The sequence below is a fragment of the Pseudomonas sp. SA195 genome, assembly GCF_054131565.1.
Genome location: NZ_CP096392.1, coordinates 57,672 through 105,000, shown reverse-complemented (window position 1 = coordinate 105,000; position 47,329 = coordinate 57,672). Strand labels below are relative to the sequence as shown.

Annotated in this window: 40 protein-coding genes (2 of these 40 only partly in view); 32 read left to right on the top strand and 8 right to left on the bottom strand. The window is 60.5% G+C overall.

Annotated features, from left to right (window positions below):
• From tssA to M1D78_RS00350, 28 genes are all read left to right on the top strand, one after another.
• On the top strand, positions 1–741 hold the final stretch of the coding sequence (gene tssA / locus M1D78_RS00485) for a type VI secretion system protein TssA (protein WP_437421968.1). Its footprint begins 822 nt before the window's first position; 741 of the gene's 1,563 nt are visible here — the last part of the coding sequence; the start codon falls outside the window, past its left edge; it ends in the stop codon at positions 739–741.
• 32 nt (positions 742–773) lie between these two features.
• On the top strand, positions 774–1,280 hold the full coding sequence (gene tssB / locus M1D78_RS00480) for a type VI secretion system contractile sheath small subunit (RefSeq protein ID WP_437421967.1): 507 nt from the start codon (positions 774–776) through the stop codon (positions 1,278–1,280).
• 26 nt (positions 1,281–1,306) lie between these two features.
• Positions 1,307–2,785, top strand: coding sequence for a type VI secretion system contractile sheath large subunit (tssC, locus tag M1D78_RS00475; RefSeq protein ID WP_437421966.1), 1,479 nt, complete (start codon positions 1,307–1,309; stop codon positions 2,783–2,785).
• A gap of 6 nt (positions 2,786–2,791) precedes the next feature.
• Positions 2,792–3,196: a type VI secretion system baseplate subunit TssE gene (gene tssE / locus M1D78_RS00470; RefSeq protein ID WP_437421965.1), complete on the top strand. Its 405-nt coding sequence runs from the start codon at positions 2,792–2,794 to the stop codon at positions 3,194–3,196.
• A gap of 10 nt (positions 3,197–3,206) precedes the next feature.
• The gene (locus M1D78_RS00465; RefSeq protein WP_437421964.1) at positions 3,207–3,716 is read left to right on the top strand and encodes a PAAR domain-containing protein; all 510 of its coding nucleotides are present in this window, start codon (positions 3,207–3,209) and stop codon (positions 3,714–3,716) included.
• Positions 3,716–4,108, top strand: coding sequence for a hypothetical protein (locus M1D78_RS00460; RefSeq protein WP_437421963.1), 393 nt, complete (start codon positions 3,716–3,718; stop codon positions 4,106–4,108). Before M1D78_RS00465 ends, M1D78_RS00460 begins: the two co-directional genes overlap by 1 nt.
• Before the next feature lie 62 nt (positions 4,109–4,170).
• Positions 4,171–4,560: a hypothetical protein gene (locus M1D78_RS00455; RefSeq protein WP_437421962.1), complete on the top strand. Its 390-nt coding sequence runs from the start codon at positions 4,171–4,173 to the stop codon at positions 4,558–4,560.
• Between the two features lie 693 nt (positions 4,561–5,253).
• Complete coding sequence (gene tssF / locus M1D78_RS00450; protein ID WP_437421961.1) at positions 5,254–7,044, top strand: type VI secretion system baseplate subunit TssF; 1,791 nt, start codon at positions 5,254–5,256, stop codon at positions 7,042–7,044.
• Between the two features lie 76 nt (positions 7,045–7,120).
• Positions 7,121–8,158 carry a type VI secretion system baseplate subunit TssG gene (tssG, locus tag M1D78_RS00445; RefSeq protein ID WP_437421960.1) on the top strand — a complete coding sequence of 346 codons (1,038 nt, stop codon included), beginning with the start codon at positions 7,121–7,123 and terminating at the stop codon, positions 8,156–8,158.
• 10 nt (positions 8,159–8,168) lie between these two features.
• The gene (gene tssH, locus M1D78_RS00440) at positions 8,169–10,769 is read left to right on the top strand and encodes a type VI secretion system ATPase TssH (RefSeq protein WP_437421959.1); all 2,601 of its coding nucleotides are present in this window, start codon (positions 8,169–8,171) and stop codon (positions 10,767–10,769) included.
• Between the two features lie 10 nt (positions 10,770–10,779).
• Positions 10,780–12,282, top strand: a complete 1,503-nt coding sequence (locus M1D78_RS00435; RefSeq protein WP_437421958.1) for a sigma-54 interaction domain-containing protein — start codon at positions 10,780–10,782, stop codon at positions 12,280–12,282.
• 217 nt (positions 12,283–12,499) lie between these two features.
• Positions 12,500–14,575 (top strand): type VI secretion system Vgr family protein, encoded by a 2,076-nt coding sequence (locus tag M1D78_RS00430; RefSeq protein WP_437421957.1) that lies wholly within the window; start codon positions 12,500–12,502, stop codon positions 14,573–14,575.
• Positions 14,572–15,417, top strand: a complete 846-nt coding sequence (locus tag M1D78_RS00425) for a DUF4123 domain-containing protein (RefSeq protein WP_437421956.1) — start codon at positions 14,572–14,574, stop codon at positions 15,415–15,417. Before M1D78_RS00430 ends, M1D78_RS00425 begins: the two co-directional genes overlap by 4 nt.
• Before the next feature lie 4 nt (positions 15,418–15,421).
• A complete protein-coding gene (locus M1D78_RS00420) occupies positions 15,422–16,183 on the top strand; it encodes a hypothetical protein (RefSeq protein ID WP_437421955.1) in 762 nt (253 codons plus the stop codon).
• A gap of 402 nt (positions 16,184–16,585) precedes the next feature.
• Positions 16,586–18,337 (top strand): lipase family protein, encoded by a 1,752-nt coding sequence (locus M1D78_RS00415; RefSeq protein ID WP_437421954.1) that lies wholly within the window; start codon positions 16,586–16,588, stop codon positions 18,335–18,337.
• Between the two features lie 337 nt (positions 18,338–18,674).
• Positions 18,675–18,809 carry a type VI secretion protein gene (locus M1D78_RS00410; RefSeq protein ID WP_437421953.1) on the top strand — a complete coding sequence of 45 codons (135 nt, stop codon included), beginning with the start codon at positions 18,675–18,677 and terminating at the stop codon, positions 18,807–18,809.
• A gap of 20 nt (positions 18,810–18,829) precedes the next feature.
• Positions 18,830–20,023, top strand: a complete 1,194-nt coding sequence (tagH, locus tag M1D78_RS00405; RefSeq protein ID WP_437421952.1) for a type VI secretion system-associated FHA domain protein TagH — start codon at positions 18,830–18,832, stop codon at positions 20,021–20,023.
• Between the two features lie 5 nt (positions 20,024–20,028).
• Positions 20,029–20,508, top strand: a complete 480-nt coding sequence (tssJ, locus tag M1D78_RS00400) for a type VI secretion system lipoprotein TssJ (protein WP_437421951.1) — start codon at positions 20,029–20,031, stop codon at positions 20,506–20,508.
• Between the two features lie 3 nt (positions 20,509–20,511).
• Positions 20,512–21,843 (top strand): type VI secretion system baseplate subunit TssK, encoded by a 1,332-nt coding sequence (gene tssK, locus M1D78_RS00395; RefSeq protein WP_437421950.1) that lies wholly within the window; start codon positions 20,512–20,514, stop codon positions 21,841–21,843.
• 5 nt (positions 21,844–21,848) lie between these two features.
• Positions 21,849–22,721 carry a type IVB secretion system protein IcmH/DotU gene (gene icmH / locus M1D78_RS00390; protein WP_437421949.1) on the top strand — a complete coding sequence of 291 codons (873 nt, stop codon included), beginning with the start codon at positions 21,849–21,851 and terminating at the stop codon, positions 22,719–22,721.
• A gap of 15 nt (positions 22,722–22,736) precedes the next feature.
• Complete coding sequence (tssM, locus tag M1D78_RS00385; protein ID WP_437421948.1) at positions 22,737–26,276, top strand: type VI secretion system membrane subunit TssM; 3,540 nt, start codon at positions 22,737–22,739, stop codon at positions 26,274–26,276.
• Positions 26,276–27,013 carry a PP2C family protein-serine/threonine phosphatase gene (locus M1D78_RS00380; protein ID WP_437421947.1) on the top strand — a complete coding sequence of 246 codons (738 nt, stop codon included), beginning with the start codon at positions 26,276–26,278 and terminating at the stop codon, positions 27,011–27,013. Before tssM ends, M1D78_RS00380 begins: the two co-directional genes overlap by 1 nt.
• Complete coding sequence (locus M1D78_RS00375; protein WP_437421946.1) at positions 27,010–28,002, top strand: serine/threonine-protein kinase; 993 nt, start codon at positions 27,010–27,012, stop codon at positions 28,000–28,002. The genes M1D78_RS00380 and M1D78_RS00375 overlap by 4 nt, the downstream gene beginning before the upstream one ends.
• Before the next feature lie 20 nt (positions 28,003–28,022).
• The gene (tssI, locus tag M1D78_RS00370; protein ID WP_437421945.1) at positions 28,023–30,065 is read left to right on the top strand and encodes a type VI secretion system Vgr family protein; all 2,043 of its coding nucleotides are present in this window, start codon (positions 28,023–28,025) and stop codon (positions 30,063–30,065) included.
• Positions 30,066–30,100: 35 nt separating this feature from the next.
• A complete protein-coding gene (locus M1D78_RS00365) occupies positions 30,101–32,644 on the top strand; it encodes a glycoside hydrolase family 24 protein (protein WP_437421944.1) in 2,544 nt (847 codons plus the stop codon).
• On the top strand, positions 32,641–33,120 hold the full coding sequence (locus M1D78_RS00360; protein ID WP_437421943.1) for a hypothetical protein: 480 nt from the start codon (positions 32,641–32,643) through the stop codon (positions 33,118–33,120). Before M1D78_RS00365 ends, M1D78_RS00360 begins: the two co-directional genes overlap by 4 nt.
• 546 nt (positions 33,121–33,666) lie before the next feature.
• Complete coding sequence (locus M1D78_RS00355; protein ID WP_437421942.1) at positions 33,667–35,538, top strand: di-heme-cytochrome C peroxidase; 1,872 nt, start codon at positions 33,667–33,669, stop codon at positions 35,536–35,538.
• 20 nt (positions 35,539–35,558) lie between these two features.
• Positions 35,559–36,698, top strand: a complete 1,140-nt coding sequence (locus M1D78_RS00350) for a catalase family protein (protein ID WP_437421941.1) — start codon at positions 35,559–35,561, stop codon at positions 36,696–36,698.
• Between the two features lie 83 nt (positions 36,699–36,781).
• Here M1D78_RS00350 and M1D78_RS00345 read toward each other — a convergent pair whose 3' ends face one another.
• The 3 genes from M1D78_RS00345 to M1D78_RS00335 form a co-directional block, all read right to left on the bottom strand.
• Positions 36,782–37,504, bottom strand: a complete 723-nt coding sequence (locus tag M1D78_RS00345) for a ferritin-like domain-containing protein (protein WP_437421940.1) — start codon at positions 37,502–37,504, stop codon at positions 36,782–36,784.
• Between the two features lie 12 nt (positions 37,505–37,516).
• Positions 37,517–38,692, bottom strand: coding sequence for a hypothetical protein (locus M1D78_RS00340; protein ID WP_437421939.1), 1,176 nt, complete (start codon positions 38,690–38,692; stop codon positions 37,517–37,519).
• 265 nt (positions 38,693–38,957) lie between these two features.
• Positions 38,958–40,031 carry an aminopeptidase gene (locus M1D78_RS00335; protein ID WP_437421938.1) on the bottom strand — a complete coding sequence of 358 codons (1,074 nt, stop codon included), beginning with the start codon at positions 40,029–40,031 and terminating at the stop codon, positions 38,958–38,960.
• Positions 40,032–40,154: 123 nt separating this feature from the next.
• On the opposite strand from M1D78_RS00335, the gene M1D78_RS00330 reads away from it, so the two are divergent.
• The 3 genes from M1D78_RS00330 to M1D78_RS00320 all read left to right on the top strand — a co-directional run bounded on the left by M1D78_RS00330 (position 40,155) and on the right by M1D78_RS00320 (position 42,132).
• Positions 40,155–40,580 (top strand): PA0061/PA0062 family lipoprotein, encoded by a 426-nt coding sequence (locus M1D78_RS00330; RefSeq protein ID WP_437421937.1) that lies wholly within the window; start codon positions 40,155–40,157, stop codon positions 40,578–40,580.
• Between the two features lie 107 nt (positions 40,581–40,687).
• The gene (locus tag M1D78_RS00325) at positions 40,688–41,098 is read left to right on the top strand and encodes a PA0061/PA0062 family lipoprotein (RefSeq protein ID WP_437421936.1); all 411 of its coding nucleotides are present in this window, start codon (positions 40,688–40,690) and stop codon (positions 41,096–41,098) included.
• A gap of 38 nt (positions 41,099–41,136) precedes the next feature.
• A complete protein-coding gene (locus M1D78_RS00320) occupies positions 41,137–42,132 on the top strand; it encodes an LLM class flavin-dependent oxidoreductase (protein WP_437421935.1) in 996 nt (331 codons plus the stop codon).
• 5 nt (positions 42,133–42,137) lie between these two features.
• On the opposite strand, the gene M1D78_RS00315 is transcribed toward M1D78_RS00320, so the two are convergent.
• The gene (locus M1D78_RS00315; RefSeq protein WP_437421934.1) at positions 42,138–43,061 is read right to left on the bottom strand and encodes an NADP-dependent oxidoreductase; all 924 of its coding nucleotides are present in this window, start codon (positions 43,059–43,061) and stop codon (positions 42,138–42,140) included.
• A 212-nt stretch (positions 43,062–43,273) separates the two neighbouring features.
• Here M1D78_RS00315 and M1D78_RS00310 point away from each other — a divergent pair, with 212 nt between their 5' ends.
• The gene (locus M1D78_RS00310; protein WP_437421933.1) at positions 43,274–44,638 is read left to right on the top strand and encodes a cation:proton antiporter; all 1,365 of its coding nucleotides are present in this window, start codon (positions 43,274–43,276) and stop codon (positions 44,636–44,638) included.
• Positions 44,639–44,678: 40 nt separating this feature from the next.
• Here M1D78_RS00310 and M1D78_RS00305 read toward each other — a convergent pair whose 3' ends face one another.
• From M1D78_RS00305 to M1D78_RS00290, 4 genes are all read right to left on the bottom strand, one after another.
• On the bottom strand, positions 44,679–44,894 hold the full coding sequence (locus M1D78_RS00305) for a dodecin (RefSeq protein ID WP_011915136.1): 216 nt from the start codon (positions 44,892–44,894) through the stop codon (positions 44,679–44,681).
• A gap of 160 nt (positions 44,895–45,054) precedes the next feature.
• A complete protein-coding gene (locus M1D78_RS00300) occupies positions 45,055–45,270 on the bottom strand; it encodes a KTSC domain-containing protein (RefSeq protein WP_437421932.1) in 216 nt (71 codons plus the stop codon).
• A complete protein-coding gene (locus M1D78_RS00295; RefSeq protein ID WP_437421931.1) occupies positions 45,267–47,072 on the bottom strand; it encodes an ABC transporter ATP-binding protein in 1,806 nt (601 codons plus the stop codon). The genes M1D78_RS00300 and M1D78_RS00295 overlap by 4 nt, the downstream gene beginning before the upstream one ends.
• Positions 47,069–47,329: the end of a glycoside hydrolase family 1 protein gene (locus M1D78_RS00290; RefSeq protein WP_437421930.1), read on the bottom strand. Its footprint extends 894 nt past the window's final position; only the last 261 of its 1,155 coding nucleotides appear in the window; the start codon falls outside the window, past its right edge — the gene reads right to left on this strand; it ends in the stop codon at positions 47,069–47,071. Before M1D78_RS00290 ends, M1D78_RS00295 begins: the two co-directional genes overlap by 4 nt.

The window sequence follows — 47,329 nt, the reverse complement described above, 5'->3', positions numbered from 1 at the left end:
ACTGGCCTTCGCGGTGTCCCTGCAGACAAGCTAGCTAGCTACCGAGAGCGCTTTTCTCAAGGACTGTATGCCGATCTACTGGTGGACCTGGAAGCCAGCATAGCCCGGGCTCCGTTCTGGCTCGACGGCCAGCGCTTGGCCTGGGAATGCTTGAGTCAACTCGACGCTGAACAGGCGATGCGCGAGGTTGAAATCCAGCTCGCGCTATTTCTGCAACGCATGCCTGGCCTCGACGAACTGCGCTTCCATGATGGCGCCCCTTTCGCCGATGCCGAAACCCGCGCCTGGATCAGCGCCCGGGTGATGCCGCACGTACAGCCAGCACAGCCACCGATCGAAGCACTCAACAACCAGAGCGGTGCGACCCCCGCTTGGGACGAAGCGCTACAGGACGTGCTGCCACACCTGCGCAAGGACGGCCTCAAGAGCGCCGTGCAAAAACTCAAGCATGGACTTAACCAGGCACAAGGCGGGCGTGAGCGCTTCTTCTGGCAACTGACTCTGGCCCGCCTGTGCTTTCAGGCGAAGAAGTACGACCTGGCCAAGACCCAACTCGAATCCCTTGATCAGACGCTGCAGGCCACAGGCCTCAGCGACTGGGAACCCGATCTCGCCCTCGAGGTGCTGCGCCTGTTGCATAGCTGCTGTGAGCTGCTGCCGCAGAACCACGCCGTGCGTGAAAGCAAGGATGAGATTTACCGCAGGCTGTGCCACCTCGATCTCGAAGTGGTACTCGACTAGGCCCCCGGGCCGTAAACGCAAAGGAGAAACCCATGGCCAAAGAAGGCTCCGTAGCCCCAAAAGAACGCATCAACGTCACTTTCAAGCCCTCCACCGGCGGTGCCCAGGAAGAGCTGGAACTGCCACTGAAGCTGATGGTGCTCGGCGATTTCACCCAGCGCGCCGACGATCGCAAGATCGAAGATCGCAAGCCGATCGCCATCGACAAGAACAGCTTCGACGAAGTCCTGGCCAAGCAGGAGCTTAACCTCACCTTTTCGGTGCCGAACCGCCTGCAAGACGAGGCCACCGACGAAGAGCTCGCCGTGCAGCTGAACATCAACTCGATGAGGGACTTCAACCCGGCCAACCTGGTCGAGCAGGTTCCCGAACTGAAAAAGCTGATGGAACTGCGCGACGCCCTGGTTGCCCTGAAAGGCCCGCTGGGTAACGCCCCGGCCTTCCGCAAGGCGATCGAAAGCGTACTGGCCGATGACGTCTCGCGCGATCGCGTACTCGGTGAGCTGGGCCTCGCCGCGAAAGAACACCTGGACGCCTGAATCTCCCGACAAGGAAAGCCAACACCATGAGTACCAATGCAGCAGCCGTCGAAAGCGGCAAAAACCTCGCCGAGGTCGGCATCCTCGACCGCATCATCGCCGAAACCAAACTGACTCCCGATGACGAAGCTTATGACATCGCCAAGCGCGGTGTGTCGGCTTTCATCGAAGAACTGCTCAAGCCACAGAACGAGCACGAGCCCGTCAAAAAGGCCATGGTCGACCGCATGATCGCGGAAATCGACGCCAAGCTCAGCCGTCAAATGGACGAGATTCTCCACCACCAGCAATTCCAGGCGCTGGAATCCTCCTGGCGCGGCCTCAAGCTGCTGGTCGATCGCACCAACTTCCGAGAGAACATCAAGCTCGAGGTTCTCAACGCGTCCAAGCAGGACTTGCTCGACGACTTCGAGGACAGCCCGGAAGTGGTTCAGTCCGGTCTGTACAAGCACATCTACACCGCTGAATACGGCCAGTTCGGCGGCCAGCCGGTCGGCGCCCTGATCGCCAACTACTTCTTCGACCCGAGCGCACCGGACATCAAGACCATGCAGTACGTGGCCTCGGTCGCCAGTATGTCCCACGCCCCCTTCATCGCCGCGGCCGGCCCGAAATTCTTCGGTCTGGAAAGCTTCACCGGTCTGCCAGACCTGAAGGATCTGAAAGATCACTTCGAAGGCCCGCAGTTCGCCAAGTGGCAGAGCTTCCGCGAGCAGGAAGATGCCCGTTACGTCGGACTGACCGTCCCACGCTTCCTGCTGCGCAACCCCTACGACCCGGAAGACAACCCGGTCAAATCCTTCGTGTACAAGGAAAACGTCGCCAACAGCCACGAGCATTACCTCTGGGGCAACACCGCGTACACCTTCGCCAGCCGTCTGGCCGACAGCTTCGCCAAGTTCCGCTGGTGCCCGAACATCATCGGCCCGCAGAGCGGTGGCGCAGTCGAAGACCTGCCGCTGCATCACTTCGAGAGCATGGGCGAGATCGAAACCAAGATCCCGACCGAAGTTCTGGTCTCCGACCGTCGTGAATACGAGCTGGCCGAAGAAGGCTTCATCGCCCTGACCATGCGCAAGGGCAGCGACAACGCCGCCTTCTTCTCGGCCAACTCGGCGCAGAAGCCGAAGTTCTTCGGCAACAGCGAAGAAGGCAAGAACGCTGAGCTCAACTACAAACTCGGCACCCAGCTGCCTTATCTGTTCATCGTCAACCGCCTGGCGCACTACCTCAAAGTGCTGCAGCGCGAGCAGATCGGCGCCTGGAAAGAGCGCACCGACCTGGAGCTGGAACTGAACAAGTGGATTCGCCAGTACGTGGCCGACCAGGAGAACCCAAGCTCCGAAGTCCGTAGCCGTCGCCCGCTGCGCGCAGCGCAAGTGGTCGTCAGCGATGTCGACGGTGAGCCGGGCTGGTACCGCGTCAGCCTGAACGTGCGCCCGCACTTCAAGTACATGGGTGCCGATTTCACCCTGTCGCTGGTTGGCAAGCTGGACAAGGAATAAGCATCCATGGCCTACGGCAGCCTGTTCGAACGCCTCGGTGGTGACGCCGACAAGCGCGCCGGCTGGAGCCGCGAAGTCGCGGCAATGGCTTCGGTGGCTGCCCATCTGGCCAAAATGCTCAGCACCCGGGCGGGCAGCGTGCAAACGTTGCCCGACTACGGGTTGCCAGATTTGAACGATATGCGCCTGTCGCTGCACGACTCGCTGCAGCAGGCGCGTATCGCCATCGAACGCTTTATCGAGGCATACGAACCGCGTTTGAGCCAAGTCCGGGTGCTATCCCTACCCCGCGACCACGATCCACTGAGCTTGTCGTTCGCCATCGAAGGCCTGCTGGAAATCGACGGCTTCAAGCGCCACGTGAGTTTCTCCGCGAGCCTGGATGGCAGCGGACAAGTAAAAGTCCACTAAGGAGAGCCTGATGTCCGGTAAACCCGCAGCCCGCCTGGGCGACCCCACCGACTGCCCGAAAAAGGGTCACGGCACTAACCCGATCGCAGCCGGCTCTCCTGATGTGCTATTCGACGGCATGCCCGCCGCGCGCATGGGCGACGCCTCCGCCTGCGGCGGTGCGCTGTCGGGCAGCGTAATCCCTACCGTACTGATCAATGGCAAGCCGGCGGCGGTGGCGGGCTCGGTGGGTAGTCATGGCAATGTCGTGATGGGGGGTTCGGGGACGGTGTTGATTGGGACGAGTGTGGTGGTGGCTAAGTTTGTCGAGCCAAGCCCGGTCTCTTTGACGGCCGGCTTCGACCGCTTGTTCTCTCTTGAGACAGAGGACGGCCAGCCCCTGAAGAACCTTGCATATCGCATCGTCTCAGAAAGCGGCATCGTCAAGCAGGGCGCCACTTCGGGCAGCGGCATGACCGGCAATATTTCCACCGGAGGCCAACAAGAGGCCCTTACGCTGTACATCTCCGGAGAAGACTGATGGAAACCCTCATCACCATCGACGGAGCCTCCTATAGCTTCGAAACCAAAGACGGCAAGACCGAACTCAAGGTGCAGTCCGAAAGCACGCCGAGCGAGGACAAGAAGGCGCCGAAGATCAAAGTACCCAACGCCTGGCTGATTATCCGCAAGAACGGTTCCCCTTTGTTCGCCGTCCGGCCGAAGCAGGGCGAAAAGCCTTTCCGCATCATTACCGCGGACAAACTTTACTCGGAAAAGATCCAGTGGTTCGAACCTCTAGCTATAACTATAGGGAGCGAATCTGGCTTCATCCGGATTCGTCCAAGCCGGGCTCCGAAGCCTACTCCGCATATAAGCACTTCTCATGGAAGCAGATTATCGACTTCGCCATCGCGGATCGGTGGTCTCTAAGTTTCTACAGTGGACAACCAGGTGATTGGAAGCAATCGAAGGAAGGAGGAGACGGCTTCCTCATGGTTATGGTTGGTTCCGCTCCCTATTGGACTGACGGTATTGGTAAGATTCCATTTGCCGTAGATACATTCAAATTGCACTGCGGGGAACTTGGAGACGAGAACCAAGCCATCACGAGTACGATACAGACTGGCATGGACTGGGGAGACGGCACATTTTTAGGCGAAAAGGACAACAGCAATTCCTATGATAATTTCATGGTGCTTAGAGGTGCACTCTGGGCCGCAGACAACCATCAACCAACAAAAACAACCAAGACATTTTATCAGCGCGGAGGAGCGATCAAAAGAAACATCATAACCGTCCAATATGTCCCGGCCAGTACTGCCAGGCTTGAAAATTCCATAACTGCAGAATCACTCAGCAAGTATGGTATCTGGAAAAAATGATGAGCAAATACTTGAAAACCTGCGCAGCAAGCGGGCTTATTCACAGTTTAGGTTTCGTCACTTTGGTAGTACTCAACGACTTTACCCTTCGCATGTATTTGGCCTTGGGGGGTGAATTCGACTCCAGAGGGATTGCGCCAGGTGCCGTGATACGGCTAGTACTTCTTACATTTTCTATAGCCAATTTGGCGATAGCATTCATTCCCGCTAAAAGAATTAAATTTCTGATCTGCATCGCTTTCGTTTTGGTCACCGCTTGGTTTCTTCTGCCAAGCCATCCTCTTCGAGCAATGTTCTATTGCTCTTCAGGATGTGCAATAACTGTACTTTGCATTTATTGCTCATCATGGACAAATAAGAAGCTTTTAAAAACAACCAACCTACCCAGCTAAGGAAAACCAAACAACAGGAACAACCAAATGTCACACTCCAAGAGAATTTTACTGGTTAGCATTCGCCGCACTATTCGCCCTAGGTGCGGCAACCAACCTTTACTCGAACATTGTCATGCTAGCCATGGATTCGGTTAATTTCACGTTTTTATCTCGAATATTAATAATTGCAAGGAATTCGAGAAAAATTTCGCAACTTGGCGTGAGAGTTATAAAGGCTCGGTTCAATAATGCAGGGTTTCTCTTATGTAAGTGCTCCTCCGGACCACCACACCAGCGCCGACTGATCAGGGATAGATAGATGTCTTTCAACCACTACTACCAGAGCGAACTCACCGCCCTGCGCCAGCTTGGCAAACGCTTCTCTGAGCGCAGCCCGGCGCTGGCGCCGTTTCTGGGACAAGCGGGGCGCGACCCGGATGTCGAGCGGCTGCTAGAAGGCTTTGCCTTCCTCACCGGCCGGCTGCGGCAGAAGCTCGACGACGAGCTGCCGGAGCTGACCCACTCGCTGATGCACCTGCTCTGGCCAAACTACATGCGCCCGCTGCCGGCGTTCGGCATGTTGCAGTTCGACCCAGTCAAACGCCCAGGGCCGGCACTCATAGTGCCGCGCAATACGCCGGTCGAGTCCAAGCCGATCCAAGGCGTGACCTGCCGTTTTCGCACCGCCTACGCCACTGAAGTCTTGCCGCTAGCACTCGACGGGCTGGATTACTCAGTGAAGGGGGGTGGAGCGCTGCTCAGCTTGCGTCTGCAGATGACGGCGGACGGTCATCTCGGCGAGTTGAATCTCAAGCAGCTGCGCCTTCATCTTGCCGGCGAACGCTATATCAGCCAGATGCTTTACCTGAGCCTGCTACGCAACGTCGCCGGCGTGCAGCTGGTCGCGTTGGATGCTAACGGCAAACCTTTCACCGACGGGTTCGGCATGCCGCTGCCCGCCCTCAATATCGATCCGTCAAAGCTGCAACCGGTAGGCTTTGCTGAAGACCAGGCGTTGATTCCCTACCCACTCAATACCTTCCGCGGTTATCGCTACTTGCAGGAATATTTCGCCTTTCAGGAGAAATTCCTGTTCGTCGACCTGCAAGGTCTTGATGCAGTCAAGCGCCTGCCGCAAGAAGTGCTGGAGCAGGCTCGCGGCTTCGAATTGCGATTCGACATACACAAGGCCGGCGTGCAGCGCATCCGCCCGACCCTGGAAAACGTACGGCTGTATTGCACGCCGGTGGTCAATCTGTTCGAGCACGATGCGATCCCAATTCGCCTGGATGGCAAGCAGGATCAGTATTTGTTGATGCCGTCGGAGCTGGACAGCAATCAGTGCGGCGTCTTTTCGGTCGACCGCGTCACCGGCTGGAAGCCCGGCGGCATGGGCTATGAAGAGTACGTGCCCTTCGAATCGTTCGAGCATGATCCAAGCTTCGATGTACCCGTGGCGCGCCCGCATTACAGCGTGCGCCAGCAGCCTTCGATGCTTGGCGATGGGCTCGAGACATACCTGAGCTTTGGCCTGCGTAACCTCGATCAGCACGAGACGCTGTCCATCGAGCTGACGTGCACCAACCAGAACCTGCCGCGCCAGCTTCGTCTGGGCGACATCTGCCTGCCCAGCGAAGACACGCCGGAGTTTTTGACCTTTCGCAACATCAGCGCGGTGACACCGAGCTACGCGCCACCGTTGCACCGCGACTTCCTCTGGAAGTTGATCAGCAACATGTCGTTGAACTACCTGTCGCTGGCCAACGTCGAGGCGCTCAAGGTCATCCTCGAAACCTATGACCTACCGCGCTACTACGACCAGCACGCTGAAAAGGTCAGCAAACGCCTGCTCGGTGGGCTCAGGCAGATCGGGCACCAGCATGTCGATCGGCTGCACCGCGGCCTGCCGGTGCGCGGTGTGCGTACCGAGCTGGTGATCGACCCCGAGGGTTATCTGGGCGAAGGAGACCTGTTCCTCTTCGCCTCGATACTCAATGAATTCTTTGCGCTGTACGCCAGCCTCAACTCGTACCACGAGCTGCGCGTCAGAAGCACACAGGGAGAGGTGTACCAATGGACGCCGCGCATGGGGCAGCAGCCCCTGCTCTGAGACCGGGTGCAAAGGCATGCGAGCTAGAGCCAGGCAAGGCGAAGACGAGCGAAGAAGCGCAGTTTACGAGGTGTAAATGAGCATTCTGAGTTCGACTTCAACGCCGCCTGGCCGACGCGCAGCTGGCTTTGAGCCTGGTCTTAACCGGATCAGCCAGGGCATTCGTGAATACAGCCTGTTCCAGGGTGTGCTGCTGGTGATGGACCGCCTGAAAGCCGCACATCCCGATCTGGACGACGAAGCGCTCTACGAGTACCTCGAATTCCAGGCCAACCCGAGCCTGGGGTTTCCCGGCAGTGATGTCGATCGCGTCGAGTTTTTTCAGGAGGACGGCGAGCTGCGTGCACGCCTGCGCATCAACCTGGTCAGCTTGTTCGGCGCCGGATCGCCACTGCCAGCCTTCTATGGCGAGCAGGCCCTTGGCGACAGCACCGAAGGAAACCCGACACGCGAGTTTCTCGATCTGTTCAACAACCGCTTGCAGCGATTGATGCTGCCCATTTGGCAGAAGTACCGCTACCGCGCGCGCTTCACCAGCGGCGCGCGCGACCCGCTGTCCGAGCAACTGTTCGCCCTGATTGGCTTAGGTGGCGAGCAAATTCGCGCCGCCTCGGAACTCAATTGGAAGCGCCTGCTGCCTTATCTAGGTCTTCTCAGCCTGCGGGCGCATTCCGCCGCATTGATCGAGTCGGTGCTGCGCTACTACTTCAAGCATGCCGACCTGCGCATCGAGCAGTGTCTGGAGCGTCAGGTCGAAATACTTGCCGAGCAACAGAACCGCCTCGGCCGAGCCAATAGCCAGCTGGGCGAAAGCCTGGTGCTTGGCGAACGCGTTCGCGATCGCGGCGGAAAATTCCGCATCCACATACGCCAACTGAGCTGGGACCGCTTCCACGAGTTTTTGCCCGTGGGCAGCGGCTACCAGCCGCTCTGCGCGCTGGTTCGCTTCACCCTGCGCGACCCCCTCGACTACGACATACGCCTGGAGCTGCGTCGCGACGAAATCCGCGAAATGCGCATCGGCGCCGAAAACCCCTGCCGCCTCGGCTGGACCAGCTGGCTTGGCAGCGAACGCGCCGACGGCATGGTCACCTTGGGCAGCCAGACTCATTAAGGATGATGAAATGATCAACGTAGACCTTCAACAACTGGTCCAAGCACTGGACGCCGAGACCAAGCGCGACTTGGAAGCCGCAGCCGAGCGCTGCGTAGTGCGTGGCGGCAGCAAGATTCTCGTTGAAGACCTGCTGCTGGGCCTGCTAGAGCGGTCCGAAGGCCTACTGATGCGCGCGTTGCAGGACGCTGACGTCGATGCCGGAACCCTAGCTCAAGCACTGCAGCCGCGCAGCGAGCACAGTGAATCGCGCAACCCGGTCTTTTCTGCCGAACTGGTGCAGTGGCTACAGGATGCCCTGTTGGTAGGCAACCTAGAGCTCGGCCAGAGTCAGATCGATCAGGCCGCACTGATCCTGGCGCTGCTGCGCAATCCGATGCGCTATGCCGGCAGCCACTACCAGCCGCTGTTGTCGCGCCTGAACACCGAACGATTGCGCGAGTTCGCCTTGGCTCAGCAACCACAGGCGGTCCCTGGCAAGGCGGCGCCAGCGGGCGAGTCCAACCTGTCGCGTTTCACCCACAATTTCACCCAGCAAGCCCGGGACGGCAAACTCGACCCGGTGCTGTGCCGCGACGCCGCGATCCGCCAGATGATCGACATCCTCGCGCGCCGTCGCAAAAGCAACCCGATCGTGGTGGGCGAAGCCGGCGTCGGCAAAACGGCAATCGTCGAAGGCCTGGCGCTGCGCATCGCCAATGGTGAAGTGCCGGACGCGCTCAAGGGCGTCGAGCTGCTGTGCCTGGACCTTGGTTTGCTGCAGGCTGGCGCGAGCGTGAAAGGTGAGTTCGAGCGGCGGCTGCAAGGTGTGATCGACGAGGTGAAGGCCTCGCCCAAACCGATCATCCTGTTCATCGATGAAGCCCACACTCTTATCGGCGCTGGCGGCCAAGCTGGCAGTGGCGATGCCGCCAACTTGCTCAAGCCAGCATTGGCCCGAGGCGAGTTGCGCACCATCGCGGCTACCACCTGGAGTGAATACAAGAAGTATTTCGAGAAGGATCCGGCCCTCGCACGTCGTTTCCAGCCCGTCCAGCTTCACGAGCCCACTGTCGACGAAGCAGTGACCATCCTGCGCGGCCTCGCCCCTGTTTATGAAAAGAGCCACGGCATCTACCTGCGCGACGACGCCGTCGTGGCCGCCGCCGAGCTATCGGCACGCTATCTTGCTGGCCGCCAGCTGCCCGATAAGGCCGTGGATGTGCTCGACACCGCCTGCGCCCGGGTACGCATCAGCCTGGCCGCCGCACCTGAAGCGCTGGAGCGCTTGCGAGGCGAGATCGCCGAAGGCGAACGCCAGGGGCTCGCGCTGCGCCGTGACCTCGATGCAGGCCTGCACATCGACACTGTCATTTTGGACAGCCTGGAAACGCGCCTGGCGGCAGCTCGTGCTGAACTCGAGCAATTGGAAACCCGCTGGGCCACTCAGCGCACGCTGGCCGAGCAGCTATTGGAGCTGCGCAAGCAATGCGCCACGGCGCGAATGATGCCCGACAACGCACCCATTGACGAAACCCGTCCCGACCTCGAACAACTCGAAGCCCAGCTGAAGGACCTTCAGGCTGAGCTCGCCAATGCCCAGGCCATTGAGCGGCTGGTGAGTTTCGAGGTCTGCCCTCGTTTGGTGGCTGAAGTCATCAGCCATTGGACCGGCGTACCGCTCTCCCAACTGGCCCGCGAGCACAACAGCAAGGTGCTCAGCTTTGCCGCTGATCTGCGCCAGCGAGTGCGTGGCCAGGAACAAGCCATCGAAGCGCTGGACCGCTCCATGCGTGCCACCGCTGCTGGACTGAACAAGCCCGATGCGCCGGTCGGTGTCTTTCTGCTGGTCGGCCCAAGCGGCGTCGGTAAGACCGAAACCGCACTTGCCTTGGCTGACCTGCTCTACGGCGGCGAACGTTTCCTCACCACTATCAACATGTCCGAGTTCCAGGAAAAGCACACCGTATCTCGCCTGATCGGTGCGCCACCGGGTTATGTAGGTTACGGCGAAGGCGGCATGCTCACCGAGGCCGTTCGCCAGAAGCCCTACTCGGTCGTACTGCTCGATGAAGTCGAAAAAGCCGACCCGGACGTAATGAACGTCTTCTACCAGATCTTCGACAAGGGCGTGGCCAACGACGGTGAGGGGCGGGAGATCAACTTCCGCAACACGCTGATCCTGATGACCAGCAACCTGGCCAGCGATCGTATCGCCGATCTTTGCCAAGGCGGCCAGCGACCCGAGACCGAAGACCTGGAGCTGGCGATTCGACCTGCACTGACCCAGCACTTCAAACCGGCCCTGCTAGCCCGCATGCGGGTGGTCCCCTATTACCCAATTCAGGGTGACGTGCTCAACGAGCTGGTGGCGCTCAAACTGTCGCGCTTCGGTGATCGCCTAACGCGGCGCCAGTTGCAGTTCAGTCACTGCGAAGGGCTGGTTGGGCACCTGGCTGAGCGTTGCACTCACAGCGACAGCGGTGCGCGCCTGATCGATCATTTGATCGATCAGCATTTGCAGCCACTGGTCGTCGATCGGCTGCTCGACAGCATGGCCCGTGGCCAAGCATTGCAACGTGTGCATGCAACCCTTGACGAAAACGGGGCGGTGGTTTGTGAGTTCGCTTAAGGTCCCGCCTATGCTGACTGAACATTCCGCGCCTGCCAGTGCGCTACTGGATCGCTTAGCCGAGCTGGCCTGGACGACGGATACAAGCGGCTGGCTGGACGGGCTGGTACAAACGGCGGCGCAGCTGGCGAGCTGCCCGCTCGCCCAGCTCTACCTGCTCGATGCGACCCACACACGTCTGACCCTGTCGGCCGAGTGGTTCGATGGTGCCCGGCGGCAAGAAACCGCGAGCCTGCCCAGCGACTACCGAGACGAACAATTGCTGCAGTACTGTCTCAGCCAGAATCGCCAGCTGAGCATCGTCCCGCTGGACGCCAACTTGCACGAAACCGGTTTTCTTCCTGAATCGTCGCGCCCGTGGCGCAGCCTGCTCTGCTTGCCGCTGGAGAATGCAGAAGGTCATGTCGTCGGGCTGATGGTGGCTGCCAGTACCGCCACTCAGGACCTCACCGCTGCGACCGCAACCTTGACCAACCTCGGCCGTTTTGCCCTCGGCCAGGCCCATCTGCTCAATAGACTGCTCGGTGCGGCCCAACCTGCACCTCGCGAGATCACCCCGACGCGCCCATGCACCAGCGGGTACGGGCTGATTGGTGAGAGCCCGCGCATGCGTACGGTTTACGGGCTGATCGGCAAAGTCCTGCACAACCCCGTCAGTGTTCTGCTGACAGGTGAAACAGGTACCGGTAAGGAACTGGTGGCCCGCGCTATCCATGATTGCGGCTCGCGGCGCAGCCAAGCCTTCATTGTGCAGAACTGCGCAGCCCTGCCCGAACACCTGCTCGAGAGCGAGCTGTTCGGTTATCGAAAAGGCGCCTTTACCGGTGCCGAACGCGACCACGAAGGCCTGTTCGATGCGGCCGACGGTGGCACGTTGTTCCTCGATGAAATCGGCGACATGCCGCTGACCCTACAAGCCAAGCTGCTGCGCGTTCTGCAGGAGGGCGAGGTCCGGCCGCTTGGCAGCACGCGCACGCATCAAGTCGACGTTCGAATCGTCGCCGCAACCCATCAGGATCTGCACAAGCGTGTCGAGGAGGGTCGCTTTCGTGAAGACCTCTACTATCGCCTGTCCATCTTCCCGATCGAATTGCCACCGCTTCGGGACCGCGATCAGGACGTCCTTCGTCTAGCCCGCCACTTTGCCGACAAAGCCTGCGGTTTTCTGCAGCGCGATACCGTGCGCTGGTCGGACGCGGCGCTTGAGCAACTGGCTGACTATGCCTTTCCCGGCAACGTGCGCGAGCTCAAGGGGCTGGTCGAACGTGCCGTACTCCTGAGCGACGGCGGCGAACTATTACCGGAACATTTCAGCCTGCGCACCGTGGACAACGATCTGGACAGCACGTTGGATTTGCGCGCGCGGCTCGAACGGGTCGAACGCAACCTGCTGATTGATTGCTTGCGTAAGAACGGCGGCAACCAGAGTCAAGCCGCGCGAGAACTAGGGCTACCGCGCCGGACTCTGCTCTACCGGATGGATCGTTTGGGCGTGAGCGCCAGCACTCTCTGAGCTCAAGGAGATGAGCATGAGTTTTTATAGATTGCTGACTGTTGCTGCCTTGGCTGGGTTTGTAACAGCGCTAGCCGGCTGCGGCACTTTAATCGGCGTCGATACGGTGCTGCTACCGATTGACCTGACAGACATCGCAAACGCTACGACTGATAACCGGTAGCCTCGCCCCTCGACCTGAACGGCTTCATGGAAGCGCTCCGAACAAGGATTTCACATGTTCAACCCGGCCAACGACACCCATTTCAGCCTCGCAATCGAAGGCATCGTGCACGATCTACAGGTTCTGGAATTCAAGGGCCGGGAAGCGCTTTCGCAGCCCTTCGCCTTCGAGCTCGAGCTGGTCAGCGAACGCCCCGATCTGGAGCTGGAAAGCATGCTGCATCAGCCGGCCTTCCTCGCCCTCTCACCGGCCGGCACCGGCATCCATGGCGTGATCTACCGCGTCGCTCAGGGCGATTCCGGTAAGCGCCTGACGCGCTACCACGTCACCCTGCGCCCGCACCTGGCTTACCTGGGTCACCGCACCAACCAGCGAATCTTCCAGCACCTGACGGTTGAGAAGATCATCAGCCAAGTGCTTGAAGAGCATGGTATCCAGGCCAACGCTTTTCGCTTCGCCCTCGGCTCGGTCTACCCCGAGCGCGACTACTGCGTGCAGTACGACGAGACCGACCTGCACTTCATCCAGCGCCTGTGCGAAGAAGAAGGTATTCACTACCACTTCCAGCACAGCACCGCCGGCCATGTACTGGTCTTTGGCGACGACCAGACGGGCTTTCCCAAACTCGCGCCGGTTGCCTATCAACAGGACTCCGGGTTGGTTGCCGATCAACCGGTGATCAAACGTTTCGCCCTGCGTATCGAGACCCGCACCAGCCGCGTCACCCGGCGCGACTACGATTTCGAGAAACCGCGCCTGATTATGGAAGGGGCCTTCCAGAGCGAATTCCAACCGGACCTGGAAGACTACGACTACCCCGGCCGCTTCACCGAGCGCCCCCACGGCAAGCACCTGTCGCAACGCGCTCTGGAACGCCACCGGAGCGACTACGAGTTGGCTGAGGGTGAGAGTGACCAACCACAGATGATCACCGGCCACTTCCTGGCCATGAACGAGCACCCGCGCAGCGACTGGAACCAGCTCTGGCTGCTCAATGAAATTCACCACGAAGGTAAACAACCGCAGGTACTGGAGGAATCGGTGACGAGCGATAGCCTCGCCCGTGACGGTTTCACCCAGGGTTACCGCAACCATTTTATCGCCACGCCCTGGGACATCCCCTTTCGCCCGGCCCTGAAGCATCCCAAGCCCAAGGTGCTTGGCAGCCAGACCGCCGTGGTCACCGGCCCAGCAGGCGAAGAAATTCACTGCGACGAATACGGTCGCGTAAAAGTCCAGTTCCATTGGGATCGCGAAGGCCAGGCCGACGACAAAACCAGTTGCTGGCTGCGCGTCAGCTCAAGCTGGGCTGGCGACCGCTATGGCGGCATCGCCATTCCGCGGGTCGGCATGGAAGTGCTGGTGACATTCCTAGAAGGCGATCCCGACCAGCCTCTGGTTACAGGCTGCCTGTACCACAAGGGACATGTCGTCCCCTACGACCTGCCGGCGAACAAGACCCGCAGCGTCTTCAAGACGCTATCGAGCCCCGGCGGAGACGGCTACAACGAACTGCGCATCGAAGACCGCAAAGGTCAGGAGCAGATTTACCTCCATGCCCAGCGCGACTGGGACGAGAACATCGAGCACGACCAGAAGATCCGCGTCGGCCACGAGCGCCACGACACCGTCGTGGCCAACAGCTACACGGAGTTCAAAGCCGAAGAACACCGCACCACCCACGCCGACCGCAAGACCGAAACCCGCGCCAACGACCACCTCACCGTAGGCAACAGCCAGCACGTGAAGATCGGCACGGGGCAGTTCGTCGAGGCGGGAGACGAAATCCACTACTTCGCCGGCAGCAAAGTCGTCATCGACGCGGGCATGGAGCTCACCGCGTCAGGCGGCGGCAGCTTCCTTAAACTCGATCCCAGCGGCGTTACGTTGAGTGGCGCGACAATCAAGATGAATTCCGGTGGCACGCCCGGCAAAGGCTCCGGCATAAGCATCCTCATTCCCCGAATTCCGCGGGCCGCCGACAAGGACAGGGCTGGAGCGAAACCCAGGCTCGCGCTGGCCAACACCCAGCTGCAATTGGCACGAAAAGCTCGTCAAATCGGCGCCAGCCGCTGCCCGATTTGCGAAGCATGCAGGGAAGGGATGTGTGAGATTGGAGCGGGACAATGAACAAAACGGTTGAAGACTGGCTCAGCGCGCAACAGGCCGAACAGAGGCAGCTGCTGCTCGTTATCGATAGCCTCGCAGAGCCCGCTCCGCTGCCTCGTCTGTTCTCAGCGGACCTGGTGCACAGCTACGCCAATCTCTACCAGGGCACCGAGGTCGCCGAGATGGCCAGCGTGGGCCCTTGGCTGATAGTGCTGAACGAGCTGAACCTCACGCAGCTAGCACCGCTCACCGACGCACCGGAACAGAATTGGGGCTGGCTCGCCAGCGTCGAATACGCAGACCTCGCGGCGCTCACGCAACACTGGCAAGCCCGCATCTTCGCCGACGAACAGGGGCAACGGTCGCTCTATCGGTTCCAGGACAACCGCATCGTCGCGCGTCACCTCGGCGAACTGGACGCGTCCCAACGTCCTCTGCTGCTTGGTCCACTGGCCAGCGCGCTCTGCTGGGATGGTCAGGACTGGCAATGGTTCGATAACGAGCAGCCAGGGGAGTACCGCGAGCCCTTCGAAAAACCTTGGCTGTCCATCCCAGAGTCCGAGCAGGTACAACGTGCTGTGGCGCACCACAACCTCGAGCTGTGGCTATGGCAGAACCATACGCAGGCGACCACTCGGCTCGCCGAAACCCGGGTGGTGAGCGACTGGCTGGACCATCAACTCGACAAAGCGAAGAAATGGCAATGGCACAGCGAGCCGCAACTGCACTTTCTGCTCCGCTACGGGCTCGACCCCGAACTGGCCGAGCATCCTGCCTGGCTGCCAGCCGACCGGGAAACGCCAGAAGCGCATTTTTCGCGAGTCAGCTCAGTGCTGACTTCAAGCCAGTCTGCACGAGATTGATCAAATGACTTCTTCTCTTTCCCGAAGCTGCTTCATGCTTGCTCACGCATGGCCTGCACTGTTCGGCCTCCTGCTCAGCGGTTGCAGCACGCTCGGCTCGGTCGGCGCCGATACTTTTACTTTGGAGGGCGAACTACCGGCCGATTTCGCGTTAGAGGCTCAGGCGCACTATGGTGTCGCCAACGGATGCAACGGCCGCGCCCGCACGCGTTCGTTTAAGAGTGACTTCGAAGACAGCCCTCACGCGTATCGATTCAGAATACCGGTCAACTACCGCGACGGTCTTTGCGAGATGCGCCTGGCGCGCGTAGGCCTGTTTATTAACGGCCGCTACGGCGACAAGGATTGGCAACGCACCTACGACAATGGAGGGCTGGAGCTGGTCGACACGCTGCCGGAAGGTGCGCCGCGATTCGATGGCAACGGAAGATTGAGCAAGACGGCTGAATGTATATGGCTGTTTCAGCTTAGCAAAGCATATTCCCGTAAAGGTGAGGTCAGTAGGCTGCTGAGCTGTAACGGGGCTGGAGCCCATCTTGCAATTAGCGAACTAACAAATAAAACCGTAGAGCTTGATATCAGTATCAGTACCACATACAAACCATACCTACGAGGGTATTGGTTAAAAACACAACATGGTTGGAAACCTTGCACAGGGCGGTGGGGCACTGATTACGAAGAACGCTGCACAGAACCACCTCAATTTCGCACATTTAAGATGAACGGCCGCGTGTGCTCCGTTTTCCCAAATTGCACGGAGCAATAACGGATGGACTTTTCGCCAAGCACCGTCAGTCTAGAGTGCCCTAACCGCCAAAAAGGAATTAGTTTTCGGCTGGTAAACGAGCACGGAATTGGAAAACCATATGCTGGGCTTGCTTATCAGCTGCACGATAGCCAAGGGCAAACATACGCAGGCCACCTAGATGAGGATGGGTACGCTGAAGTATCACAGCTCTATCCTGGGGTGGCGGTACTCCAGCTATCGGAGGGCTACTCAGGAAACGATGCATGGTACACGGCAATATCAAGCCGCGAAGACTTCAGGCTCCCTTTAACGGCACTGCAAATAGCGGCAGAACAGTCGCCTTCCGGCCCCCGTCGCTCCGATGGGAAAACTTTCTTAGCGGAAGCTCGGGCTAAAAGGGAATGCGCTAGATTCCTCAGGGTGGAAGTCAGCGATTTCGCCGAAGCCACGGGCCACCTGCCGGAGCGCGATCTCGCTTGGGAACCTCGTCCAACGGCCCAGCTCAAGTGCAACGCGGGCATTGCACAATGTCACCCGGGGATCGCTCTGGCACCGGATACCTACCACTTGCTGGAAGTCAAAGCGCTTCGCGCATACAGCCCGCTGCTCTCGAGGGACAAAAAGTTTTGTGCCTTGAACGCCTATCATCTGGCGGTGATGGGTGCCTTCGCTTACGCCCCGTTCAGTACGCGTCGGGAACCAGGAAGACCTTACGCTTCAAACCCACCTCCTTACCCCAATCCGGGCTCGATAGGGCACGTCTTGCGCGAACAGCTGGCTCGCCTAGAAAAGTCCCAGCTCTTTGGTGAAGCGAGCTATCACCTTCTGTATGAGGAAGTACCTTATTCCAAGCGTTTGGAAATTATGCCGTACGATCCGGAGCGTTATCAAAAAGAAGCCTCGAAGGGGTGGCGCAATCCGGAAGATGTGCACTTTCTGCATCACGAGCAATCCGACACTCAGGCTTTCATCACCCATAACGATAAGGTGATGCTGATTTCCGTGCGTGGCACCCTTGGGATAAAGGATTTCCTGCTTGACGCCGACGCACGACAGGTGCCGTTCAAAGAAGGTACTGGACAAGCGCATCGAGGCTTCTATAACGCGTTCAGCGCAGCCAAGAAATTCGTCGAGCGCTATATGGAAGCCTTTTACATGGGGCAGACCATTATCGTCTGTGGACATAGTCTAGGCGGTGCGGTCGCGCTGCTTCTGTCTGCATGGATAAACTCGAACTGGTCTAGAGATACGCAGCTCTATACGTACGGCGCCCCACGCGCTGCCGATCAAGCGTTTGTCCAAAGCGCCAACGAACTTACACATCATCGTCTGGTAAACCACAACGATCCAATTCCCGGGGTTCCGTTCATATGGATGGACGCAGAATGGAAGCTCGCCGCGGCTGGAGTCGTCGCGCTATTTAGCTCCCCAGCGATGGGCATTTCTTTACTTCTAGGGGGCTTGCTCAACCTGCAAGGCGACCCTTATCAACATCATGGCGAACAACGCCATTTCGCGACACGAAAACCGGGCAGTGGCAGTGCAAGTGCCGTTATGTGGCAGCCCAACTGCGCGCTTATCGACGAGCAAGCCTGCGCCCGTTACGCCGGTGCTCTGAACCTGAAAGACGATATGCCTGAGCGCGCCGCGCTCATTAGTCAGCTAGCCTCGTTTTCCGAGCACTCAAGCGACAGCGGCTATAGTCGGGCCATGCTTACCACCATGTTGCGCTGGTATAGCAGCGTTACGGAGCGCGGTGGTGCACTGTTCACGCGTACGGAAATTACGGACATCGATAGGCTTATACGAAACGCCGAAAAGGAGCTGGCAAGCTGGCGGCCACGCAATTTTGTCGAATTCCGACACGAGATCAGATTGCGCCACGATAGCCGCTTCTACAACAAAACAGACGCGGAGCTGATGCAACTCTACAGCGATGGAATTACTGCAGTTCGCCAGCTAAGTGCCCAGCAACGCGATGCGCTGAACCGTGCCCGACAACGGCTGTTGAACGAAGCAGATCGTAAGCTGATCGCTCAAGATGTTTTTGGCGATCTCTGGCGGCGGGACGATATCTCAAGTCTGATTGAGCAGTGGCTTGCCTTGGCTTCAAATCGCAAGGCAGCAGAGCTAGCTCAAATCCAGAGCACATCAAAGCCTGCGCTCGCTTAGACATTAGATATATACGGGCGATTCGTCGCTTTGGAAACAGACATTCGGGAAGCGTTCCGCTGCTTTAGCGGTGCACACTAGCTGATCGCGAAAGCTAGCTCTAATTCCTGCGGTCAGCCTGATGTCCGTCTTACTAGCCTGTAAAGCAATAGCGTTGCACCTGGCTCGCGCCGGTATTTATAGCCCCACCTCTCGTTTCCAAGCCAGCCCCGCCCGGTTTCGTGACCTCGTTCACCCACCGTGACAGCCGGGTGAACTTCAATGCTCAGCCTGAGTCTCGCGCCGCGCTTCGGCGCCGCGCGGCTGTCTGCCCACACGCTTTCAAGGAGGAAATCGCGTGCTAGCCCGCTATTGCGCCCTCGTTTTATTCGCCGCATCCCTCGCGCTTGCCGGTTGCTCCGGTAACTACACATTCAACGACGACGAGTATCGCCCCTTGGGTGATCCGCAGGCGCCTACCCGCAGTAACTGATCCACCAGGAGAAAGAGGCCATGGAACTGGTTTTCGATATGGTCAGTGCTCAGCAATTCGCGCCAGGCCTGATCAGCAGCAAGACGTTCAAGCAGGCCGGCGGCATCATCGGCCGTGCGGAGGATTGCGACTGGGTCATCCCAGACCGCAAACGTGTGTTGTCTAGCCGTCACGCTGAGGTGAGCTACCGGGACGGCGCGTTTTTTCTCACCGACACCAGCAGCAACGGCATTCAGCTCAAGGACACCGGCGCCAGCCTGGACAAAGGCCGGGCGCAGCGGATCGAGCATGGCAGCGTCTACTGCCTGGGTGACTTCGAGATACGTGCTCGACTGATCCAGAATCCCGCTTCTTTCGAAGGCGACATTGGGCGCCCACAGCCGGCCGGCAGCATCATTCCCGACGACGCCTTCCTCGACCTCGACCCGCTGACCGCCATGGAGCAGCAGGAGCGCGTCTATGCCGAGGTCGACGACCTGACCGCCGTACTGGCTCCGCCACGCGCCCAGGCCCAGCAGCGCGACTACGCGCAGATCGATGAGGAGAGCCTTCAGGTTCCCGAACTGGTAATGCCCAAAGCGGTTGTGCAACCCAAAGCCGCCCCTGGACCCGAGCGGCTGCCGCCGGACTTCTGGGCACGCTTCGGCGAGGCGCTCGGCGTCAGCCTGGACGACCTCGACGAAGAAGCTCGCCAGGCGCTGGCGCTCAGAGCGGCGAGCCTGCTCAAGCAGAGCGTCGGCGGTTTGCAGCAGGCGCTGCGTACCCGCGGCGAGTTGAAAAACGAGATGCGCCTGTCGTTGACCACCGTGCAGAGTGCCGGCAACAACCCACTTAAACACAGCATCGACAGCGGGGAAGCGCTGACTCTTCTGCTGCGCGGTGGAAAGCCGGGACAGCTGCCGGCCGAACAGGCCATGGGGCGCGCCTACCGTGATCTTCAGGCGCACCAGGTTGCGATGCTGGCCGCCAGTCGCGCCGCGGTCAAAGGCATCCTTGAACAGCTTTCACCCGATCAGCTAGCCCTGCGCTTCGAGCGTGATAACAAGCCGCTTGTGTCCACTTCCGGTAGCCGCTGGCGTGCTTTCAAGCGGCTGCATTCTGCGATGCAACGCGACGACGATTGGAGCGAACGGTTGTTCGCTCGTGACTTCGCCCAGGCCTACGAGGAGCAGGCCCGGCTGATCGCCACGCTCAATACAGACCTTCAAGGATGATATTCATGTCTCGCTTTCTTCCCGCCGCGGCGCTCGCGGCGCTTGCCGTTCTGAGTGGCTGCTCTGCCCTCTCGCCCAACTCTGACTTGACCAAGCTGGACCTGTCCCTGCAGGGCAGCGACCAGCTCAACCCCGACCTTAACGGCCGCCCTTCGCCTGTCGTGATTCGCCTCTTGGAACTCAAGCATCCGGTGGCCTTCGAGAACGCTGACTTTTTTTCGCTCTACCAACGTCCCAAGGAAGCACTGACCCCGGACCTTGTCATTCAGGAAGAGCTGGAACTGCGACCGGGCGAGCAGCGCGACCTCAAGCTGTTTGTTCAGGACGGTAGCCGCTACGTTGGCGTGCTGGCCGCCTATCGCGATCTACCCGAATCAAGCTGGCGCTTCGTCATTCCTCTTCAACACAAAGCGCAGAACCGAATCGAGCTAAAGCTCGATGAACACGGCATCAAGGTCATCGATCCGCTCGTGAAGGGAGACTGATCGATGAGCATGAACAAAGTCATATGGCAGGAAGGCATGCTGCTGCGTCCGCAGCACTTCCAGCAAAGCGACCGCTATTACGACGCGCAGCTCAAGCAGCGGACCCAGAAGTTGGGTCACTACGCCTGGGGTTTTTTTGAGCTGGAGATCGACCGTCAGTTCCTTAACATGGGCAAGCTCGTGCTCAGCCAGGCGAGTGGGCTGCTTCCAGATGGCAGCCTTTTCGAGATCGGTGCTGAGCGTGAGCCGCTGGCCCTGGACGTGCCGCCCAACACTGGCAACACGCCGGTTTATCTGGCTTTACCGCTTGTCACTGGTAACCACATCGAGAGTCGCCGCCCTGAGCAGAAGGACGTGTTGGCGCGCTACACCGCGCTCGACGAAGAAGTCACCGACTCCAACGCCGGCGATAACAGCAGCAGCCAAGTCAGCACCGGCCGTCCGGACTTTCGGTTGCTGCTGGGCGAGCAGCAGAGCGATCAGGCTTACGTGAAGCTCAAGCTTTGCGACATCCTCGACACCACGCCGGACGGTGTGATCAGCCTCGACCCTGAGTACATCCCTACCTTTATCGACTTTCAGGCGTCCAGCTACCTGCTGTCGTGCCTGAAAGAAGTGATCAGCATGCTCGGCCATCGCGGCGACATCCTGGCAGAGCGTATTCGCGCCACCGGTAAAGTCGGCGGAGCGGAAGTCGGTGACTTCATGATGCTGCAGCTGATCAACCGCTACGAGCCCGTGCTACGCCATTACATGGGCATCGACCGGATCCATCCCGAACACATTTACCGTGAGCTGCTGGGGTTGCTGGGCGAGCTGGCGACGTTCTCCAGCGAGACCAAACGACCTCGCCTGGATGGCCGCTACCTGCACAACGACCAGGGACTGTCGTTCCGCAAGCTGATGGATGCGATTCGCCAAGTGCTGTCGATGGTGCTCGAGCAGCACGCCATCGAGCTGCTTCTGCAACAGCGTCAATACGGCATTCAGGTCTCGCCACTGCACGACCACAAGCTGCTCGGCAGCGCCTCGTTCGTGCTCGCAGCCAGCGCCCAATGCGACTCCGAAGAGCTGCGCACCCGCCTGCCGGCCCACCTCAAGGTTGGTCCGGTTGAGCGTATTCGCCAGCTGGTCAACCTTCATCTGCCGGGAATCAAGGTCAAGCCACTGCCCGTCGCGCCACGGCAGATCCCGTTTCATTCCGGCAAGACCTACTTTGCGTTGGAGCTCAGCTCCGAGGAGCTGGCGCAACTGGAACGCTCTGGCGGCTTCGCCTTCCATGTGTCCGGTGAATTTACCGGGCTTGAGCTGAAACTCTGGGCGATCAGGAACTGACCGACATGATCAGAGAAATGGACTACGCACAGGACGACAAGACGGTCATCCTCAATCGCCACGGCGACGCCCCGGCACAGAGCCCGCTGACTGACTTCAGCACACCGCCGAAATTCGAGCAGCTTGAAGAGCGGATGATCTATGCCGCGCGGCTGCGTCCGGCCGAGACGTTCAATATCAGCCTCAACCCGCTTGTCGCAGCAGCATCGTCGTTGCTCTCGGAAGTCGTGCGGCTCAAGCACAGCTATGAAGGCGAAGACCTGCACGCCCTCAACCAGCGCCTGTCTGGTGAGCTCAAGCTGTTCGAGCACCGCGCCCTGCACGACGGAGCCGAGAGCAGTCAGGTGATGGCCGCTCGCTACGTGCTATGCACCGCTATCGACGAAGCGGTGGTCACCACACCCTGGGGTAACGAGAGCGAATGGTCGCAGATGAGTCTGCTATCGAGCTTCCACAACGAAACCTTCGGCGGTGAGAAGTTCTTTCAGTTGCTCGAGCGTCTCTCACGCAACCCGGTCAAGCACCTGCCGATGCTGGAACTGATGTATCTGTGCTTGTCGCTGGGTTTCGAAGGCAAATACCGAGTGATGCCACGCGGCATGCTCGAGCTCGAAGCGGTACGCGACAGCCTTTACCGGCAGATCCGCCAGCTGCGCGGCGACGTGCCGCGTGAGGTATCGCCGCACTGGCAGGGACTACGTGATACGCGTCGGCGTCTAGTGCGCATCGTGCCCTGGTGGCTGGTCGCGCTGTTCACATTGATCTGCCTGGTAACGCTGTATGCGGGCTTCGCCTGGGTGCTGGGTGAACAACGCGATGCCGTACTGCAACCGTATCAACCTGTCGATCCGACCGTTCGGGTCGAGCCCAAGCCGTAACAAGGACGTACTGCCATGAAGGTTTTTTTCGGCAAGCTTGCCGCGTTTTTCCGCAAGACCTGGGTATGGAGCCTGTGCGTCCTGCTGGTGTTGGCCCTGCTCGTGTGGCTCGTTGGGCCACTGCTGGCGATAAACGACTATAAGTTTTGGGAGTCATCCAGCAGTCGTCTGCTGACCATTGCCGGCCTCTGCCTGGTCTGGGGCCTGTTCATCGTGTTCGCCAGCTGGCATAGCACTCGTCGCAAGCAGGCCGAAGCCAGCGACGAAGAGGTTCAGGAGCGGCTTCGCCGTGAAGGCTTGGTCAGCGAAGAGCAAGGCATCCTGAGCCAGCGCTACCGCGACGCCGTTCGTACCCTCAAGAGTTCGAGCCTGTACCGCGGCCGCAGCGAGAAATGGCGCAACGACCTGCCCTGGTATTTGCTGCTCGGTCCTCAAGGCAGCGGCAAAACCTCATTGCTGGATTTTTCCGGCTTGGACTTTCCGCTCAACCGCGGTGAAAACCAGCGACTGACCAAGGATGTCTCAGGCACCCGCTATGCAGACTGGTACTTCGCCGACCATGCCGTGCTGATCGATACCGCCGGCCGCTACCTGACGCAGCCCGACTCGGGTGTCGATGGCAAGGCGTGGGAAACGCTACTCGGCCTGCTGCGCCGCCGCCGTGCACGCCCGCTCAATGGCGTGCTGATCAACATTCCGGTCGAGCAACTGTTGCATTCGAGCGAACTGGAGCTCGAAACGCTGGCGCGCCAGAGCCGTCAGCGCCTGCACGAGATCCACCAGCGCCTTGGCGCCGACGTGCCGGTCTATCTGGTGCTGAGCAAAGCGGATAAGGTGCTTGGCTTCGACGAGTTCTTTGATCAGCTCTCGCGCGAGGAAAGCGATCAGGTGCTCGGCGCGAGCTTCCGCAAGGAGCAGGACGGTACCGACGTCAACGTCGTTCGGAGCGAATTCGAGGAACTGCTGCGCCGACTCAACAGCCAGGTCATCCTGCGCATGCACCAAGAGCGCGACACCCAGCGCAGGGGTCGCATCCTTGATTTCCCGCACCAGCTTGGCCAGATTGGCGAGCGTTTATGCCTGTTCGTCGAGCTAGCATTCTCAGGCAACCGCTACCAGCGGGCCAGCCAACTGCGCGGTTTCTACCTCACCAGTGCGCCGCAACTCCAAGGTGGACTCGATCCGCTCACCAGCGGCATTGGCCGCAACCTCGGCCTGTCGAGCAGCGCGTTGCCAACATTCCGCAGCGGACGTGCTCGCTTTATCAATCACTTGCTCAGCCGCGTGATCTTCCCCGAAGCCGACCTCGCCGGTCTCGATCAAAAGGAAGTACGCCGCATCGATTGGGGCCAGCGCGCCCTGTATGCCGCGAGCTTCGCCTGCCTGGCACTGTTCGGCGCCCTTTGGGCCAATGGCTTCTCCAACAACCATGAACGGCTTGAGCAGTTACGCGGCCTCGCTGACCAGCTGGGCCGCGAGCATCAGGGCATCACGGCTGAAGATGACGCACTGCGTACGCTCAAGGCGCTGGATATGAGCTATGCGGCTACTCAGGTGTTTCCGGATAAGGCTGACGTGTCCTACTTGCAGCGCGGCGGGCTTTACCAAGGTGAGGTAGTTGATCCCACCGTCCACCGGGCCTACCGCCGTGAGCTGGAAACCCTGCTACTGCCTCGCGTTGCGCGTCAGCTCGAAGCTCAGATACGCGCCAACTTGACTGATCGAGAGCGCCTGCTTGGTAGCCTGCGCGCCTACCTGATGCTCAGCCTGGAAGAGCGTCGCGACGACGGTTTCCTCAAGGATTGGGTAGCCGCCGATTGGTCGTTGCGTTACGCCGGCAATGCCGTTGCGCAGAACGGCCTAAACACCCATTTTGAGCGGTTACTCGGTGACGGCTTCGCGCCTTACGCGCTCAACGACCAACTCGTCGCCGAGGCACGTCAGGTGTTGCGCAGCGAATCGTTGGCCAATGTCGTCTACCGCATGTTGCGCGATCAGGCTCGTAGCCTGCCTGACTACCGGTTCAGTCAGCATCTCGGACCGCAAGGTGCGCTATTCAGCGGCAGCGACTACACCATTCCTGGTTTCTATACCCAGAACGGCTATCAGAAATTCTACGTCGCCCAGGGCAGCGAGCTGGTGCGCGAGATCCTGCGCGATAACTGGGTGCTCGGCGAAGGCGACAGCTTGAGTCTGAAAGATCTTGGCCGCTTGATGGTCGAGATGGAGCAGCTCTATTTCCGGGATTACGCCAACTATTGGAGCGAAGCGGTCGCCCAGCTGACGCTGGAGCCTATCGCGGGTGCCGGCCAGGGCTCGGTGCTGCTTAGTGGGTTGTCCGCGGCTAATTCGCCGCTGTTGCAACTGCTTGTCGAGGTCCGTGACAACACCCGCTTTGCCGGCGCAGTCGAGACCGCCGGCGAAGCGGTGGACGCAGCCGATGCTCTCAAAAACGCCAACGGCAAGCTGGGCAAAGCCGCCAAGCTCGCATCAGCCGCTGCCGAGCAGGCCCAGGCCGCACTGGCCAAGAACGTACCCGACACGGCGCGCAAAACACTCGAGCGCCGCTTCGAGCCGCTGCATCGCCTGCTCGACGACAATGCAGGCGCCAGCGCCGAGCTTGTTCCCACCCTACAGGCCCTCGATGCGCTTCAATTGCAACTGGCGAGTCTGGCCCACGCCAGTGCGCCTGATCAGGCGGCCTTTGAACTCGCCAAAGCGCGCATGGCGGGTCAGCGTGATGCCATCAACCAGTTGAGAGCCAGCGCAGCCCGGTTACCGCAACCGATCGGCAACTGGCTCGGCCTGCTCGCCGAAGACAGCTGGACGCTGGTCCTGAACGACGCCTACCACTACCTCAACCAGCGCTACCAGAGCGAACTGTACGCGTTCTACAAAGGTTCCCTACGCCAGCGCTATCCATTCAGCGCACACAGCGAGAGCGACGTCGCTATTGCTGACTTCCGGGAGTTCTTCAAGGCGCAAGGCGTGGCTGACGGGTTCTTTGATCGCTACCTGAAGGCGTTCGTCAGCGGGAGCGCTGGCCAATATCAGCTTCGTCGAGTCGACGGCCGTGGCTTGCCCCTGTCACGCGAGTTCCTGTCGCAGATGAGCAACGCGCAAACCATCCGCCGCAGTTTCTTCGCAGAGAATCCGAACGAGCCGCAGATCCGCTTCAAGCTCGAGCCTTACTCGCTGGATTCGAGCCTGGGTCGCGCTGACTTCCGCTTTGGCAATCAGCAGATGGAATACCGCCACGGCCCGATCGTGCAGACAGCCTTCAGCTGGCCAGCCGACGCAGAGGAAGGCCGCACCAGCCTGGTGGTCGAAGAACTGGGCGGGCGCCGTGTCGGTATCGAGAAGAACACCGGCCCCTGGTCGCTATTCCGCCTGCTGGACCTGATGCAGGTCGATTACCACAGCGGTCGCGACGTGCTGATGCTCAAGGCCAATCTGGGCGGCCGCAACGCCAACTATCTGTTACACAGCCAGCGTTCGCCGAACCCGTTCGATATCGCCGTGCTGCGCGACTTCAAACTTCCGGCGACCCTGTAATGTCAGCCACTGCGAGCCTGGCGTACCGCTGGCGCAGCGCCGCGCGGACCGATACGGGCAAAGTCCGCGCACGCAATGAAGACGCCTTTCTCGACCTCCCCGAGCAAGGCCTTTGGGTCGTGGCGGATGGAATGGGCGGCCACCACAACGGCGCGCTCGCCAGCCGCCTGATCGTCGAGCAGCTCGCCGCGTTGCCCGAAGGCAGCATGGCGGAGCGCTTGGTCGCTCTGCGCCGCTGTTTGCATGACCTCAACCGCAGACTCGGGCAAGAACTGACGGTCACGGCAGATCGACCCGATCCGGTGATTGGCAGCACCGTGGTCGCGCTGCTGATGGAGGCCGACCGTGCCGCCTGCGTGTGGGCTGGCGATAGCCGCTGCTACCTCTGGCGCCGCGGACGGCTTTATCAGCTCTCGCGCGACCATTCGCTGCTACAACAGCTGATCGACGAGCAGAGCCTGAGTCCGCAAGAGGCCGCGCGTCACCCAGCCGCAAACGCCCTAACCCGCGCCATCGGCGCCAGCGAACAACTGACACTGGATATCCTCGAGTTCGATGTTTATCCAGGCGACACCCTATTGCTATGCAGCGACGGGCTCTACCAAAGCCTGTCACCGGACAGCTTGGGAGCAGCGCTCAATGCGCCATCCACAGGCCTCGCCCTGCAAAGGCTGTTTGAAGAGGCCATGGACGGTCCGTGTCGAGACAACCTGAGCGCAGTGGTAATCCGGCTATGAGCGAGCCCCTGCGCGCCGAGCCGGCGTCGGACCTCACCTACTTCGCCTTTGCGGCCACAGCCAGCGCTCCCGCTATGCCGAGCCCGCAGACCAACCCCGTTGCGTCGGGGGTGCTACCGGAGGTGCTGGCTGGGCGCTATCTGATCGAACGACTGCTAGGCGTCGGTGGCATGGGAGCGGTATATCGGGCGCGGGATTTGCTGCGCGAGCAGTTTGGAGATCCGGAGCCGTACGTCGCGCTCAAGACGTTGAGCGATGATTTTGCGCAATATCCGGACGCCCACGCGCTGCTATACAGCGAGTTCGCGCTGACCGCCCGGTTGAGCCATCGCCATGTCGTGCGCCTGTTCGGGTTCGATGTGGACACCCTGAGTCAACGGGCCTTCATCACGCTGGAATTGCTCAAAGGGCCGACGCTCGACCAGCTCCTTAGCGAGCGTCCCGAGGGGCTGGTCACGGAAGCACTCAACGAAATCGCCGTACCGTTGCTCGAGGCGCTCGACTACTCCCATAGCCGGGGCGTGATCCACGGCGACCTCAAACCAAGCAACGTGATACTCGCTGAGGACGGGCTACGCCTCTTCGACTACGGGCTCGGTCAGCCCATCGAGGGGTCTCTCAAAACGTTGCCACGCCTGTCCCGCAACCGTTTCAAGGCATGGACCACACGCTACGCCGCGCCGGAGCTACTGGACGGCGCCGAGCCCAGCGCCGCCAGCGATATCTACGCGCTTGCCTGCCTGCTGTTCGAGCTTGCGAGCGGCAAGCACCCGTTCCGCCGACTGAGCTCCAAGCAAGCCAAGGCCATGAGCCTGGACAACGAGCTGCAATGCCCGGCGAGCTTTCCCGCCCACGGCTGGCCAGCCCTGCGCACTGCCCTGGCGTTCGATAGTGACAAGCGCACATGCAGCGTCGGCGATCTGCTGGAAATTTTTCGCCGCCCCGCACCCAGCCGCCTACAGCGCTGGTTCGGGCGCACCCACGGATGACATGAGAACAAGGAAGCGCCATGTTCAACACGGCCAATGACACCCATTTCAGCCTCACGATCGAAGGTATCGAGCATGACCTGCAGGTGCTTGCCTTTACCGGTCGCGAGGCCATCAGCCAGCCTTACCGCTTCGACCTGGAGTTGGTCAGCGAGCGCCCCGATCTGGATCTGCAGAGCCTGCTGTATCAGCCAGCCTTCCTTGAGCTCTCGCCTGCAGGCAACGGCATTCATGGATTGATTCACCGCGTTGCGCAAGGCGATTCAGGGAAGCGCCTGACGCGCTACCGGGTGACCCTCGTTCCGCAGCTTGCCTACCTCACGCACCGTACCGATCAGCGCATCTTTCAGCACCTGACCGTGCCGCAGATCATCGCCCAGGTGCTAGAACGCCACGGCATCCAGGCGAACGCCTATCGCTTCCAGCTCGGCCCGGTGGTCTATCCCGAGCGCGACTACTGCACCCAGTACGACGAAACCGACCTGCACTTCGTCCAGCGCTTATGCGAAGAAGAAGGCATCCACTATCACTTCGAGCACAGCCCGCAGGGTCATGTACTGGTGTTCGGTGATGACCAGACGAGCTTCCCCAAACTTGGCCAGCCCACCGCGTATGTGCAGGACAGCGGGCTAGTCGCCGACGAGCCGGTGATCAAGCGCTTCGCAGTTCGCTTGGAGACTCGTACCAACCGAGTGAGCCGACGCGATTACGACTTCGAGCAGCCGCGTCTGGTGATGGAGGCCGGCCACAAGGGCACAGATCAAACGGCCACGCCACGACCGGACCTGGAAGACTACGACTATCCCGGCCGTTTCACGGATCGCGCCCGTGGTAAGCATCTTTCCCAGCGCGCCCTGGAGCGTCATCGTGCCGACTATCGACTGGCCGAAGGCCGAAGCGACCAGCCCACGCTCGTCAGCGGTCACCTTCTGGAAATCTCCGACCACCCTCGGCAGGAATGGAACGACCTTTGGTTGCTGAACGAGGTGATACACGAAGGCAAACAGCCGCAGGTGCTGGAAGAGTCGGTAACAAGCGACGTCACGTCACATGACGGTTTTACCCAAGGCTACCGTAACCAGTTCACCGCCACGCCCTGGGATGTCGCCTATCGGCCCGCCCTGAACCACCCGAAGCCTCGCGCGCTTGGCGCTCAAACTGCCGTCGTCACCGGCCCTGCGGGGGAAGATATCCACTGCGACGAGTACGGCCGCGTAAAGGTCCAGTTCTTCTGGGACCGTGAAGGCCAGGCCGACGACAAGACAAGCTGCTGGCTGCGCGTCAGCTCAAGCTGGGCCGGCGACCGCTACGGCGGTATCGCCATCCCGCGCGTCGGTATGGAAGTACTGGTTACGTTTCTCGAAGCTGACCCCGACCAGCCCTTGGTGACTGGCTGCCTCTACCATGCCGAACATCAGGTCCCCTACGACCTGCCGGCAAACAAGACCCGTAGCGTTTTCAAGACACTGTCGAGCCCCGGCGGGGGCGGCTACAACGAACTGCGCATCGAGGATCGCAAGGGCGCTGAGCAGATATACATCCACGCCCAGCGGGACTGGGACGAAACCATCGAGCACGACCAGAAGATCCGCGTCGGCCATGAGCGCCACGACACCGTGGAAGCTAACAGCTACAGCGAGCTCAAGGCCGAGGAACACCTGAGCGTAAGCGGCGATCGCAAGGTAGAAATCAAACCCGACGACCACCTCACCGTCGGCCAAAACCAGCACATCAAGCTTGGGGCCGCGCAGCTGACCAAGGCCGGCCGCGAGATTCACCTCAAGGCCGGCCAGAAGATGGTCATCGAAGCCGGCATCGAACTGACCCTCAAGGCCGGCGGCAGCTTCATCAAGCTTGATCCGGGCGGCATCACAGTCTCTGGCCCGCTGGTGAAAATCAACGCCGGCGGCGCGCCGGGTAAGGGATCGGGGATCAAGATCAAACCGCCAGTGTTGCCGGGCGAGGCGGATAGCGACAAGGCGGGGAGTTTGTTGGAGCAGGCGTTGGCGAATGAGTCCTCAGAACCCAAGCAGCCCAAACGAATGTTCAACTTCTCGGGCTGATGGCTTAGGAAGTAAACAATCAAGGATCGGTAGACATGAGCGACACGACCAAAGTTAACAACTGGAGCTTTCCCTTCAAGCCCAAGGAGGAAAATCTCAATCCCATTCAACATCTGACCGCGATGGCCAAGGCGGGCGGTGGCTACTACCCCATCGGCAAGAATGGCCAGTGGCATGGCGGCATTCATTTCGACGACAAGACAGCGGTGGTATTCGATCAATCCCAAGTGTGCTGCATTGCCGATGGCGAGGTGATCGCCTATCGAATTGACAAAAGCTATCCCAAAAGCCTCTACCTCAACTCAGCGAAAACCACCTTCTCGGCCCCATTCTCGCGCTGTTTTGTCTTGGTCAAACATCGCCTGGAGGCGCCAGCGTTGCCGCCGAAGGAAGGCGTGACGCCTGTACCGTCCCCCTCCTTGACCTTTTTCAGCCTCTACATGCACCTGCTGGACTGGGACAGCTACAGCAAGACAGGAGCACCTACAGCCCCTGGCTTCATGGGGGACACGCTATACAGCGTGAAGCCCGATAAGGCTGTCGATAGCGTGCGCGGCTTGCGAGTACGTGCAGCCCCCAAGAATGGCGCAGTCACTGCCTTGCTACCCAAAGGTACCAAGGTGAAGGTCGCTCCAGGCACCGACTCTTCCAACTGGCGCAAGTTACTGAGCATCGTGGAAGGCTGCGCCATACCCGCGCTCACAGGCGCAGAGTCGTGGGTCTTCATCAAGGAAATGCAAGCCGTAGCGGGTGAACCAGATACCTTTCGGGTCGCAGACGATGCCGATGATGAGGAGCCGAGCCTTGCCCCACAAAAAGGCCTGAATGTAAGAAAAACGGGTAACGGCAAAAGTAGCGATCCGAAAACCGGCTTGCTCCCTGTTGGAGCAAAGTTTTCGCTCAAGGCTGGAACAGCAGCCTATCGGGAACTACAGCAAATCATCGAAGGGCATGACGTAGTGCCGCTGTCGGCCGATAGCACGCACAACATAAAAGGCTTCGTGCATTTTGGCTCGCTCGAAGCCACTCGCTCGGAACCCGTATTGGATCAAGTGCATGTATTGCCCAAGCCCTATCCGATCAAGGCTGGCGAGCTGATTGGGCACCTTGGCCAGTACCAGAATCACGATGAAGGGGGTGCCAAACCACTCCTGCATCTGGAGGTTCTCAGTTGTGAAGACGTACCCGCTTTCATCGCCCAAAGCCGGGCATGGGCTGCAGGCTTGCCCAATCAACAAAAAACCCTCCTGAAGGTCTACAAGGGGGCTAGCAAACTCATCTCACACCGCGAGGACATCAACGCCAACAACCCGCCGAAGGCCAGCGATGCGGGAGCAACCGTTGGCGTCGACCTGATCATTCCACAAAGCTTGTTGGACGCACTACCAGCCGACCACAAACTGCAAGTTAGTACGACTGTGCCAGGCAGTACCAAGCCCGCGGTGACCCGCTGGTGGAGACTGAACAACCTGCTCGCTGATAGCAGCGGTAATCCTATCAGTGGCTGGCTGGCAGAACGGGAGCCCATCACCACTCGCCATAGCCCCTGGGAATGGGTGGGCTACGACTTCATCAAGGAAACCGGCCGCCCGATTGGCAAAGCCGCCTACCTTTACGATGCCTTGCGTCGACTTACCGATGAGGAGCGCGCGAATTACCGCGCCATGGTCAGCCAGGAAGATCAGGGGCCAGTTAAGAAAAGGCTCTGCGACATAATCGACACCAATCGCGACAACAAGCTTACTGCTACCGAGATCCGTAGCGCCTTGGCAAAACCCTGGCATGCACAATCCATCGCGCAACTGGTTACTCATTATGAGAGCGAGTGGTTCTGGAAGGCCGATAAGTGGGATGAACTGGATCCGTTGATGGGGCATATCCCGTATGTTGATCCGAACCAGAATTGGGAAAGCGAAAAGGCGCGTATTGAGCAGTTGAGTTGGTGGGAGAGTTTGAAGGGTAAGGGTGGAATCAGTGCGGACGGGAGCGCTTGGCATTTTCAGCCTATGTGGCTATCGGCTGCATTTACTCACCCTACAAAGATTTCTCTTAAAGAGCTAAGAGTCCGTGCATTTATGAGAATGATTAGGGTCGGAGAGGGAACTGTTGGCCCTCGCGGCTATGAAAGATTATTCGGTGGTTCATCTTTCATTAAGGATCATGGGAAAGATTTTTCTGACCACCCACAAATTAAAATAAAAACTGGAGGATATGTTTCTTCGGCAGCAGGGGCATATCAAGTAATGGGGTATACATGGAGTGACGCCAACTATATAAAGACAAGGAGCAGACTGAGGATACAAGATTTTTCCCCAGAATCCCAAGATAGGTTCGGGGTCGTATTGCTTAGATATGCCACTAAGGGAAATGCTCTGAAAATGATCGTGGACGACAAAATAAAAGAAGCCATAGAGAGCTGTAGTTGGATATGGGCTAGCTTACCTCCCAGCAGATATGGGCAGCCTATAGAAACCATGGAGGAGGCTCTTGGGAATTATGAAAAATTCCTCAAGGAAGAAAAGCTAGGTGAAACAGACTTACATATAAAATCAGGGTTTCTAGAGGAGTTTGGATATTGACCATTATGTCTATATTTACGCCCAGTTGCTTATTGGCTGTGGGTGTTCTCTGCCTATCATCCTTAGGACATGGCAGCGAGAACGAACCATTAAAAGAAAGTGACCTTTCAGGGAAATGGGCACTAAACTGTGACGAAAGTGGCTGGATCTCAATTGCTAGCAAGGAAGACATAACAATGGAGGTTAATGCGAACCAAATCTACATACATGCCACTGGAAAATTTAGCAAAAAAAAATTGGTTATAAAGTTAATCGAGCCTACTGATTTAGGATTTGGTGGGATGTCGCTAGACTGGGATAGCTTTTCTAGGGCAATACCAATTGCTGAGATGCAAATGATTTCAGATAGGTCTGCAAAAATTAAGTGGCTTGGTTTTTACAACAAAATATCGAATTCACAAGAATGGATAAATGAGCCGGATTTTGTTGATCAAGAAAATAACGTGCTGAAAAAATGCAGCGTGAATAATGTCTAAACAAACTCCATTTACAAAATTATGTTGGCCTTGACTTTAGCTTTCTCGTCCACCCTAGCGGCAAAGACTATCGAAGAGCCTAAGCTTCTCTTCAGCTGCACAATGGAATCTAACAAGCTCATCGAACTACATAAGCAAGACAATACGATTACTTATACTTTCGGACGACCTAACCATCCGCCAGAGCTAGAATTAAAAAACCATTAGACGAGGTAGTAATCTCAATAGGCAACGTGTCTGACAGCGAACTGACCAACTCTATTAGTTTTGCTAATGTCGACTATACGTACGCCGTAGTATCCAGCGTTAATAGAGTTGCTGGTATTCAAGAGCCCAAGCACGGCATATTAGTTAAGAAAAACTCTAACTACCTAACTTATCTCCCATGCATTTCAACTTCTGTGAAAGGAAGTTTGCTTGATCTTGAATAGCTGTCCGAGACAGCACTCACGGTAACGTGTCACCGAAACCAACAATGTCTCATTGCCATCGCTGCTCAACCCTGCCATAAACGCGCATTCGCCATGACGCTACAAGGACGTACAGATGCGATTGCTGCGACGCGCCCTACTCGGGCTGCTGATGATGGCCGTAGTGGCCATAGGGGTCGGGTTGTATTTCGTGGCCTTTCCGAACCTTCCGGAATACGAGGCACCCAAAGGGCTTCGCTACCTTGATCAATGGAGCGAGGCGGACCGGCAGACCTATTACTACACGCCCCAAGGCACGCAAGTTAAAGGGTTGGAGTACGACTGGTTTACCGCTCTGGAGTTGCCCTTCAATGAGGACAGGTTCGCGACACCCGCCTACCTCGCCCGCTTCGGCTTTCTGGTCGACCCTGCGCAACGCGCCACGGCGCTGAACCCTGGCAACCTGCCGGTTGGCTTCGCTCGGCACGAAGACGACGAAAGCGGACGGGCCTACCTGGACGTCAGTTGCGCGGCTTGCCACACCGGTGAGCTTCGTTACCAAGGCCAGGCAATCCGCATCGACGGCGGTGCGGCGATGCACTCGCTGGCCTCGACGGTGCCGACCTTACGTGGAGGTTCGTTCGGTCAGGCGCTCGGCATGAGCATGGCCTTCACCTATTACAACCCCTTCAAGTTCAGCCGTTTCGCCCACGCGGTACTGGGTGAGCACGACGAGCCGGCGCGCGCGCAGCTGCGCCGCGACTTCAAGCAGGTACTGGACCGACTGCTGGGGACGGCCTACAACGACTGGCACCGGGGCCTGTACCCGACCGAGGAAGGCTTTGGTCGAACCGATGCGTTTGGCCGTATCGCTAACACGGCCTTCGGCGATGCGCTGGACACGGCCAACTACCGCATCGCCAACGCCCCGGTCAGCTATCCGCAGGTCTGGGACATTTGGAAATTCGACTGGGTGCAATGGAACGGCTCGGCCATGCAGCCGATGGCGCGGAATATTGGCGAGGCGCTGGGCGTTGGTGCGCGTCTGCAGCTGCTCCGTGAAAACGGGCAGCCAGTGCCGGAACATGAGCGCTACGCATCAGGCGTGCGCGTACGCGACCTGCATACCCTGGAAACAACGCTGATGCGGCTCGCACCCCCGCGTTGGCCCGAAGAGCTGCTGGGCTCGATCGACTTGGAACAGGCGAGCCGCGGCCGTGCGTTGTACCGCGAGAACTGCGCCCACTGTCATGCGGCCAAACCCAAGCCGGTCGACAAACGCTTCGCTCCCGGCCGGGACCCGGAATGGAAGATGCCCGTCATCCCGACCACGGTTGTCGGTACCGACCCGACCACGGCTGACAACATCGCTGACCATCGCTTTGACCTGTCCCGCCTCGGCTGGACGCCCGACGAGCTGGCACGGCTCGACGTCAAGCTGTACGGACGGTCAGCCGGCCCGCTGGATCTGACGCAAGTATCCAGCGCCAAAGGCCTCGCCTACCTCACCGCGTACGTTCAGAACCGCGCCTACCAGAATGCCGGTATCACCCCGGAAGAACGGGCCGAGTTCGATGGCTTTGGACTACCGATCGGTGTGCAGGAGATTCGTGGCTACAAGGCGCGTCCGCTCGAGGGCATCTGGGCGACGCCTCCTTTCCTGCATAACGGCTCGGTGCCGACGCTGTTCCAGCTGCTGTCGCCCGTGGCCGAGCGACAGGTCACGTTCTGGGCTGGCAACCGCGAATACGACCCGCAGCACGTCGGCATACGAACCGAGCCGTTCAAAGGCGGCTTCCTGCTCGATACGACGATCACCGGCAACAGCAACCGCGGGCACGAATTCCGCGCCGGCTGCCGCGGACACGGCGTCATCGGCCGAGCACTCGCACCCGAGGAGCGCTGGGCGCTGGTCGAGTACCTCAAGGTGCTGGGCGACGCCCGCTTTGAACCGCGGTTAGCCGATATTCCACCGCGACCTCACAACCCAGGGCCTAGCTGCCCGTAGCCAACGCAAAGGATATGCACATGCTTAAAAGGTTCTGGCTCTGGCTTGGCCGCGTTCTGGCCAAGCTGATAATCATGGTGGTTGTCATTGGGCTAGCTGGCTGGGCGATCGGCGCAGTGGTGTTCCACGTGAAGCACAGCGGTCCGGTTTCGAGCGAAGAGGTCATCGCGCCCACCGAGGCCGCCGACACCCAGGCGATCATCGAAAACGCGGTCGCCGTGGTCGAGCAGCACAGCGAGAACACCCGCGTACTGCGTGACGCCCATGCCAAGGCGCACGGCTGCGTGCGCGCCGAGGTTAGCGTGCGTCAGCGCCTCGAACCCGAGCTTAGGCAAGGCGTGTTCAGTGATCCAGGCAAGGCATGGAGCGCCTGGGTCAGGCTTTCCAACGGCAACGCCTACCCGCAATTCGATCGCATCAAGGATGCTCGAGGCATGGCGATCAAGCTGCTCGACGTACCTGGCGAAAAACTCACACGCGACCCGCGGCATGCCGGCGAACAGGACTTTGTCATGTTCAATCACCCGGTTTTCTTCGTGAGTGACGTCGCCGAGTACCGCAGCAACTTTGCCGCGCAGGCCGAGGGCAAGAAGGCCATGGCGTTCTTTCCCAGCGCCGATCCAAGGACGTGGCAACTGCGCCACTTGTTCATCGCCCTGCAGACCCTCGCCCCAGCACCAGAGAGCCCGGTCGCGACTACCTACAGCTCGGTCGCGCCCTACAAGCTGGGCGACCTGAACATCAAGTACCGCGTGATTCCGGCACCCGAGCGCTGCCCGACCTACGCACTGCCGGAGCAGAACCGCGACCTACCGAACTTTCTACGCAGCGCGCTTTATCGACAACTCTCGCTAGACCGCGTACCGGCCTGCTTCGAACTGCAAGTACAACGGCAGAAACCCGAACACTACATGCCGATCGAAGACACCAGCATCGAATGGGACGAGGCGATTTCGCCATTTGAAACAGTTGCCGACATCCGCCTGCCGGCTCAGGACTTCGACAGCCCCGAACAGAACCTCGCCTGTGACAACCTCTCGTTCAACCCCTGGCATGCGTTGCCAGCCCATCGCCCCATCGGCGGGATCAATCGATTGCGCAAGGCGGTGTACGAGGCGATCAGCACCTATCGCTTGGAGCGCAACGGCGCGCTGCGGTAACTCGCGGGCGCTTCCTAAAGCAGAACCATGCGCAAAAAAAAAGCGTGCCCTGAGGCACGCTAAAGGATGAAGCGCACGCGGTGTCACTTCACTTGGCTGATTAGATCCCGCCGCAGCAAGGTCTTGATCTTGACCAGATGGTCGTCCTCCTGCTCTTTGGCCTTGTGAAAGCCCTTTGCAATCCGGGGGTGACCGCCTGCTTCGGCCAGTTCGATCAACAATTCCCAGGCGGCATTGTCTTCAAGCTCAAGGGTGAGCAGCGCATTGATGCCCTGGGAAATGTTCGTACGTGGGTCGGTGAGCACCTGCATGACGCCCATCGATTTGACCGCAACGATATCCGCGCAGGGCGTCTGCGCGGTTGGGTCAGCCCCGAGCGTCTCGATCGCTTCGGCCACCATGTGCATGTGCTCGAACTCTTCGTCGCGGATGTGCTGCAGTACCTGAACCAGATCGGAGCCGGCGGTCTCGAGCGCCTTCGCCTTGGCGATCATGGCGTCATACAGCCGAACACCGCTGCGCTCGAAGGCCAGGCGCTCGCCTAGCTTGTCGACAAGTAGCTCAGGGCTTTTGCCCAGCGCCATATCGAACGTCGACTTGATCATGCCCTTGGCCGACCCAGGTACAGGAACCGAGCCAATGCGATCAGCTTCCTCGGCACGCGTCGAGCGCTCGAGCATCATGCCCTTGGAATCGCCAGGAACGTCTGGATGGATCTCGTTGACGGCATCGAGCAGGCGCTTGGTGTCCTTCGGAGACATTTGCACGCCAGTGAAGTTGGTACCGAGTTTTGCGGAAGTTGCCATGTCCTGTTCTCCTCAAGAAGCCTTGCGCATCTTCATCAGTTCGCCACCTGGCGCCCATTGGTAGCCCGCCGAGACGATGTTCGACGCGACACCTTCGGAGTTGAGTTGGGCGCGGTAGTCCAGGGAGTTCTGCGGCTCTTGGCTCTTGTCGACGTACTGAGTGCCGCTAGTGCGAAGGTTGACTTCTGCAGCCAAGACCTGGCGAACGAAGTCGCGCTGGCTCTTGAACTCGATCATCTTTGGCAGCGGGCCTCCCAAGATCTCCGCCGGGTCGCGGCGTTCGATCTTCTTGAAGTACTCGCAGGCCATGTTCAGATGGCCCAATTCGTAATCGAGGAAGCGCTCCCACATCGCCTTGATGCGCGGGTTCGTCTCCTGCTCGGCGCAGCTGGCATAGGCATAGACCTCCATCGCCTCGTGAACCAGCCACTTTTCTATGAAGGACTCGAGCGGGTCGGCCAGTGAACCGTACTGGGTCACGTGCTGCTCTTCGACAGAGGCAATCTCGGCGTAGAGCTGCCGCGCCAGCGGATCGGCGAACAACGGGCCGATGTTCATGTAGTAATCGTGGGTCTGGAACTCGGCCGCCGTGATCATTGCTGCATGAATCTTGGTAATCAGCGCCGCCTGTTCTTTTTCATAGCTTTCACGCAGGTCGTTTTCAGGATGGCGATGGTGCTCAGACGTCTGCCGGCCCGGGACGATATCGGTGTAGCCCTGCAGGATGTTGTTGGCATCCTTGCCTTCGAGGCGGTCGAGCATGGCCGAGTAGCGATACAGGTGGTCGAAGTCTTCCAGCAGGCCGAAGCGATACGTCTGCGCCTGGTAGGGATCGGGTTCAGTCTGGGCGACCGCAGCAGTGACCTCGATGGCCACCTGCTCATAGGCGACCGTGGTTTCGAGCGGCGAGTGATCGGCAGAGATCAGCCAATTGATCATCGTTGCCTGGTGTTGCTCGACCCGACGAATCTCGGCGAGCGGCCCGCGTAGCTGGCCGGTAATGCGCGCGATGCCATGCTTCAGCCGCAGCGCATCGGTCTCGATACCGTTCATAAGGATGATGCGTACCCGGGTGAAGGCGTCATCGTCGAGCTTGCTGATGGGCTTGCCCGCCATCTCCTTCCAGGTGAATTTCTGCTTGTCGAGGGGCGTGCCCTTGTTATCGAGAATGCCCGATAGGTTATCCATGTAGCCTCCGTTGGAACGGCTTTTTCTAGGTTCGGCGTACGGCAGCCTGAGGGGCCACGTAGGCGCTAATCACGGGTCAGCAAGGCTGACTGCCTAGAAAATGGACGGAACCAGGGGCGAAACAATTCCGTGTTAAACGGCGCGAAAAGCCGATATCACGACGAGCGGCCGCCTCCAACCCCGCCGAACATGGCGTTATCGAGCGGAACGGAAAACGCCGCGATGCCTTGCCGGACATAGCGCCAAGCGAAGCGGCGACGACGCCTTACATCAGCGCGTCCAACCGCCGGCTCCGCTCGTCGGCACGCAGGCGGCCGAGCGCTTCGACCGCCTCGTAGAAGCGCGGCCAATCGCCACCGGCCTGCTCGAACAGCGCAGCGAACGCTGGCACCCACCGGTCATACAAACCGAAGGGCACCAGACTGGCGTTATTCAGTGGTTGGGCCATCCAACGATCAAAGCGCGTGTCGCCTTGCCACTGCGCGTCGCGCAGCTGTCGATAGGCCTGGCGCAGGCGGGTGAATTCGGCTGCCTTGGCGGTGCGCATCCGGTCAGCGCCAAGGCCCGAGGCGTACAGCACGGCCAGTCGTTCACGCGTCTCCAGCATCAGCTGGCTGAAGTCGGCGTAGTGGTGGGGCTGCCCAGGTCGTGCCGGCGCCACGCCGCGCCGGGCCTGCCACTGGCGCAGCCCCTCGTGCTCGACGAAAGACGCGAAGGACTCGTTGAACGCGGTGTCGTCGGCCACATACAGGCGCTGATGGGCCAGTTCGTGGAAGATCAGCCCGGCGAGACGATCATCGCTCCAGCGCAACATGGAGCTAAGCAGCGGGTCGTCGAACCAGCCCAACGTGGAGTAGGCCTGCACGCCGGCAACGTGGGTGTCATACCCCTCCAACCCGAGCCGCGCCGCCTCGCCCCGGGCGCGACCCTGCTGGTAATAACCGCGATACGCCACACAACCGGCAATCGGAAAACAGTGCGTCAGTGGCGCCACGGCAAACTCCGGCGTGGCGAATACGTTCCACACCACATAGGGCCGCCCGATATCGGCATAGACGCGGTAACTGCCGTTGTCCGGCAGGCCCAGCGCTTGGCTGGCGAAGCGTCTGGCTTGCTGTGCCTGGGCCAGGCGCTGGCGCAGGGCCGGCTCGGTCCGCGGGCTCTCGATAATCGCCTCGACGGATTCACGCTGGCTCAGCAACGTCAGCTGGCCGGCAACGAGCTGCCCGTAATAGGTGCTGCAACCACTCAGCGCCACCGCCAACACCAGGGGAACCCAACGTAGGCTACGGTTGTCGACTGGGGCGCTTTTGAGCTTGTAACGAGTCGGCTTCGACATGAAACGCCTGGCATACGGGCCCTTCGCGGGCAGTGTGCCGAGCCTACAACGACAACGAAGCCCACCCAACCACGACATCGCCTCATCGCCAGCCAGACCCCGCTGCCGATCGGAGAGACAGCCATGCGAATCCTGCTTGTTGCGCTTGCGCTCACCAGCCTAAGCGGTTGCGCCCTGTGGATGCCCAAGCACGACCCCAGTCAGGCCTGGGTTGAACTGGCCCCCAACGGCGAGACCGAACTGAAGGCCGTGGCGGTCGACCAGAAGCCGCTCGATGACCACCGCTATTTTCAAGTCACACCCGGCAGCCACCAGCTCGGCATGCGCTACCGTTTCGAAGTCGCTCCAGCCGACGTCGGCCGCGACAGCGACGCGCTGGAGCGTGACTGCCGCCTGACGCTCGATTACGACCGTTTCAACGCCGGCATGCGCTACCGGCTGGTTGCCGGCGGCTACGGCTTCCGCCCCTGGGCACGGCTCTATGATCAGCACGACCAGTTGCTGGCCAAAGCAACCGAACGCGGCTGCGGTGGCGTCGCGACCCGCTGAACGGCGCGCTCACTGCGGAATAACGGGCAGGCGTTGAAAATCCGCGCTGTCTGGCTCAGGCTCGACGGCTCATGGCCTGGCGCTCAGCCCGGCTCGGAGGATTGAACATGCGACTGCCCTTGCCGTTATGCCTGGCGCTCGGCCTGTCCGGCTGCGCCAGCCCCCTACCCGCGCCCGACCCCGGCATGGCCTGGGTTGACCTGCGTGCGCAACCAAGCGACATCTTCATGTCCGATCGCCTGGACGACAAACGCACGCCCGACGGGCGCTACTTCCAGGTCGATCCCGGTGCGCATGAACTCGAGGCCCGCTACGAATTCGAAATCAGCAGTGGCGGACTTGGGCAGTTCGGCGAGACCCAGTACCTGCGCTGTACCTTGGTCATTCGTTACGACGACTTCCAGCCCGGGCGGCGTTATGTGTTCGAAGCCCGGTCCCTGGGCTTCACACCGCAGGGCTGGTTGCGCGACGAAGACCGCAACGTTGTGGCCGACGCAGAGGCCGAGCACTGTTACTAAGTGACGCGCCGCGCGGCGCGTCAGCAGAGAGGTAGAAGATGTCCCCTATCGAACAGGTGCGGTTCTCCGCACTGGACCTTGCGCCCATCCGAGACGACGGCGACGCCGGGCTTGCCCTGCGCAACTCGCTGGCGCTGGCACAACATGTCGAACAGCTCGGCTTCGAGCGTTTTTGGGTCGCCGAGCATCACAACATGGACGGCATTGCCAGCGCGGCGACCTCCGTGCTCATAGGCTACCTGGCCTCCGGCACGTCGCGGATTCGCCTGGGCGCGGGCGGCGTGATGCTGCCCAACCACGCGCCCTTGGTGATCGCCGAACAATTCGGCACGCTCGAAGCGCTCTATCCGGGCCGTATCGAACTGGGCCTCGGCCGCGCGCCGGGCGCCGACCAGTTCACGGCGCATGCGTTGCGCCGCGACCGCATGGGCAGCGCCGATGATTTCCCCGCGGACGTCGAGGAGCTGCAACTGCTACTTGGCCCGCGCCAGCCTAACCAGCGCGTGATTGCCATGCCGGGTGTCGGCAGCAATGTGCCGCTCTGGCTGCTTGGCTCCAGCCTGTTCAGCGCCCAGCTAGCCGCTGCGAAGGGCTTACCCTACGCCTTCGCCTCGCATTTCGCGCCGCGCTATGTGCACGAAGCGATTCGCCTATACCGCGACAACTTCCGGCCGTCCGAGGTGCTCGACAAACCCTATGTGTTGCTTGGCGTGCCGTTGATGGCGGCCGATACCGACGAGCAGGCTGAGTACCTGGCCACCACGGCGTACCAGCGCATTCTGGCGCTGATACGCGGGCAAAGCCTGGTGCTGGTGCCGCCGGTCAGAAGCATGCAAGGCAAATGGCTGCCGCACGAACAGGATGCGGTTGGAAGTTTTCTAGGTATGGCCTTGATCGGCGGTCCTGCGAAGATCCGCGCGCGACTGGACGTCCTGCTCGAGCAGACCGGCGCCGACGAGCTGATCTTTACCTGCGACTTCTACGAAACCGCCGACCGCCATCACGCGTTCGACATCGTCGCCGGGCTGCGCTGAGCCCGTCAGTCAGCGATCCGCAGGATGACCTTGCCGCGTACGTGCCCGGTCTGGTTCAGGCGCATGGCCTCGGCGGCGCGCTCGAGCGGGAAGCGTTCGGCGACGGGCACATCCAGCCGCCCTTCTGCTGCCATGTCAGCCAGCACCTGCAAATCGCTACCGCTGGGGCGCACCCAGATGTAGTGACCACCGGCCTGCTGCACTGAGTCATCGACGATCGAGGCGTGCCGGCCACCTTCACGCAACACCGCCTGGGTGACCGGCAGCACGCCGCCGATAAAGTCGGCGACCACATCGACGCCTTCGGGCACCAACTCACGCACGCGCTCGGCCAGCCCATCGCCATACTCGACCGGCTCGATACCAAGCGCGCCGAGAAAGTCGTGGTTCTTCTTCGACGCCGTGCCGATCACGCGGCCGCCCAGGTTACGAGCGATCTGCGCACCCATCACGCCGACACCGCCCGAGGCCGCATGAATCAGCACGGTGTCGCCGCGGCCGATGCCCAGACGCGTCAGCAACTGATAGGCCGTCAGGCCGGCCAGCGGCAAGCCGCCGGCTTCGTCCCAGCCCAGCGCCTCGGGCTTGCGCGCGACCGAACGGGCCGGGACGCTGACGAATTCGGCGTAGGTGCCACCTTGGACATAATCCTTGCGAGCGTAGGCGAGCACCGGGTCGCCGACGGCGAATTCGGGCACGTCGAAGCCGACCGCTTCGACCGTCCCTGCCACATCCCAGCCGGGGATCACCGGGAAGAAGGTGGGCATCACCGCATCCAGCTTGCCGGCCATCAATTTCCAGTCCACCGGATTCACAGCGGCGCGGCGCACGCGGATCAGCACCTCACCGGGCGCCACTTTGGGCATCGGCTCATCGCTGAGCTGCATGACGTCAGGTTCGCCGTAGCACGCATAAGTCATCGCTTTCATCGAGTACTCCCTCTGGCTGGGCGAGGCGAAGGGCTGGCAGCACCGCGCCTCGCAACGGTGCCTTTCTAGTGACCGGGCATCGCGCAGGCAATTCCGCCCGGCGGACGGGACGTGTCATCCGCCGGGCATGCTGAACCTCATCCCGCGTGCCCGGTTCGAAAGGAACATGGCGCCGCAGCTGTCCGCGCGACGCACCCGAATCGGAACACTGAATGAATTTTCTCGAATGGATGGCCGTGCTCGGCGTCCTGCTCTTGATCCTGGCGCTGGCGTCGGCCTACCTGCGTTGGCTCCCCGTGACCACTTCCTTGATCTATCTCGGCTTCGGCCTGCTCATTGGCCAACTGGGTATCGGCCTGTGGGAAATGGAGTTTCTGCACATCGCAGGGTGGATGGAACACCTCACGGAAATCGCCGTATTGGTGTCATTGTTCGTCAGCGGCCTCAAGTTACGCATGCCGTTAAGTCACCCGGCCTGGAAAAGCGCCTACGTGCTCGCCGGCCCGGTGATGCTGGCCTGCATCGCCGGGGTTGCCGCGTTCTGTCATTACGCCTTCGGGCTGAGCTGGGGAGTCGCCGTGCTGATCGGCGCCATCCTCGCCCCCACCGACCCGGTGCTTGCGAGCCTGGTGCAGGTGAGCAACTCACGGGACAGTGACCCCGTGCGCTATGGCCTGTCCGGCGAGGCTGGATTCAACGACGGCACGGCGTTTCCCTTCGTCGTCTTTGGCCTGCTGCTGATCGAGGAAGGCACGCTCGGCTCCGGCTGGGTCAGCGGCTGGGCGCTACACCGGCTGCTCTGGGCGGTGCCCGCCGGCCTGGCGTTCGGCTACTTGCTCGGGCGCGTCATCGGCCGGCTGGCCATCTACCTTCGCGCGCGGCACGCCGATACCTCCATGTCGCCCAACGACTCTCTGGCCCTTGCACTGATTGCCTTGGCCTACGTTGGTGCTGAGCTGATCGGCGCCTGGGGATTTCTCGCGGTGTTTGCCGCCGGCCTCGGCCTGCGGCACGCCGAGAAAGATGCCGCGGACGAGTCCGAAACCCCTTCCGAAGAGTTGATTGCGCACGCCGTGCCGCACCTTGCCGAAGGCGGCCTGGTACCGCGTGAGTTACCGCTGGAGGAAGGCAAAATCGACGAGCCCAAGGTCGCCGCCGGCGTGATGGTGGGCGACATCCTGACCTTCGGCGGGCAGTTGGAGCGCAGCCTGGAAGTCTTGCTGGTGACCATGCTGGGCGTGCTGGTCTCCGTCCACTGGGACTGGCGCGCAGTACCGCTGGCGCTGGCGCTGTTCATGTTGATCCGCCCACTCAGCGTCTGGCTGTTGATGCCGCGGCGTTACCTGGACCGCACTCAGCGCCTGACCGTCGGCTGGTTCGGCATCCGCGGGATCGGCAGCCTTTACTACCTGAGCTATGCCATCACCCACGGCCTGTTGCCGGATGAAGCAGACGACATCATCCAGTTGGTCATTTCAGTGGTGGTGTTGAGCATCTTGATCCACGGGCTGAGCACTCAGCCGCTGCTGCGTCGTTATGAACGCAGCCGCGGCCAACCCCCGACCGATCACGCCTGAAGGGCGCCCGGCGAAGGGCGCCGGCGAGAGGGCGTTGCCATCAGCTGTTGGCGAGACGGAAACCGACCTTCATGGTGACCTGGAAATGGCCGACCTTGCCGTTCTCGACATGGCCTCGAATCTCGCCGACCTCGAACCATTCGACGTTTTGCAGTGACTTGGACGCCTCGGCGATGCCGTTCTGGATCGCCTCGTCGACGCTGTTGCGCGAGGAACCGACGATTTCTACCTTCTTGTACGTGTGATGGTCCGACATGAACTGTCCCCTTCTGGTCTGAGGAGCCTCCGCTCGATGATGACGCGTCCTGTCTCATTGAGGCCCGTAGAGCGGGCAGGAAGTTCAGCGCAGCGGCGCGATCGGCCCGCTCAAGAGGCCAGAGTCGAGCTGACGCGGGGTGCGTCGCGCCCAACGAGCCCTACGTCAGCCGCCGATAAGCGTAGTGCTGCGGCTTGAAGACCTGATTGAAATGCTGCCCGAGCGAGTCGGCTTCCAGCAGCGCCTGCACCGCCTCCGGCGGCACCCCTTCGTAGCGATACTGCGAGCCGTTGTGAAATTCGACTTCCAGTACTCTCCCGTCCGGGTCGTAACCCAGCGCCCGCAAGCTACTGGAGTTCACCGCGACGCGTTTCATGGCGCCTTGTCGGGCTGCTTCGTGAACCCTTCGGCCTGCATGCGCCAGAGCGCATGAAATTCGCCCTCTCGGCTACGAAGTTCATGCGGGGACCCATCTTCGACAATGCGCCCGTCACGCAGCACGAGGATGCGGTCGAAACTCGCCAAGGTGGATAGCCGATGCGCGACTGCCACGACCGTTCGGTTATGAACCAGGTTGTTCAGCGCGGCCTGAATTTCCGCCTCGGACTGGGTATCGAGCGCCGAGGTGGCCTCGTCGAGAATCAGGATGGGGGCATCCTTGAGGAACGCGCGCGCAATGCCCAGGCGCTGGCGCTGCCCGCCGGACAGCATCACCCCGCGCTCGCCGACGAGGGTGTCGTAGCCCTGCGGCAGCTCGCGGATAAAGCCGTCGCAGAAGGCACTGCGCGCGGCGGCTTCGACTTCCTCGTCGCTGGCGCCGGGCCGGCCGTAGCGGATGTTGTCACGAATGCTGCGGTTGAACAGCGCCGTCTCCTGCGGGACCACCGCAATCTTCTCGCGCAGGCTGTCCTGGCTGACGCTGCGGATGTCCTGGCCGTCGATGAGAACGCGCCCGCCCTTCACATCGTCCAGCCGTTGGATGAGGTTGATGAGCGTCGACTTGCCGGCGCCGGACGAGCCCACCACGCCGACCTTCTGCCCCGCCGGGATGTGCAGATCGAGGCCCTGGAACACAGCGCCGCGGTCCGGGTAGCTGAAATCGATCGCCTCGAAGGTGATGTCGCCTTCGGCCAGCATCAGCTGGGTGTCGCTGTCTTCCAGGCCGTGCGGCTGGACGATGATGCGCAGGGTGTCGTCGATGGCGCCGAGTTGCTGGGTGGTGTCCACCAGCGCCAGCGCCAAGTCGCGCGAGCCGTGCAGGATGCGGAAGGTCAGCGCGCTGACCAGCACCACGTCGCCGGCGGTCACCGAGCCGTCGACCCACAGGCTGATGGCCCAGACGAGCATGCCGCCGGCCATCACCGACAGGCAAATGTCGTGCATCACCCGCGCCTTTTCCAGGTACATCCAGCTGCGCCGCTGGGCACGGGCTTCGTACCCGATCTCATGGGCCAGGCGTTCGGCCTCGCGATCGCGCGCGGAGAAGGCCTTGATCGTCCAGACATTGGAGACGGCATCGACCAGCTCGCCGCCAACCCGCGCCGACTGCGCCGCGAAGCGCTGGTGCTTGCTGCGCCCGCGGATGCCGAAGCCGGTGATCAGCGCCGCGACGATGGCGACGAACAGGATCAGCGCCACCGCCATGCGCCAGTCCACGGTGAACAGCACCACCACGGCGCCGAGGAAGTCGACGATCGGGGGGACGATCTTCCACGCCAAGCCGCCGTAGATTGAGCCCGCCGCACCGCCGAGGGCCGAAATGCGATTGCCCAGCGAGCCGGCGAAGTGCTCGGTGAAGTAGCGCATCGGGTGGCCGGTCAGGTGCTTGAACAGGTCGACGCGGATGTCCACGACGCTGGCCACCACCGTACGGCAACCGAGCCAGCCGCCCAGGCGCCAGAACACGTTTTCAATGACGATCAGGCTGATGAACAGCCCCAGTGGCCACCAGACGTTGGCCGATGCACGGTCCGCGCTGCCCTGCGCCATGGAGTCGACCAGCAGCTTCATGCCGTACTGCACCGCCACCGCGCAGCTCGCCGCACCGACGATCAGCGCCAGCAGACCCCCAAAATGCCACGGCCGCGCGCAGATGTAGTGCCAGAGGAAGGCCACCGGCCGGCTGGGCAACGGCACGTCGCGGGGACGGGCCTTGGGCGCGGCAGCCGGGGCGTTCATGACAGCGCTTCGGCGATGTGCTGGGCGGGGCTGGTCTGGTGAAAACGCATCTGCTGCAGGCGCAGCTCGTCGGCCAGCCCCTGATGGACGCAGCGGTTGCCATTGTCATCGGCGAACCCAAGCAGGCCGACCGGGCAATGGCGGTCATCGGTCCAGCCGGGGTAGTCGAGCACCGGGTACAGGCAGATGCCTTCCACTTGAACACCGGCCTGCATGGCGAGGCCGGCCTGTTCGCTGACGTAGCGCAGCCAGTCGCC

Excerpts from the sequence above, each read along its gene's own strand:
- M1D78_RS00465 (WP_437421964.1), top strand. The coding sequence starts at position 3,207 with ATGTCCGGTAAACCCGCAGCCCGCCTGGGCGACCCCACCGACTGCCCG.
- M1D78_RS00305 (WP_011915136.1), bottom strand. The coding sequence starts at position 44,894 with ATGTCGGACCATCACACGTACAAGAAGGTAGAAATCGTCGGTTCCTCG.
- icmH (WP_437421949.1), top strand. The coding sequence starts at position 21,849 with ATGATCAGAGAAATGGACTACGCACAGGACGACAAGACGGTCATCCTC.
- tssK (WP_437421950.1), top strand. The coding sequence starts at position 20,512 with ATGAGCATGAACAAAGTCATATGGCAGGAAGGCATGCTGCTGCGTCCG.
- tssM (WP_437421948.1), top strand. The coding sequence starts at position 22,737 with ATGAAGGTTTTTTTCGGCAAGCTTGCCGCGTTTTTCCGCAAGACCTGG.
- M1D78_RS00315 (WP_437421934.1), bottom strand. The coding sequence starts at position 43,061 with ATGAAAGCGATGACTTATGCGTGCTACGGCGAACCTGACGTCATGCAG.
- M1D78_RS00340 (WP_437421939.1), bottom strand. The coding sequence starts at position 38,692 with ATGGATAACCTATCGGGCATTCTCGATAACAAGGGCACGCCCCTCGAC.
- M1D78_RS00460 (WP_437421963.1), top strand. The coding sequence starts at position 3,716 with ATGGAAACCCTCATCACCATCGACGGAGCCTCCTATAGCTTCGAAACC.
- M1D78_RS00320 (WP_437421935.1), top strand. The coding sequence starts at position 41,137 with ATGTCCCCTATCGAACAGGTGCGGTTCTCCGCACTGGACCTTGCGCCC.
- M1D78_RS00345 (WP_437421940.1), bottom strand. The coding sequence starts at position 37,504 with ATGGCAACTTCCGCAAAACTCGGTACCAACTTCACTGGCGTGCAAATG.
- M1D78_RS00435 (WP_437421958.1), top strand. The coding sequence starts at position 10,780 with ATGCTGACTGAACATTCCGCGCCTGCCAGTGCGCTACTGGATCGCTTA.
- M1D78_RS00455 (WP_437421962.1), top strand. The coding sequence starts at position 4,171 with ATGGTTATGGTTGGTTCCGCTCCCTATTGGACTGACGGTATTGGTAAG.
- M1D78_RS00380 (WP_437421947.1), top strand. The coding sequence starts at position 26,276 with ATGTCAGCCACTGCGAGCCTGGCGTACCGCTGGCGCAGCGCCGCGCGG.
- tssG (WP_437421960.1), top strand. The coding sequence starts at position 7,121 with ATGAGCATTCTGAGTTCGACTTCAACGCCGCCTGGCCGACGCGCAGCT.
- tagH (WP_437421952.1), top strand. The coding sequence starts at position 18,830 with ATGGAACTGGTTTTCGATATGGTCAGTGCTCAGCAATTCGCGCCAGGC.
- M1D78_RS00425 (WP_437421956.1), top strand. The coding sequence starts at position 14,572 with ATGAACAAAACGGTTGAAGACTGGCTCAGCGCGCAACAGGCCGAACAG.
- M1D78_RS00350 (WP_437421941.1), top strand. The coding sequence starts at position 35,559 with ATGCTTAAAAGGTTCTGGCTCTGGCTTGGCCGCGTTCTGGCCAAGCTG.
- tssI (WP_437421945.1), top strand. The coding sequence starts at position 28,023 with ATGTTCAACACGGCCAATGACACCCATTTCAGCCTCACGATCGAAGGT.
- M1D78_RS00300 (WP_437421932.1), bottom strand. The coding sequence starts at position 45,270 with ATGAAACGCGTCGCGGTGAACTCCAGTAGCTTGCGGGCGCTGGGTTAC.
- M1D78_RS00330 (WP_437421937.1), top strand. The coding sequence starts at position 40,155 with ATGCGAATCCTGCTTGTTGCGCTTGCGCTCACCAGCCTAAGCGGTTGC.
- M1D78_RS00295 (WP_437421931.1), bottom strand. The coding sequence starts at position 47,072 with ATGAACGCCCCGGCTGCCGCGCCCAAGGCCCGTCCCCGCGACGTGCCG.
- tssJ (WP_437421951.1), top strand. The coding sequence starts at position 20,029 with ATGTCTCGCTTTCTTCCCGCCGCGGCGCTCGCGGCGCTTGCCGTTCTG.
- M1D78_RS00325 (WP_437421936.1), top strand. The coding sequence starts at position 40,688 with ATGCGACTGCCCTTGCCGTTATGCCTGGCGCTCGGCCTGTCCGGCTGC.
- M1D78_RS00335 (WP_437421938.1), bottom strand. The coding sequence starts at position 40,031 with ATGTCGAAGCCGACTCGTTACAAGCTCAAAAGCGCCCCAGTCGACAAC.
- M1D78_RS00310 (WP_437421933.1), top strand. The coding sequence starts at position 43,274 with ATGAATTTTCTCGAATGGATGGCCGTGCTCGGCGTCCTGCTCTTGATC.
- M1D78_RS00365 (WP_437421944.1), top strand. The coding sequence starts at position 30,101 with ATGAGCGACACGACCAAAGTTAACAACTGGAGCTTTCCCTTCAAGCCC.
- tssE (WP_437421965.1), top strand. The coding sequence starts at position 2,792 with ATGGCCTACGGCAGCCTGTTCGAACGCCTCGGTGGTGACGCCGACAAG.
- tssH (WP_437421959.1), top strand. The coding sequence starts at position 8,169 with ATGATCAACGTAGACCTTCAACAACTGGTCCAAGCACTGGACGCCGAG.
- M1D78_RS00430 (WP_437421957.1), top strand. The coding sequence starts at position 12,500 with ATGTTCAACCCGGCCAACGACACCCATTTCAGCCTCGCAATCGAAGGC.
- tssB (WP_437421967.1), top strand. The coding sequence starts at position 774 with ATGGCCAAAGAAGGCTCCGTAGCCCCAAAAGAACGCATCAACGTCACT.
- M1D78_RS00420 (WP_437421955.1), top strand. The coding sequence starts at position 15,422 with ATGACTTCTTCTCTTTCCCGAAGCTGCTTCATGCTTGCTCACGCATGG.
- tssC (WP_437421966.1), top strand. The coding sequence starts at position 1,307 with ATGAGTACCAATGCAGCAGCCGTCGAAAGCGGCAAAAACCTCGCCGAG.
- tssF (WP_437421961.1), top strand. The coding sequence starts at position 5,254 with ATGTCTTTCAACCACTACTACCAGAGCGAACTCACCGCCCTGCGCCAG.
- M1D78_RS00355 (WP_437421942.1), top strand. The coding sequence starts at position 33,667 with ATGCGATTGCTGCGACGCGCCCTACTCGGGCTGCTGATGATGGCCGTA.
- M1D78_RS00375 (WP_437421946.1), top strand. The coding sequence starts at position 27,010 with ATGAGCGAGCCCCTGCGCGCCGAGCCGGCGTCGGACCTCACCTACTTC.